The sequence below is a fragment of the Pseudoalteromonas sp. DY56-GL79 genome, assembly GCF_041414765.1.
GTDB lineage: Bacteria > Pseudomonadota > Gammaproteobacteria > Enterobacterales > Alteromonadaceae > Pseudoalteromonas > Pseudoalteromonas piscicida.
Genome location: NZ_JANHZS010000010.1, coordinates 1 through 57,671, shown reverse-complemented (window position 1 = coordinate 57,671; position 57,671 = coordinate 1). Strand labels below are relative to the sequence as shown.

Annotated in this window: 56 protein-coding genes (1 of these 56 running past the window's edge); 29 read left to right on the top strand and 27 right to left on the bottom strand. The window is 43.8% G+C overall.

Features of this window, described 5'->3' with window-relative positions; genetic code table 11:
- Nucleotides 1–1,610: the 3' portion of an ATP-binding protein gene (locus tag NO992_RS08895; RefSeq protein ID WP_371376234.1), read on the top strand. It extends 193 nt beyond the left edge of the window; only the last 1,610 of its 1,803 coding nucleotides appear in the window; its start codon lies off the left edge, out of view; its stop codon occupies nt 1,608–1,610.
- A gap of 366 nt (nt 1,611–1,976) precedes the next feature.
- Here NO992_RS08895 and NO992_RS08890 read toward each other — a convergent pair whose 3' ends face one another.
- The 7 genes from NO992_RS08890 to NO992_RS08860 all read right to left on the bottom strand — a co-directional run bounded on the left by NO992_RS08890 (nt 1,977) and on the right by NO992_RS08860 (nt 8,129).
- Nucleotides 1,977–3,809: a DUF885 family protein gene (locus NO992_RS08890; protein ID WP_371376231.1), complete on the bottom strand. Its 1,833-nt coding sequence runs from the start codon at nt 3,807–3,809 to the stop codon at nt 1,977–1,979.
- A gap of 79 nt (nt 3,810–3,888) precedes the next feature.
- Complete coding sequence (gene hemW, locus NO992_RS08885) at nt 3,889–5,025, bottom strand: radical SAM family heme chaperone HemW (protein WP_371376228.1); 1,137 nt, start codon at nt 5,023–5,025, stop codon at nt 3,889–3,891.
- Complete coding sequence (locus NO992_RS08880; RefSeq protein WP_371376224.1) at nt 5,022–5,615, bottom strand: XTP/dITP diphosphatase; 594 nt, start codon at nt 5,613–5,615, stop codon at nt 5,022–5,024. Before NO992_RS08880 ends, hemW begins: the two co-directional genes overlap by 4 nt.
- Nucleotides 5,616–5,622: 7 nt before the next feature.
- On the bottom strand, nt 5,623–6,057 hold the full coding sequence (locus tag NO992_RS08875) for a DUF4426 domain-containing protein (RefSeq protein WP_010379019.1): 435 nt from the start codon (nt 6,055–6,057) through the stop codon (nt 5,623–5,625).
- 10 nt (nt 6,058–6,067) lie between these two features.
- Nucleotides 6,068–6,601 carry a YggT family protein gene (locus tag NO992_RS08870; protein WP_119231853.1) on the bottom strand — a complete coding sequence of 178 codons (534 nt, stop codon included), beginning with the start codon at nt 6,599–6,601 and terminating at the stop codon, nt 6,068–6,070.
- 9 nt (nt 6,602–6,610) lie between these two features.
- The gene (proC, locus tag NO992_RS08865) at nt 6,611–7,432 is read right to left on the bottom strand and encodes a pyrroline-5-carboxylate reductase (protein ID WP_371376220.1); all 822 of its coding nucleotides are present in this window, start codon (nt 7,430–7,432) and stop codon (nt 6,611–6,613) included.
- A gap of 13 nt (nt 7,433–7,445) precedes the next feature.
- Nucleotides 7,446–8,129: a YggS family pyridoxal phosphate-dependent enzyme gene (locus tag NO992_RS08860; RefSeq protein WP_371376217.1), complete on the bottom strand. Its 684-nt coding sequence runs from the start codon at nt 8,127–8,129 to the stop codon at nt 7,446–7,448.
- A 30-nt stretch (nt 8,130–8,159) separates the two neighbouring features.
- Between NO992_RS08860 and NO992_RS08855 the strand changes: the two genes are divergently transcribed.
- The 3 genes from NO992_RS08855 to NO992_RS08845 are packed head-to-tail and all read left to right on the top strand — an operon-like array spanning nt 8,160 to nt 11,207.
- Nucleotides 8,160–9,206, top strand: coding sequence for a type IV pilus twitching motility protein PilT (locus tag NO992_RS08855; protein WP_010379026.1), 1,047 nt, complete (start codon nt 8,160–8,162; stop codon nt 9,204–9,206).
- A 14-nt stretch (nt 9,207–9,220) separates the two neighbouring features.
- Nucleotides 9,221–10,342 carry a PilT/PilU family type 4a pilus ATPase gene (locus NO992_RS08850; protein ID WP_010607713.1) on the top strand — a complete coding sequence of 374 codons (1,122 nt, stop codon included), beginning with the start codon at nt 9,221–9,223 and terminating at the stop codon, nt 10,340–10,342.
- The gene (locus tag NO992_RS08845; RefSeq protein ID WP_371376214.1) at nt 10,320–11,207 is read left to right on the top strand and encodes a hypothetical protein; all 888 of its coding nucleotides are present in this window, start codon (nt 10,320–10,322) and stop codon (nt 11,205–11,207) included. The genes NO992_RS08850 and NO992_RS08845 overlap by 23 nt, the downstream gene beginning before the upstream one ends.
- A gap of 12 nt (nt 11,208–11,219) precedes the next feature.
- Here the strand turns inward: NO992_RS08845 and NO992_RS08840 are convergent, their stop codons facing one another.
- The 7 genes from NO992_RS08840 to NO992_RS08810 form a co-directional block, all read right to left on the bottom strand.
- Nucleotides 11,220–12,260, bottom strand: coding sequence for an alpha/beta hydrolase (locus NO992_RS08840; protein ID WP_253104429.1), 1,041 nt, complete (start codon nt 12,258–12,260; stop codon nt 11,220–11,222).
- A 218-nt stretch (nt 12,261–12,478) separates the two neighbouring features.
- Nucleotides 12,479–12,928, bottom strand: coding sequence for a Holliday junction resolvase RuvX (ruvX, locus tag NO992_RS08835; protein ID WP_017217006.1), 450 nt, complete (start codon nt 12,926–12,928; stop codon nt 12,479–12,481).
- Nucleotides 12,929–12,970: 42 nt separating this feature from the next.
- A complete protein-coding gene (locus tag NO992_RS08830) occupies nt 12,971–13,528 on the bottom strand; it encodes a YqgE/AlgH family protein (RefSeq protein WP_371376209.1) in 558 nt (185 codons plus the stop codon).
- Nucleotides 13,529–13,547: 19 nt separating this feature from the next.
- Nucleotides 13,548–14,507, bottom strand: a complete 960-nt coding sequence (gshB, locus tag NO992_RS08825; protein ID WP_010379037.1) for a glutathione synthase — start codon at nt 14,505–14,507, stop codon at nt 13,548–13,550.
- Between the two features lie 57 nt (nt 14,508–14,564).
- The gene (gene rsmE, locus NO992_RS08820) at nt 14,565–15,299 is read right to left on the bottom strand and encodes a 16S rRNA (uracil(1498)-N(3))-methyltransferase (protein ID WP_010379040.1); all 735 of its coding nucleotides are present in this window, start codon (nt 15,297–15,299) and stop codon (nt 14,565–14,567) included.
- A gap of 62 nt (nt 15,300–15,361) precedes the next feature.
- A complete protein-coding gene (locus NO992_RS08815) occupies nt 15,362–15,859 on the bottom strand; it encodes a hypothetical protein (protein ID WP_010379041.1) in 498 nt (165 codons plus the stop codon).
- Between the two features lie 11 nt (nt 15,860–15,870).
- Complete coding sequence (locus tag NO992_RS08810; protein WP_029215930.1) at nt 15,871–16,764, bottom strand: hypothetical protein; 894 nt, start codon at nt 16,762–16,764, stop codon at nt 15,871–15,873.
- 79 nt (nt 16,765–16,843) lie between these two features.
- Between NO992_RS08810 and glnE the strand changes: the two genes are divergently transcribed.
- Nucleotides 16,844–19,642, top strand: coding sequence for a bifunctional [glutamate--ammonia ligase]-adenylyl-L-tyrosine phosphorylase/[glutamate--ammonia-ligase] adenylyltransferase (glnE, locus tag NO992_RS08805; protein WP_371376203.1), 2,799 nt, complete (start codon nt 16,844–16,846; stop codon nt 19,640–19,642).
- A 441-nt stretch (nt 19,643–20,083) separates the two neighbouring features.
- Here glnE and NO992_RS08800 read toward each other — a convergent pair whose 3' ends face one another.
- The 5 genes from NO992_RS08800 to tolC all read right to left on the bottom strand — a co-directional run bounded on the left by NO992_RS08800 (nt 20,084) and on the right by tolC (nt 24,732).
- Nucleotides 20,084–20,572 carry a hypothetical protein gene (locus NO992_RS08800; RefSeq protein WP_145957339.1) on the bottom strand — a complete coding sequence of 163 codons (489 nt, stop codon included), beginning with the start codon at nt 20,570–20,572 and terminating at the stop codon, nt 20,084–20,086.
- A gap of 41 nt (nt 20,573–20,613) precedes the next feature.
- Nucleotides 20,614–21,459: a hypothetical protein gene (locus NO992_RS08795; RefSeq protein WP_010379046.1), complete on the bottom strand. Its 846-nt coding sequence runs from the start codon at nt 21,457–21,459 to the stop codon at nt 20,614–20,616.
- A 269-nt stretch (nt 21,460–21,728) separates the two neighbouring features.
- Nucleotides 21,729–22,337 carry a TcpQ domain-containing protein gene (locus NO992_RS08790; protein WP_010379047.1) on the bottom strand — a complete coding sequence of 203 codons (609 nt, stop codon included), beginning with the start codon at nt 22,335–22,337 and terminating at the stop codon, nt 21,729–21,731.
- Between the two features lie 19 nt (nt 22,338–22,356).
- Nucleotides 22,357–23,280 (bottom strand): LpxL/LpxP family Kdo(2)-lipid IV(A) lauroyl/palmitoleoyl acyltransferase, encoded by a 924-nt coding sequence (gene lpxL, locus NO992_RS08785; RefSeq protein ID WP_010379048.1) that lies wholly within the window; start codon nt 23,278–23,280, stop codon nt 22,357–22,359.
- 105 nt (nt 23,281–23,385) lie between these two features.
- The gene (gene tolC / locus NO992_RS08780; protein ID WP_010379049.1) at nt 23,386–24,732 is read right to left on the bottom strand and encodes an outer membrane channel protein TolC; all 1,347 of its coding nucleotides are present in this window, start codon (nt 24,730–24,732) and stop codon (nt 23,386–23,388) included.
- Nucleotides 24,733–24,979: 247 nt separating this feature from the next.
- Between tolC and NO992_RS08775 the strand changes: the two genes are divergently transcribed.
- From NO992_RS08775 to NO992_RS08740, 8 genes are all read left to right on the top strand, one after another.
- Nucleotides 24,980–25,582: an NUDIX domain-containing protein gene (locus NO992_RS08775; protein WP_010379050.1), complete on the top strand. Its 603-nt coding sequence runs from the start codon at nt 24,980–24,982 to the stop codon at nt 25,580–25,582.
- 22 nt (nt 25,583–25,604) lie between these two features.
- Nucleotides 25,605–26,060 carry a DUF1249 domain-containing protein gene (locus NO992_RS08770; RefSeq protein WP_010379051.1) on the top strand — a complete coding sequence of 152 codons (456 nt, stop codon included), beginning with the start codon at nt 25,605–25,607 and terminating at the stop codon, nt 26,058–26,060.
- Entirely contained in the window at nt 26,047–26,820 is a 774-nt protein-coding gene (locus NO992_RS08765; RefSeq protein ID WP_010379052.1) for a metallophosphoesterase, read from the top strand. The genes NO992_RS08770 and NO992_RS08765 overlap by 14 nt, the downstream gene beginning before the upstream one ends.
- Nucleotides 26,805–27,368: a YqiA/YcfP family alpha/beta fold hydrolase gene (locus tag NO992_RS08760; protein WP_010379054.1), complete on the top strand. Its 564-nt coding sequence runs from the start codon at nt 26,805–26,807 to the stop codon at nt 27,366–27,368. The genes NO992_RS08765 and NO992_RS08760 overlap by 16 nt, the downstream gene beginning before the upstream one ends.
- 65 nt (nt 27,369–27,433) lie before the next feature.
- On the top strand, nt 27,434–29,323 hold the full coding sequence (gene parE, locus NO992_RS08755) for a DNA topoisomerase IV subunit B (protein WP_010379056.1): 1,890 nt from the start codon (nt 27,434–27,436) through the stop codon (nt 29,321–29,323).
- Nucleotide 29,324: 1 nt separating this feature from the next.
- On the top strand, nt 29,325–30,434 hold the full coding sequence (locus NO992_RS08750) for a sorbosone dehydrogenase family protein (RefSeq protein ID WP_010379057.1): 1,110 nt from the start codon (nt 29,325–29,327) through the stop codon (nt 30,432–30,434).
- A gap of 8 nt (nt 30,435–30,442) precedes the next feature.
- Nucleotides 30,443–32,746, top strand: a complete 2,304-nt coding sequence (gene parC, locus NO992_RS08745) for a DNA topoisomerase IV subunit A (protein WP_371376193.1) — start codon at nt 30,443–30,445, stop codon at nt 32,744–32,746.
- Between the two features lie 348 nt (nt 32,747–33,094).
- The gene (locus NO992_RS08740; RefSeq protein ID WP_010607696.1) at nt 33,095–33,658 is read left to right on the top strand and encodes a phosphoribosyltransferase; all 564 of its coding nucleotides are present in this window, start codon (nt 33,095–33,097) and stop codon (nt 33,656–33,658) included.
- A gap of 58 nt (nt 33,659–33,716) precedes the next feature.
- Here NO992_RS08740 and NO992_RS08735 read toward each other — a convergent pair whose 3' ends face one another.
- The gene (locus NO992_RS08735; protein WP_010607695.1) at nt 33,717–34,373 is read right to left on the bottom strand and encodes a Crp/Fnr family transcriptional regulator; all 657 of its coding nucleotides are present in this window, start codon (nt 34,371–34,373) and stop codon (nt 33,717–33,719) included.
- 284 nt (nt 34,374–34,657) lie between these two features.
- On the opposite strand from NO992_RS08735, the gene NO992_RS08730 reads away from it, so the two are divergent.
- The gene (locus NO992_RS08730) at nt 34,658–34,876 is read left to right on the top strand and encodes a YgjV family protein (protein WP_010379202.1); all 219 of its coding nucleotides are present in this window, start codon (nt 34,658–34,660) and stop codon (nt 34,874–34,876) included.
- Here NO992_RS08730 and NO992_RS08725 read toward each other — a convergent pair.
- Nucleotides 34,867–36,507, bottom strand: coding sequence for an amidohydrolase (locus tag NO992_RS08725; protein ID WP_371376188.1), 1,641 nt, complete (start codon nt 36,505–36,507; stop codon nt 34,867–34,869). The genes NO992_RS08730 and NO992_RS08725 overlap by 10 nt on opposite strands.
- A gap of 108 nt (nt 36,508–36,615) precedes the next feature.
- On the opposite strand from NO992_RS08725, the gene NO992_RS08720 reads away from it, so the two are divergent.
- Nucleotides 36,616–37,116: a DUF1543 domain-containing protein gene (locus tag NO992_RS08720; RefSeq protein WP_010607693.1), complete on the top strand. Its 501-nt coding sequence runs from the start codon at nt 36,616–36,618 to the stop codon at nt 37,114–37,116.
- Between the two features lie 17 nt (nt 37,117–37,133).
- Here the strand turns inward: NO992_RS08720 and NO992_RS08715 are convergent, their stop codons facing one another.
- The gene (locus NO992_RS08715; protein WP_010379194.1) at nt 37,134–37,361 is read right to left on the bottom strand and encodes a hypothetical protein; all 228 of its coding nucleotides are present in this window, start codon (nt 37,359–37,361) and stop codon (nt 37,134–37,136) included.
- A 410-nt stretch (nt 37,362–37,771) separates the two neighbouring features.
- On the opposite strand from NO992_RS08715, the gene proB reads away from it, so the two are divergent.
- From proB to gltX, 4 genes are all read left to right on the top strand, one after another.
- Complete coding sequence (gene proB, locus NO992_RS08710) at nt 37,772–38,911, top strand: glutamate 5-kinase (protein WP_099031975.1); 1,140 nt, start codon at nt 37,772–37,774, stop codon at nt 38,909–38,911.
- Between the two features lie 71 nt (nt 38,912–38,982).
- The gene (locus NO992_RS08705) at nt 38,983–39,951 is read left to right on the top strand and encodes a GGDEF domain-containing protein (RefSeq protein ID WP_371376182.1); all 969 of its coding nucleotides are present in this window, start codon (nt 38,983–38,985) and stop codon (nt 39,949–39,951) included.
- Nucleotides 39,952–40,037: 86 nt separating this feature from the next.
- On the top strand, nt 40,038–40,403 hold the full coding sequence (locus tag NO992_RS08700; RefSeq protein ID WP_026000901.1) for a glutaredoxin: 366 nt from the start codon (nt 40,038–40,040) through the stop codon (nt 40,401–40,403).
- An 83-nt stretch (nt 40,404–40,486) separates the two neighbouring features.
- On the top strand, nt 40,487–41,974 hold the full coding sequence (gltX, locus tag NO992_RS08695; protein ID WP_010607688.1) for a glutamate--tRNA ligase: 1,488 nt from the start codon (nt 40,487–40,489) through the stop codon (nt 41,972–41,974).
- 65 nt (nt 41,975–42,039) lie between these two features.
- Here the strand turns inward: gltX and NO992_RS08690 are convergent, their stop codons facing one another.
- The 3 genes from NO992_RS08690 to NO992_RS08680 all read right to left on the bottom strand — a co-directional run bounded on the left by NO992_RS08690 (nt 42,040) and on the right by NO992_RS08680 (nt 43,885).
- Nucleotides 42,040–42,477, bottom strand: a complete 438-nt coding sequence (locus NO992_RS08690; protein ID WP_045962108.1) for a MarR family winged helix-turn-helix transcriptional regulator — start codon at nt 42,475–42,477, stop codon at nt 42,040–42,042.
- Nucleotides 42,464–42,952, bottom strand: a complete 489-nt coding sequence (locus NO992_RS08685) for a glutathione peroxidase (RefSeq protein ID WP_371376177.1) — start codon at nt 42,950–42,952, stop codon at nt 42,464–42,466. Before NO992_RS08685 ends, NO992_RS08690 begins: the two co-directional genes overlap by 14 nt.
- A gap of 75 nt (nt 42,953–43,027) precedes the next feature.
- Complete coding sequence (locus NO992_RS08680) at nt 43,028–43,885, bottom strand: transporter substrate-binding domain-containing protein (RefSeq protein ID WP_349195341.1); 858 nt, start codon at nt 43,883–43,885, stop codon at nt 43,028–43,030.
- 173 nt (nt 43,886–44,058) lie between these two features.
- Between NO992_RS08680 and NO992_RS08675 the strand changes: the two genes are divergently transcribed.
- From NO992_RS08675 to NO992_RS08645, 7 genes are all read left to right on the top strand, one after another.
- Nucleotides 44,059–44,697, top strand: coding sequence for a cytochrome b/b6 domain-containing protein (locus NO992_RS08675; RefSeq protein ID WP_371376174.1), 639 nt, complete (start codon nt 44,059–44,061; stop codon nt 44,695–44,697).
- 177 nt (nt 44,698–44,874) lie between these two features.
- The gene (locus NO992_RS08670) at nt 44,875–45,573 is read left to right on the top strand and encodes a DUF3581 family protein (RefSeq protein WP_017216980.1); all 699 of its coding nucleotides are present in this window, start codon (nt 44,875–44,877) and stop codon (nt 45,571–45,573) included.
- A gap of 132 nt (nt 45,574–45,705) precedes the next feature.
- Nucleotides 45,706–46,656, top strand: a complete 951-nt coding sequence (locus NO992_RS08665) for a sensor domain-containing diguanylate cyclase (protein ID WP_045962115.1) — start codon at nt 45,706–45,708, stop codon at nt 46,654–46,656.
- Between the two features lie 286 nt (nt 46,657–46,942).
- Nucleotides 46,943–48,532 (top strand): peptide chain release factor 3, encoded by a 1,590-nt coding sequence (gene prfC, locus NO992_RS08660; protein ID WP_017216978.1) that lies wholly within the window; start codon nt 46,943–46,945, stop codon nt 48,530–48,532.
- A 24-nt stretch (nt 48,533–48,556) separates the two neighbouring features.
- Nucleotides 48,557–50,299 carry an arginine--tRNA ligase gene (gene argS / locus NO992_RS08655; protein ID WP_371376170.1) on the top strand — a complete coding sequence of 581 codons (1,743 nt, stop codon included), beginning with the start codon at nt 48,557–48,559 and terminating at the stop codon, nt 50,297–50,299.
- Nucleotides 50,300–50,367: 68 nt separating this feature from the next.
- Complete coding sequence (gene pdxH / locus NO992_RS08650) at nt 50,368–51,009, top strand: pyridoxamine 5'-phosphate oxidase (protein WP_371376167.1); 642 nt, start codon at nt 50,368–50,370, stop codon at nt 51,007–51,009.
- Nucleotides 50,975–51,778, top strand: a complete 804-nt coding sequence (locus NO992_RS08645) for a TatD family hydrolase (protein ID WP_371376164.1) — start codon at nt 50,975–50,977, stop codon at nt 51,776–51,778. The genes pdxH and NO992_RS08645 overlap by 35 nt, the downstream gene beginning before the upstream one ends.
- A 614-nt stretch (nt 51,779–52,392) precedes the next feature.
- On the opposite strand, the gene NO992_RS08640 is transcribed toward NO992_RS08645, so the two are convergent.
- Nucleotides 52,393–53,121 carry a thioesterase II family protein gene (locus NO992_RS08640; protein ID WP_010379161.1) on the bottom strand — a complete coding sequence of 243 codons (729 nt, stop codon included), beginning with the start codon at nt 53,119–53,121 and terminating at the stop codon, nt 52,393–52,395.
- Between the two features lie 69 nt (nt 53,122–53,190).
- Nucleotides 53,191–53,847, bottom strand: coding sequence for an AhpA/YtjB family protein (locus NO992_RS08635; RefSeq protein WP_371376161.1), 657 nt, complete (start codon nt 53,845–53,847; stop codon nt 53,191–53,193).
- Between the two features lie 95 nt (nt 53,848–53,942).
- Here NO992_RS08635 and serB point away from each other — a divergent pair, with 95 nt between their 5' ends.
- The 3 genes from serB to NO992_RS08620 all read left to right on the top strand — a co-directional run bounded on the left by serB (nt 53,943) and on the right by NO992_RS08620 (nt 56,149).
- On the top strand, nt 53,943–54,956 hold the full coding sequence (gene serB, locus NO992_RS08630) for a phosphoserine phosphatase SerB (protein ID WP_371376158.1): 1,014 nt from the start codon (nt 53,943–53,945) through the stop codon (nt 54,954–54,956).
- A gap of 166 nt (nt 54,957–55,122) precedes the next feature.
- Nucleotides 55,123–55,395, top strand: coding sequence for a helix-turn-helix domain-containing protein (locus NO992_RS08625; RefSeq protein WP_095727217.1), 273 nt, complete (start codon nt 55,123–55,125; stop codon nt 55,393–55,395).
- Between the two features lie 151 nt (nt 55,396–55,546).
- Nucleotides 55,547–56,149 carry a hypothetical protein gene (locus NO992_RS08620; RefSeq protein ID WP_266071486.1) on the top strand — a complete coding sequence of 201 codons (603 nt, stop codon included), beginning with the start codon at nt 55,547–55,549 and terminating at the stop codon, nt 56,147–56,149.
- The last annotated feature ends 1,522 nt before the right edge of the window (nt 56,150–57,671 follow it).

Below are 57,671 nucleotides of genomic sequence, written 5' to 3'. Positions count from 1 at the left end.
AAGATGATGTTTCTGCCATCCCACAATTAAAGTACAGCTATCAGGATAGCTTTAGTAACTTACTTAATTCTATGGCCAATGAAGAGGCCTTGCTGCCGTTGCTATTACAACTCGATGAACTGTCAAAAGCCTACTTTGGTAAACTAGATGAACTTATCCGCTTACATGAGCAGCTCGGCTATGACGAAAATGCAGGCATTTATGGTGAGTTCAGACGTAGCGCTCATGCTTTACAGGATCGAATTTCTGGTAAAGCTATGCCTCAGTTGGAAATTGCCATATTGGAATTAAGGCGTAGAGAAAAAGACTTTTTGTTAAGAGCTGACTTAAGTTATTTGCAGCAGCATGAACAAATCGTCATGCATGCTGAGCAACTAATCAAAGACAATGCGCTTAGTGAAGAGATAAGCAACTTGCTTAAACGTTATGACGCGGGCTTTGCAAGCTATGTTGCTATTTTGAGAAAGCTAGGTTTGCACGATGGTGAAGGTGTTCGTGCGGAGCTATTCACCGAGAAGCAAAAATTAAGAAGCCAGTTTGAAATAGTATCAATCCGTACCCAAGCCGTTACACAAGAACGTAAAGAAAGTATCATATTATATGGTCTTATTTTAATTGTGCTGATGAATATTGCCGTGCTTATCTTACTGAATTATCAAAATAGCAAAGTCACACGGCATATACTGGCTATCAATAAAGTACTCGTAAAAGTAGCTAAGCTTGAAGACTTTAGCTTAAGGGTGAATATTGACGGTAACGATGAGATTGCACAAATAGCTCATCAACTTGATGATCTATTAGCATTTATTGAAACCTTGCTTGCGCGCCTGAGCGCAGCACAGCAACGCTTGATCGAAGAAGCCAAAATGGCGAGCTTAGGAAATATGGTGAGTGGCTTTGCTCATGAGCTTAATACACCGCTTGGTGTTGCTATTACCAGCCAATCGCATTTAAAAGAGCAAGTCGCTACACTAAAGTCACAACTCGAACTTGGTAAGTTACAGCGGCAAACCTTGACCACACTAATTACTGAGGCAGAAGCTGCGCTATATTTATTAGAAAATAACCTCCACCGCACAGCTTCGCTGGTAGATGATTTTAAGCTCGTGGCAGTGAATCGAGAGTTTGAAGAAAAGAGTACGTTCAACCTTAAGCATTTAGTTAAAAATGTCTTTGATTGCTACCAATCAGAATTAAACCAAGAAGACTATGCCATTGAACTCGAAATCCCCGAAAACTTAACTTTAATCAGTTACCCATCGGTGTTTAGCCAAGTTGTTGGGTACAGTATTAACAACTGCATCAAGCACGCCAAGATTGACGGGCAAAAGCTCAATATTGTGGTATCTACCGTGTTAATTAATGATTATATCCATTTTTATTTTAAAGATGACGGCGCGGGAATAGATAAAGAATTATTGCCTGCTATCTTTGAGCCTTTCGTTACGTCAAAGCGTTTTTCGGGGGGGACAGGGCTTGGCTTGAGTATTGTGTATAACTTAGTAACGCAGAAGCTGAAGGGTGAAATCAAAATGCAAAGCCCTGCGCATGGTGGTGCCTGCTTGCACATTATTTTAACTGGAACAGAGTTTAATTTTACAGAAGAGTAAGTAATACCAATTAGTCTTAATACTTGCTCAATTTGAAGGAGCAAATCTGATGCTAACTGCGTTAAAAATTTATTATTTAGAACAACTAAATAGCAAAATATTTTCCTTGCCTACATGGATGTAGGTACCTTGGCGATAGCAGGATACGGTAGCGGTGTTATCGACAAGATTTTCTTGCCTCAAAATAGGCCGCTTAATTAAGATAATTGGTATAACCGGGGCGCGGAATAACAACTCGCGCTCTAGCGGCCGTTATTTCTTATACCGATTTGCTTATCTGAATACAGCTTATGTAAGGTAAATAAAGTAAAAAAAGCCAGCATGACTGATCATGCTGGCTTTTATTCGGTTCATTGGCAGTAGGAGTTAGCCTTTTTTGCTCGCGACCCACTCATCAACAAATGATTCAAGCACGTTTAGTGGAACTGGGCCATTTTTCAGTACAACGTCGTGGAACTCACGAATATCAAACTTATCGCCTAGTTCTTTCTTAGCGGCTTCACGAAGTTCTAGGATCTTCAACATCCCCACTTTGTACGCAGTGGCTTGTGAAGGCATAACAATATGGCGCTCTACCATCTTCACTGCGTCTGACTTAGCATTTGGTGTGTTGTTTACGTAGTAATCAATACCTTCTTGACGTGTCCACTTCATTGCGTGGATCCCTGTATCTACAACTAAGCGGCATGCACGCCATAATTCCATCGCTAAGCGACCAAAGTCTGAATAGGGGTCTTCGTATAAACCCATTTCTTTTGGTACAAGTTCAGAATATAAGCCCCAACCTTCGATGTATGCAGTGTAGCCACCAAACTTACGGAATTTAGGCATATCTTCTAGCTCTTGAGCAATCGCGATCTGCATGTGGTGACCCGGAATACCTTCGTGATAAGCCAAGGCTTCCATTTGGTAAGTTGGCATCGCTTCCATGTCGTAAAGGTTTGCATAGTAAACACCAGGACGTGAGCCGTCAGGCGCGGGTTGCTGGTAGAACGCTTTACCTGCAGATTTTTCGCGGAATGCCTCTACGCGTTTTACTATCATGTCCGCTTTTGGCTTAACGATAAACAGCTCATCCAAACGTGACTTCATATTATCGATCATCGCTTTGGCTTCGGCTAAATATTGTGCCTTACCAGCTTCTGTATTTGGAAGGTAGAACTGCTTGTCGGTTTTCATGAACTCCATAAAGGCTTTTAAATCGCCTTTGAAGCCCACTTTCTCTTTAATTGCTCGCATTTCGTCATGAATACGCGCCACTTCAGATAAACCGATTTCGTGAATTTCTTCAGCGCTTAATGCTGTGGTTGTCGTACGTGCTAGGGCGTTATTATAAAACTTTTCGCCGTTAGGGAACTTCCATGCACCATCACGATTGTCTGCTTTTTTCTCAAGTTTATGTAGGTAGCCAATCAACTTGTTATAAGCAGGTTTTACTGCTGTTGTTAGCGCGTCTGTTGCTTCTTTAACCAGCGCTGATTTCTCGTTTTCACTGATTTCAAGTGTTGCTACTTTGCGTTTGAAGTCAGCCAATAATGTTGAGTCGTCACCAGCTACAAATGGCGCACCTTTGATAATATTTTCACTTGATTCAATGACGTGAGGGAAAACGAATTTTGGTGCAATAATACCTTTATCTGCACGCGCTTTTAAGTCAACGATGAGCTGATCAAATACAGCCGGTACACCGTTTAAACGAGAGATATATGCTTTGGCATCTTTCACATCGGTAATTTGATGCTGGTTGATTAAAAATGCAGGCACCATTGAGTGTGTACCATACATCTGATTGACTGGATAAGAATGATAACGCCATTTAAAATCTGCAATGGTGTTTTCAAGACCTTGCTTGAATAAGTCGTAGCTCACTTGCGTATTGGCATCTAGTTTATTTCGATCAATTGCATTAAGTGCAGCTAAGTCTTGTTTCGTCAGTTCAAGATCTTCAAGTTGGCGCGCTTCGCTGCCGTCATCCCACTTGTCGTAGTCTTGTTTGATACCCATATAAGTTTGGTAAACTGGGCTACGCATTACGCCACGGGTAAACGACGCTTCAAAAAGTGCGTTTGCCTTTTCTACTTCACTTTTTACGACTTGTTGTTCAGCTTTTGGTGCAGGTGCTGGAGAGTGTGTGGTTTGTTGACAGCCAGCAAAAAGCGCGACGCTTACCGCTGCTGCTAAAATGGTTAATTTACGCATTTTATACCCTTTTATTATATGTTGCCGAATGGCGGTTTTCATGCGGGTTGCAGTGAATATCACCCGCATAATTTCTATATTAAACAAATAACTCTAGCAGATCGTTGAGATATCGGTGGCCTTTATTTGTAACTAGCCATGAATCGTTGGTTTCCTCAATCAAACCCTTATCTACGGCCTCAGCAATTTGCGTTGCAATAGCGCTAAGTTCAAGACCAGTGTAGTCAATAAACTGTTGTTTTGATGCGGCAGTTTTTAAACGGAATACATTCATAAAAAACTCAAATGGTCTGTCATTGTTTGCAACATGCCACTGCTCATACAAATAGGGTTTACTCAGATCCATATAGCCACGAGGGTGTTTTACCTTTACGGTTCTTAAGATCTGTTGCTGCTCAGGCAAAGTGATTTTGCCATGTGCACCACAGCCGATCCCGAGATAATCGCCAAATTGCCAATAATTCAAGTTATGTCGACATTGAAATCCCGCTTTGGCATAGCCTGAGATCTCATATTGCTGGTAGCCGTGCTCTGCAAGTAGTGCCTGACCTTGTTCTTGGATTTCCCACAGTGTTTCATCCTCAGGTAAAACCGGAGGCTTAGAGGCAAACTGCGTATTTGGCTCAATGGTTAATTGATACCAAGAAAGGTGTGGCGGTGCCATTGCAATGGCTTTTTCTAAATCACTTAAGGCGTCGCTAACAGATTGATTAGGAAGACCATGCATCAAATCAAGATTAAAGCTGTTTAACCCTGCTTGATGGGCTTCTTGAGCGGCGTTTAGCGCTTCTTGCTCGCCATGAATACGACCAAGTTGAGTAAGCTTTTCCTGTTGTAAGCTTTGCACTCCTATCGAAATACGATTGATGCCAGCCGCGACATAATGCTTAAAACGATCTGTCTCAACTGTGCCTGGATTTGCTTCTAAAGTGACTTCAATGTCATCCTCAAAACCAATTAGCGCCTCAATTTCACTGAGTAAATAGCGGTACGCTTCACCGGAAAGCAGGCTAGGGGTGCCACCGCCAATAAAAATACTACTGAGTTTACGGCCTTGAACATAGTGAAGATCGGCTTTGATATCGTGGAGCAAATGTTGAATATATTCCGTTTCAGGAATATCGCCCTTTTTACCATGGCTGTTGAAATCACAGTAAGGGCACTTTTGCACGCACCAAGGTACGTGCACATAAAGACTTAATGGAGGTAGTTTCACGCGAGGCCTTGAAAGTGACTGACGAGTTGTTTAAGTGCCTGTCCTCTATGGCTGATTGCGTTTTTTTCTTCCTTGGTTAGCTCTGCTGATGTGTAGTCTAAACCTTGTACCTTAAAGATTGGGTCGTAACCAAACCCTTCTCGGCCTTGTTGTGTTGTGGTGATTTCACCTTCCCAACTCGCCTGACAAATAATCGGCGTTGGGTCGTCAGCGTGGCGCATATAAACTAAAACACACCAAAAACGGGCGCTGCGCTCAGTTTGTTCACCAAGCGCTGCGAGTAAGTGATCAATATTTTTTTGGTCGTCGGCGTTTGCGCCAGCATAACGCGCTGAATATACTCCAGGTGCGCCGTTTAATGCGTCTACCTCAAGGCCTGAGTCATCGGCAATGGCAGGCAAGCCAGAAATCTTAGCAGCATGACGAGCCTTGATAATGGCGTTTTCCACAAAGGTCGTGCCGGTTTCTGCAACCTCTGGCACGTTGAAATCACTTTGCGGTAATACCTCAATGTCATACTGATTTAGCATCGCGCTAAGCTCTTTGACTTTACCTTGGTTGCCCGTGGCAAGTACCACTTTATTTGACATATTTTCTCTACTCTACATAAAACTTCTGTGAGAACGTGAGTTTGCGGCTTTGCTTACCTTCACTGATCTCAATGTCGAAACGAAAAATATCTTCATCGTCGTAATCTAATTGGGCAAGGTAGTATATCGCCTCACCTTCTACGACTTCTTTAAACTCTAACTGTACGGTTTTACCAAGTAAGTTTTTGGCGCTACCTGCAACGCGTGCCTTAACCGCTGGTTTTCCTGGCTTGTCGGCCAAGACCGAGATATTCACAATCGCTTTGTTACCACTACGAATTAAGCCATACGCTTTTGCAATTGTGGGCTGAACAAAAGTAGACGGGAAGGCGATGTAATGCACTTCCCAAGGACCTAAGTCTTTAAATTGGCCGCCTTGTTCATCTTGAGCGAATGCGATTGGTGCAAGCAGCATCATTAACGCAATAATAAATGGTTTCATTGGGATGCTCCTATCTCAGTAAATCCATCATTAGGATCTGCAAAAATTGCATGCCGATAATTAAGACTAAAATAGATAAGTCCAGTCCACCTAGTGGTGGTATCACTTTACGAATAGGCTTTAGCATCGGCTCTGTTAATTGCTCGAACACGGCGGCAACTGGATTGTAGCCTTGCGCTACCCAACTTAAGATGGCGCGAATAATAAGGATCCAGAACACCAGACTAAATGCTTCTTTTACTACCGTAATAGCGCCACCAATCAGCGCGCCTAAAGCGTCAAAGTAACCACCGAATAACGCCATCAGCGTCGCCATTTTGGCAAAGCCAATAATGAATGCCAGCACCAAAGAGGCAAGATCTAAACCGCCCACACCCGGAATGATTTTTCTCAGAGGGTTCACGGCAAAAGAGGTTGCTTTAACAACCGCTTGGCTTAGCGGGTTATAAAAGTCCGCTTTGACAAGCTGCAACCAGAATCGTAGTAATACGACCATTAAAAATAGATCAAATACGATCCCGACTAAAAATTGCATGGCATTCATTGGTCACCTTTAGATTTCTTTTTCCATTGCTTCAGCGCGCGCGATACATGCATCCATCGCGTCCGCTACGGTTTTTGGTAATTGCTGTGCTTTTAAATGCTCAACGGCTGCGTGGGTTGTGCCACCTTTAGAGGTGACGTTAGCGCGTAGCTGAGCAATGCTAATTTCAGGTTGCGATAATGCCATTTCAGCCGCGCCTAGCGCAGTTTGCTGCACAAGCTTTCTGGCTTCCTCAGGACTAAAGCCTAGGGCTTTAGCTTTTTCTTCAATGGCTTCCATAAATAAGAAGAAATACGCTGGAGACGACCCCGTTACCGCAATAACGTCGTTGATTTTCGACTCTTCATCAAGCCACAGGGCAATACCCGTGGATGAAAATACTTGCTCAACATAGTTTTTTTCTTCATCGCAGATGTCGACGCCATACAGGCCAGACACACCGCGTCCGAGCAGTGATGGCGTGTTAGGCATGCAGCGCACCATTTTTACCGGTTGGCCGAGCATTTCTCTCAGTCGTGCAACGGTAATTCCGGCGGCGACAGAGATAAACAGTTTATTGCTAATATCAATATCTGCATCTTGAAAGGTCTGACACAGCTCGGCCATCATCTGTGGTTTTACAGACAAGACAATGACGTCAGCCGCGGCGACTGCTTCTAGGTTATCTTGTGTTGTTCTTACCGATAATTGCTCTGCGACTTTGGCAAGTTTCTCTGCATTGCGGTTGGTGGCAATAATAGACTGCGCGTCAAAGCCACTTTTGATCATGCCACCGATGATGGCATAGCTCATATTTCCCGTTCCAATAAATGCAATTGTCTTGTTTGACATTGTGTTATTCACCTCACTGTCGTTTGCCAAAAATATCAGTACCAATGCGAACCATAGTGGAACCTGCTGCAATCGCAGTGTCTAAATCGCCACTCATTCCCATCGATAAGGTATCTAGCTGTTGATATTGGTCCTTTAGTTTATCAAAGCAAGCGCGCATTTGCTGGAAATATTGTAATTGCTTTTGTTTATCATCGGTTTGCTCAGTGATGGTCATTAAGCCACGAAGCTCCAATTGACGACAGTCATTAATAAACTGCGCCAGCGTATCAACCTCATTGGGATGACAACCTGATTTGTTGTCATCACCGCTAATATTGACCTGCAAGAGCACCTTGAGTGGCTTTAAGTTCGTTGGTCTTTGTTCATTTAGCCTGCGTGCGATTTTCTCTCGATCCACGCTTTGTACCCAATGGAAGTTTTCGGCGACTAATCTTGATTTGTTGGACTGGATTGGACCAATAAAGTGCCATTCAATCGCTTTGTTTTGTTTGAAGTAGGCAACTTTATCAACGGCTTCTTGTACGTAAGATTCACCGAATCGGGTTTGACCTGCCGCAATCGCAGCCTCAATATCGGCGATAGGTTTGGTTTTAGAAACCGCGAGTAATTGTACTGTTTCGCTGAATTGACAGTTTTGCTTGGCTTTTTCTATCCTGCCGTAGGCGTTATCTAAGCGTTCTGCTATTGTAACCATATAGTACTAGTGCTCATTGTGGAGTTATAAATGGATATTACAGAATTATTGGCTTTTAGTGTTCAACACAAAGCATCTGACTTACACCTTTCTTCAGGTGTTTCCCCTATGATCCGTGTTGACGGGGACGTACGTCGGGTGAATATCCCGCCGTTAGAAGCAAAAGACGTCAGCAGCCTCATCTACGATATTATGAATGATAATCAACGTCGTGACTATGAGCAAAACCTTGAGGTAGATTTCTCGTTCGAAGTGCCAAATCTGGCGCGTTTTCGTGTTAACGCTTTTAATTCAAATCGTGGTCCTGCAGCGGTGTTCCGTACTATTCCAAATCAAGTGCTGAGCTTAGATGATTTGGGGGCACCAGACATTTTTACCAAGATTTCCGACAACCCACGTGGCTTAGTATTGGTAACCGGCCCGACAGGTTCTGGTAAATCAACCACGCTGGCTGCGATGGTGGATTATATTAATAACAACAAACATCACCATATTTTAACCATCGAAGATCCGATTGAATTTGTTCATGACAACAAGCAAAGCCTTATTAACCAACGTGAGGTACATAGAGACACGCACAGCTTTAACGCGGCGCTGAGAAGCGCACTCCGTGAAGACCCAGACGTTATTTTGGTCGGTGAATTACGTGATCTTGAGACCATTCGTTTAGCGTTAACTGCCGCGGAAACAGGTCACCTAGTATTTGGTACTTTGCATACTACCTCTGCGCCTAAAACTATCGACCGTATTGTGGACGTGTTCCCTGGTGAAGAAAAAGACATGGTGCGCTCTATGCTGTCAGAGTCGCTACAAGCGGTGATTTCACAAACGTTGGTGAAAAAAGTTGGCGGCGGGCGAATAGCGGCACATGAAATCATGCTTGGGATCCCGGCTATTCGTAACCTTATTCGTGAAGACAAGATTGCACAGATGTATTCGGCAATTCAAACCGGTGCAATGCACGGCATGCAGACCATGGATCAATGCCTTACAAATCTATTAAACCGTGGTTTGATCACCCAGCAGGATGCGCGTGCAAAAGCCCATGACAAAAATCAGTTTAATAGCGGCTATTAAGTAGTGGTGTAGCGATGAATATAGAACCGTTTTTGCAAACAATGGCCAATCAGCAAGCATCCGACTTATTCGTCTCGGCAGGGCTTGCGGTGAGCGCCAAAATTGATGGCGAACTGAGAGCGTTAAGTGAAGAAAGCTTAGATGCCGAGCAGTCACTGAACCTTGTTACCTCAATTATGAGCGACAAGCAAAAGCAAGAATTCTTTAACACTAAAGAGTGTAACTTTGCGATTGCTAACGATATTGGGCGTTTTCGTGTTTCAGCATTTTGGCAACGGGATTGTGCGGGCATGGTTATCCGCCGTATCGTTACTGCTATTCCAGATGTCAATGAGCTCGGTTTGCCGTCGGTCCTGACCGATGTGATTATGTCCAAACGTGGCTTGGTGTTATTTGTGGGTGGTACGGGCACGGGTAAGTCAACCTCGCTTGCGGCACTACTCGGGTATCGTAATCGTAATCAACGTGGCCATATTTTGACCATTGAAGATCCTATTGAGTTTGTGCATCAACACCAAAAAAGCATCATTACTCAGCGTGAAGTGGGCATTGATACTGACAGTTTCGAATCTGCCTTGAAAAGCTCATTACGCCAAGCGCCAGATGTTATTTTAATTGGTGAGATTCGCTCGCAAGAAACCATGGAATATGCATTGAGTTTTGCTGAAACGGGGCATTTATGCGTTGCAACTTTACATGCCAATAATGCCAATCAGGCCATCGACCGTATCATGCACTTAGTTCCTAAAGAAAAGCACGATAAACTGAAGTACGATTTGGCGCTGAACTTGCGCGCTATTGTGGCGCAACAACTTGTGCCTTCTTCAAAAGGTGAAGGTCGAGAGGCGGCCATTGAAGTACTACTGAACTCCCCACTCGTTGCCGAACTTATTAAAAAAGGCGATATTGGCTCAATTAAAGAGGCAATGGCAAAATCGAAAGACATGGGCATGCAAACCTTTGATCAAGCGTTGTTTGAACTTTATAAACAACAGCGGATCAACTACGCCGACGCACTACATCATGCTGACTCGCCAAATGATCTGCGCCTCATGATCAAGCTTCAAAATAACGAACAAAAAGGTGCGGGCTTCCTACAAGGGGTTACGGTAGATGGGTTGGATTCGAAGAACTAAACGCAGCTATCTATTCTTCGCTTTTGTGCTGAGCTTTGCTGGTGTACTTAATGCCAGCGAAGCACTTAATGTCTTTATTAGAGATGATGTCCTCGCTGATTATCAACGTTTTGTTGGTGAACGCGACGTCACAAAAGTCACCGATTTTAGTGGCCAATATTTACGCCGTGATGTTGTCGATATGGTGATAGCACAGCAAGCTTTGCAAAAAGGTGGCTTCGACAAAGCATTTATTTTTACGCCTGGTTTTGTCAGTTTTCGTGAATCCAATTTGCTTGAAAAAGGGGAACAACTACTTCACTTTGATAGTTATTGGAAAGCAGATCTTGAAAATAAAGGTCGGCTGCTTTTTATCAGTGAGCCTGTTATTCAAAAAGGTCAGTATTTTGCTGGTATTTATCACGGGATAGATAATCAAAAAGTAAAGCAGCTAAAAGAGGAGCAAGGGCTCACCCAGCTAACTTCGGTATCCAACCCTAAGTGGCAGACCGATTGGCAAACCTTGGAGTCACTTCCGCTTAAACAGCTTTATGCTGAACCCGATTGGATGTCACAAGCGCGTATGGTGAGCAAAGGTTGGGTCGACTTTATGTTGATGCCGCTTATGCCGAAGCTAGATAATCGTTTTGTTTTGGAAGATGTTGAACTCATTGCTAATGAGCATCTAGTTGTGCTGTTAAACGACAGCAGACATTTTGCGGTGTCTCGGCTTCACCCAGAAGGTGAGCGAGCGTTTGCTGCATTACAAAAAGGCCTAGCAATACTACGTGAGCAAGGCCGGATCACTAGCGCGTATCAGCAAGCAGGGTTAATACCTGATTTGAAGAAGTACCAAGTCGTAAACCCTACACGGGAACTACGCTAGTCATTCATACAGCTATTCGCGGGGAGAACTACTTTGCAACTTCACCCACTTGACGATAGTTTCGATTGCATTGGGAGCAAAGTGGTTTTTTTTAATCGAGAAAATCGCATCAAGTGGCAGCTCTGGTTTCATTAAACTGTGTGCAGCATCGGTAATAGTGATTTGTTCTAGCTTGGCGTTTGTTTGACTTGAGTTTGCAAAAGCGCGTGCAAACTCTAATTGGCTATGTTCTATGTCGACATGAAAATCGCTGTCGCCATAAATTGCTAGCATTGGTAAGTTTAGTCGAATAAAACCTTCAAATACATCTGCCTCAATATTTTTTCTGACGAAATTATAGCGTGCTTCATCTTCAATAGGCTTTGGCATAAAAGGGTCTTGATGTAACGCCGCGGAAATATATTGGTCGTATCCTGCTTTGATAAGTTGCATCTCTTCAATGCTCAGCTTCTCGATACGTGCTATCGCCGCATCATCATCTGCACTGATCTTTTCTTCCTCTATCAATCGTACCCACATACTGTATTGACTCTGGGCCTGCCAGTTTGCAGCCCCTCCAACCAGTACCATAAACTTGATATTTTCCTCGTCGTACAAGTTCGAAAATACCCAACTTGCTTGACTAAATCCTAGCACGGCTATTTTATTTTGCCGATAACCGGTGTTACGCAGGTATCGAATTGCATCTTTTACTTCGGTAGCTCTATCATCCATAGATTGCGATAACCAGTTGCCTTGTGAGTTACCTACTCCTGGTTTGTCCCACGAGAAAGTAGCAATATTTGCACTTACTAAAGATTGTATTATGGGTAAATAATAGCCTTTTGCCGTAGTGTCCATTGCTCCATCACCATGAACAAAAATAACGATAGTATCTGTTTCTGTGAGGCTTTTAGGAGTATAGAGTCGTCCTTCAAGCTGGTGCTCGAAGGAATCGAAGGTATGCGTTGTATATTGAAGTTTGCCTTGTTCTGACTGATTGTTACAGGCAGATAATATACAAGCTAAAAAACAAGAGAATATTGTTACTAAGAGTTTGTGCTGTACTACCATGAGTTTTTCCTTAACCGGATGAGTCAGCAAACTATATGAGAATTTCATGTTAGAAACTGTGAGTAGTCGTCAAATTATTAGATTGATATTGTTTGAAGGGGTTAGAGTAAAGAAGCACTAATAGGTGCTCGATATGGCGAATTTTTACAGTTAGCTGCGCCTTTAATATCAATTATATAATTGATATTAAAGGTCAACAGAATAAAGAGTTAGGCTAGCTATTCCCACATTGCTTCAAAGTAGCTTTCGAGAATAATACAAGCAGACATGCCATCTACCTTACCTTTTGCAAGGTTCTTATAGCCACCTTGTTCAAATAAACGTGCTCTGGCGTCTGCTGTCGTCAAGCGTTCATCTTGTGTTTCTACCGGCAATCGGAAGTGGTTATGCAGGCGGTTGGCAAACTTCTTTGCTCTGAATGTTAAATCTTGATTGGTACCATCCATATTCAGTGGTAAGCCAACCACCAATAAATCAGGCTGCCACTCGTTAATGAATACGGCGATGTCATCCCAATTTGGAATGCCATCGTTTGCCTTAACAGCACCTAAACTTGATGCGGTTGCAGTGATTTCTTGACCGATAGCCAAGCCGATACTTTTAGTGCCAAAGTCAAACCCGATGACGCTACGTTTACCTTTAGGCACTTTTTCTTTTTTGTTTTCCATGAATACTTCGTTTATTAACCTAAGCTCAAAATGACAGGCTAGTTACGCATGACCCGCTTGCGAGCTTAATTGTGCAACGTCGATACCAAGCATTTGCACTGCTTTTTCCCAGCGCTTTTCAGGTGGTGTATTAAATATGATTACGGGGTCTGCCTCGACGACTAACCAAGTGTTTTCTTTCAGTTCTTTCTCTAGTTGACCACTTACCCATCCGGCGTAGCCCAAGGTGATGATAAATCCTTCGGGAGAGTGTGATGACGTTAAAGAGGCTAAAACATCTTTTGATGTGGTGATCATAATTTCAGAGCTAAGCTCTTGGCTTGAGGCGTAACCAAACTTTGGCGTATGTAATACAAAGCCTCTGTCGGTGTGAACAGGACCACCAGCGTAGATATTTACCTTAGCCGCTTGGCTAGATTTGTCGTTATCGATATCAATTTGATCAAGCAATTCGCCCACGGTGATATCGATAGGATGGTTTACCACCAACCCCATCGCGCCATCTTCGCTGTGTTCACAAAGATAGGTTACCGTATGATTGAAAAAAGGGTCGTCCATGCTGGGCATTGCCACTAAAAAGTGATTAGCGAGTGATTTCATAACCAGACCCCCTTAATGGTTAGTTTTTAGTATGGTCGAGTTTTCGCTCGATCGCATCATAAAACTTATCCATAATTGAAATGTCATATGCCGCTTCAATTTCTTTCACGCAAGTTGGTGCGGTCACATTGATTTCGGTAAGCTTATCGCCAATGATATCTAGGCCAACGAATATCAGGCCCTTTGCCTTTAACGTTGGGGCAATGGCTTCGGCAATTTTCCGGTCCGATTCGCTAATTGGTCTTGCTTCACCACGGCCACCTGCCGCGAGATTACCACGAGTTTCACCGCCTTGTGGAATGCGGGCCAAGCAGTACGGCATCACTTCACCATCTACCACTAACACGCGCTTGTCACCGTCTTTAATGGCTGGTATATAGTTCTGCGCCATAGCATAGCGGGAACCATGCTCGGTAAGTGTTTCGCAGATCACGCCAATATTTGCGTCATCTTGTTTCACTCTAAAAATAGACGCGCCACCCATCCCATCCAAAGGCTTGAGAATGATATCGCCATGTTTAGCTAAAAACTCGCGAATTTGTGATTGATTACGCGTAACCAAAGTATCTGGAGTATGTTCGCTAAACCACGCAGTAAAGAGCTTTTCATTGGCGTCGCGCAGGCTTTGTGGTTTATTTACCACAAGCGAACCTGCAAGTTCAGCGCGCTCAAGAATATAAGTGGCGTAAATATATTCAGTGTCAAAAGGCGGATCTTTACGCATTAAAATAACGTCAAGGTCGCCTAAATCGATTTCTTGTTTCTCAGCTAGTTCATACCAATGGGAAGTATCGTCAAATACCTGCGCTTTTGCTGCTGTCGCTTTGGCAACGCCTTGGTACAAGAAAAGGTCATTCATTTCCATGTAATACAATTCATAGCCGCGCTGCTGTGCCGCCAGCATCATGGCAAACCCGGTGTCTTTTTTAATGTTAAAGCCACTGATTGGATCGGAAATGATCCCTAATTTAATCGTCATAGACGCTCCCATTGCGCTTGCTGAGTTTACCCATGATATGGGGGTTACTCTATGTATTTAAAGTGCTAAATCGCCGAATTGCAGCTGTAGTGCGCTTAGTACTGTTAGAGCCGCGGTTTCAGTACGAAGTACACGTGGGCCTAAACGGACATCAACAAACCGCTGTTGAGCGGTGGCGTCAAGCTCCTCATCGGTAAAGCCGCCTTCAGGCCCCACTAAAAAGCGGATCCCAGACTGGGTATACGGCAGTGTTTTTATTGAATGTTCGGCCCGAGGATGTAGTGTGATTTTTAACTCGTCGCTTTGCTGTGCAAGCCATTCAGACAACTCCATCGGCGGGTGAATAACAGTGATGGTATTACGTCCGGATTGCTCGGCTGCGGCAATTGCTATCTTTTGCCATTGCTGGTGTTTTTTTGCTAGACGCTCACCACTTAATTTAACGCCGCAGCGTGTGGTAAACAAAGGAGTAATTTCGCTCACACCCAGCTCTACCGACTTTTGAATTGTGAAGTCCATTTTATCACCGCGAGAAATCCCTTGCCCAAGATGTATGGCAAGTGGAGATTCTACATTTTTGTCTTCAAATGACTCAGGTACAGCAACGACTTTCTTTTTCCCAACTTCACTTAATTGACATAGGTACTCGCCACCTTGTCCGTTGAACAGGCTGACTTTATCTTTGGTTGTCATTCTAAGCACTCGGCCTATGTGTCCTGCGGCGTCATCATCCAAAGTAACTGGAACGCCAATGGCCAAGGGCGAGTCTTGATAAATATGTGGAATACGCATAATTCGATTATTCAGTTGCTGTTTTGTGGCAATGGTAAGCGCTCGCGCACGGTTAGTCTATATCATCCTGCCACTTTAGCTTTACCGCATAGTAACCCGGTGAGCTTGGCAAGCATCAAGTCAGGGTCGGGGAGGCCAGCGGTATCCGGATGACAAGATAAGTGATTGATTAATGCTTGTGAGTGCAGTTTAGTGATCTGAAAACCTTGCGGGGATTGTTCGATTAAAAACCGGTGGGGGTGAAGAGAATCAAAAATAAAGCGCTGCTCCTCGGTGGCTAAATGATAGTCCAGAGAATAGAGCAGCACGGCATGAATGTTATGGTGACGATGCAAATAGCTGGCAAGTTCAGAGACGCTGATTTCATTGTCAAAGTCACAATAACAGTAGTCTTTTATTTGCTCTTTAAACATCATCTTAAGCATGTGTTTGGTATTGTCACCCGCGATAATAATGTTGCTGGCTTGGCTAGAGCGCACGTTTTGCAAATGCTCGACGAGTTCTTGGCTAAAATCCCAATTGCTATCTACCAATAAAAATCCATCACTTAAAGCGTTCATGCAATATTGCGTTACACCGAAAACAAGTTAATAAGTAAATAGCCTATGGAGCAGAAAACCGCAAACTCCAAACATGCGATACCAACGTTATCTTGGTGGTCTACCTCTAAGCCAATATTGACCTTAGGTAAGGATAAATGCAGTAATACGTAGCTACCAATGTAAAGAAAAAGCCACATTACACCGCAATGCATGACAACCGAAAACAAGTTTTCTACCACTTTTGCACCATGGTAGGGAGCGCTGTGCAGCCCCGCATACATGGCTAAAGAGAGGCCGATGGATTTGCCCGCATAACGAATACCAATCGAAGTGTTTCTGAGATTAAAGTTTTGTTGTAAAGAAGCCCCTTGGTTAAACTTGGCAAAACGACTTTCTCTGATTTTACTATCTAGCGTATAAAGTAGCTGCAATAGCATAAAGCCAAGGGCTACGACTAGTAGATCGCTCCAGCCTTTCGGGTGCACCCAATGATATAAACCAAGCACCAATATGGTGTTACCGAGTAACATGCCAGAGTCCACCATCGCGGCGCAGATATTTTGCTTTAAAATCGCTTCTTCTTCGTCAAACTGATACAAAATCCATTTGCGATGGATCCATTGGCCGAAGTATACAAAGGCAATGATCAACCCAATATGTAAGGCCACTTGCAGAGGGTGTGCCTGCGCTCTTACCACGCCTAAATCATTGAATAAATATGCAACACAAATACACAGCATCGTCACTTGACTGGCATAGCTGATCCCGAGTGCAAAGTTGTCACGTTGTGCGAGCTCGTCATCCAGGAGATTGTTGGCGCTACGCTGGATCATTAAGCGCAGCAAAATAGTCAAACCGCAGACAATGACAAAGCAAATCAAAATCGCTAAAAAGTTGATATTGTTTAAAGACAAATAACTCATACTCGGTGTAAGGTTGTGTTTTAGATAGAGTTACTATAACACTGCTCACAAAGAGAGCCAGCCTACCGTGGAGTTTTTTATGTCGGAATTGTTTGTTCAAGCAGCGCTGAATACGCTTGCTCAAGAGCGTTACCAAATGATTTATGGTGATGCGCCGATGGAGCCCAAACTGGCACGGTTACTGGCGCTGAGTGATTTTGCCGAGCGTACACTTGCACGATTTCCTGAGTGGGGAGCTTGGCTGCTCGATGATACGCAGATGCAAATGCGCGATTGTCCTGATGTGTTTGACTTCTCCGCGCCATTGGTTGAAGAAAAACAAGCTTGGCAGAAGCTGCGTCACTATCGATTAAAGTATTGGCTTAAAGTGATGTGGCTGGATTTGGTTGCAGGCAATGAGATTGATGACAGTATTCGCTATGTTTCCCAGCTGTCCGATACTTTGGTTTCAAATGCTTACCAATGGGCGTACTTAAGCGTAGAAGCGCAATCAGGCTCACCAAAAGATGAGGCTGGTAACTCGATACCTATGACGGTATTAGGCATGGGAAAGCTTGGCGGTAAGGAGCTGAATTTTTCCTCTGATATCGATTTGATCTTTGCCTATCCAAGAAGTGTCGACACATCCGGTGGCCGGCGTAGCATTGAGGCGCAAGTTTTTTACACTCGAGTGGCACAAAAACTTATTTCAGCGCTTAATCAAGTTACCATTGATGGCCAAGTATTCAGAGTCGATATGCGTTTAAGACCGTTTGGGGATAGTGGTCCTTTGGTGATGAGCTATGCCGCGATGGAAGACTATTACCAAGACCAAGGTCGAGAATGGGAGCGCTATGCGATGTTAAAGGCGCGGCCAATTGGTGAGTTATCGCCGTATTGGCAAGAGTTTTACGACCTAATCCGGCCGTTCGTCTATCGCCGTTATATCGACTTTTCTGTGATAGATTCACTGCGAAAGATGAAAAACATGATTGCCCAAGAGGTGAGACGCAAAGGCTTAACGAATAACATTAAGCTAGGCGCTGGTGGCATTCGAGAAGTAGAGTTTATTGTGCAGGCTTTGCAACTGATACGCGGCGGTCGCGAAACGCCATTACAAACACCGTCATTGTTACAGGCGTTAGAAGAGCTTGAAGCGCTTGAGATTGTCCCTATCGAGGTCAAAAATCGTCTGCATGAGAGCTATTTAGTGCTGCGTAAAGTTGAGCAATATCTACAAGCATTTGACGACAAACAAACGCAAACTTTACCCGACAACAACTTAGACTGCCTGCGCCTGAGCCACTTATTGCAATGTAACGATTACGCTGAAGTCGAGCGAATGCTAAAGGTTGTGACGCAGCATATCCGGGCTGAGTTTAGCCAAGTTATTGGTGAATCGCCCGAAGAAGAATTAGATGAAGACGATAGCGCGGTTTATGCATGGCAAACGGGAGAAATTGCGCAGCTGGGCCAGTGCCGAGCTGCGCAGTGTTTTGAGACTTGGCAAACTGACTTGATGGAGTTTAAACAAGGGCTAAGTAAAAAGCAGGCAGGCACCCGTGGTCGCGATATTCTCGATAAGTTAATGCCAGCTTTGTTACGAGAGCTCAGTAAACAAAACATGGCGCCAGCGCTCGCTCGTGTGCTCAGTGTGATCAATAAAGTGGCGTCTCGTACTGCATATTTGGAGCTACTTTACGAAAATCACGGTGCGTTGACTCAACTTATCAAACTTTGTTGTCATAGCGCGTGGATTGCTGAGCATATTGCGAAATATCCGATCCTCCTTGATGAGCTTATCGATCCACAAACTCTCTATAAACCTTTACCATTAACGGCCTATAAAAATGAGATCCAGCAAGCATTTTTGCGTATAGATGAGCAAGATGTTGAGCTACAGATGGAAGCGCTGCGACAATTTAAACAAACGCATCAGCTAAAAGTCGCGGCTGCAGACGCCACTGGTGTGCTGGATATTATGAAGGTGAGCGATCATCTAACTGCGCTTGCTGAGGCGATTATCGCAAAAGCCGTCGATATTGCTTGGGGGCACATGGTGGCACGTTTTGGTGCGCCTGAAGGTGCAACAATAGAAGAAAAAGGCTTTGCTGTAATAGCGTATGGCAAGGCGGGGGGTTATGAGCTTGGTTACAACTCAGATCTAGACTTAGTGTTTGTGCATAATCGTGACGGCGAAAGTCAAACTCAGGGTGATAAACCTATCTCTTCAAGACAGTTTTATATGAAGCTGGCACAGCGCTTAATGCATTTGTTCAATACCAAAACGCTCTCTGGCATGCTTTACGAATTAGACACTCGACTTCGCCCTGAAGGAAACTCGGGCTTACTCGCTATCAATCTAGAAAGTTTTTACCAATACCAGTTAGAGCAAGCTTGGACATGGGAGCATCAGGCGCTGGTCAGAGCTCGTATGGTGTTAGGTGAGCCGCAAATGGCTGCACGATTTGAGGAAATACGCCATGCAATACTAATGCAGCAGCGAGACGTGCCTAAATTGGCGGAAGATGTTCGCAATATGCGTGAAAAAATGCGAGCCCACCTTAACCAAGATAGCGACAGTCACTTTGATTTAAAGCAAGGAGTGGGTGGAATGACTGACATTGAATTTATCAGTCAGTTTATCGTTTTGCGATATGGGAATCAGTACCCGGAACTTTGTATCTATCCAGATAATATTCGTATTTTAGAGGCTGCAAAGCTGGTCTCAGTTATATCAGAGGATGAGTGCAAAAGTTTAGTGGATGCTTATTGTTTCTACCGTGATACTTATCATTATCAGTGCCTAAATGCGGGCGCACGATGTATTGATTTAACGGAATGCGAAAGCATGAGAAATGCTGTAAGCGATATTTGGCACACAACTTTAAGTATTTAGTGAAACTGGTATAAGATTCTTTAGTTGTTAGTTTTAGCGTCGAGTGTCCTAAAGAAGGATAAAAATCAGTATTTTAGCTTTTATCTGGGCTTCACCATTATTCAATGGGAGAAAGCAAACTACAGTACTGTGGTAGCGAGGTAAATAACCTGAGGTTTGGATAAGGAATGAGCTAACTCATTGTTTTTTAGTCACCTTAAACTATCTTCTTATCTAGCCTGAGAGTTTTGGGGATAACTCCGCTCTCGCGTCCTGCTACCGCCCTGGTACCTACATCCTGTAGGCAAGGCGAACTTACGCACCAATGCCTGGCTATTGGAAGTGAATTCGACGCAGTTAGCGCTAAAACTGGCTGCTAGAAAGGCATTAATTATCCGAAGATCAGGTTAAATATAAGGCCAATACAAATCGAGTGATTGGCCTTATTTCAAGTATTTACTATTAAGGGATCATACCACAGCGCCACACTCTCACTGTTTGAGTTTCCGTGCGGCAGTTGGTCTTAATTGTCTCTGTTGATGTTGTAGTTACTAGCTTGTTGTTAGTTAACCCTATATTACCGCTGTAAGTGTAATTGCTAATCCACCTTCTTCCTTCTGGATCTGTGTACCAATAAGTTCCAGTTCTTGAAGTGTAAACGCTAGAAGGGCAAGTATTAGACTGTTCAATGATCCTCAAGCCTGTTTCATAGCTTGTCATTGGTAGTGGAAAGTCTGGTTCATGCCATAAATGGCCTAACCAGGTGACACCCCCATAGCTACAATGTCTTTTTGTCGTTTCAACCGTTCTCGTTTCAGTGTCACAAACTTGAACTTGTCGTGTTTGATAATCCCAATAACCTTGCCCTCCTGGGCAGTCGATTCTGGCTTCAGAGACTGAGCTACATGCGAGTAGTGTAGTTCCTAATACGGATAGATAAAAGTTCTTCATTTTATTCCTTTATTATTAGTTATAGTTAAATGCAACTTTAATCAGTATGTAAACTGTAGGAGCTGCTGTTCATTGAAAAGTGACTTTATTTCAGCCAGCTTTTCAAAGTCGGTGGAAACTTGTTGCTTGGCATAAGGGCTGCCTGCGGTACCTAGCGTGATATCACTTGGCGTACTAAAAACAGATTGACTTAATCGAGATACCTCTTGTTTTTGATACTCTGATAATTCAATTTTATTTAATTCATTTTGTAACATGGCTAACTTTTGACTTGCTAACAGCTTTTGCTCTCTTAATTCAAAGGCTTGATATTGCTTAATTTGATCTGCGCTTAATAAGCTGCTAACGGTTGTTGCGAAAGACTTGGCATTATTTTGTAGTTTATACTCGAAATCAGCTCGAATTTGAGGAACATTCGTAGGATCTAATGATGCTGTCGCTTGATAATGCTCCCAGATCTCATAGTCTTGATTTGCCTTTGCCATTAAGGCTTCTTGTAATTCGACTTTTTCAACATCATCAAGCTCCATCTCAGCAGACAAGTGACTGACCGTGGGCATAACATTGACAACCTTCAAGTTATCAAGTGAAACAGCGCGAGGCGCTGATAGTTCAGGTTTTGGCAGTTGAGAGAAGGTTGATTGAAGCTCGTCTGTGTTATCTAAGTTCGTAAAGTTTGAGTCTCTCTTTGTTTGGCTTTCAACTAATCTCTTATGCAATTCACTGTTTTTAGATTCGATCTGCGCTAACTCTGTTTGAAGTGTATTAATAGTTTGTAGATGAGTGTCATTAATTGACTCTGCAACCTGTGGCTGATTAGTGGAGAAGATAAAATAAGCAGAAGCTAAAGTAATGCCCGTAAAAAAGGAAATCAAGGAGTTAAACATGATGCACATTGTTTTTTATTTTTATTATTTGTTTCTATATTTGATCCTTTGTTATTTTTTGTAAAGTTTTATTTGTGCTTTTGTTGAGCTAAACGATATAAATTAACTTTTAGGAATGCGCTTGAAATTAGGTATTTGTATGAAGAACAATCGTACTTTCTAAATTTAGTTAGTTGATTTTTATTCTTATTTTTTAATTCTATGGAGGAGGTTGCTTTGGTGTAATTGCTTCCTTTAAGCATAGTGGACTAAAGGAAGCTTGTATTTTGTTAGCCCGCTAGCTTACGACAGTTTTCACGTACATAGATTGGTGGGTTTTCGGTGATAACCGCAGCGCGCTCTCGTGGGCAGAAAAATGTGTAGACTTGAAATTCAAAGTCGTCGTTTATCGCCGTTCCAACCTGATAGAGTGCAGAAACAAAGTCGGTATCGAGACGGAAGTTATATTTCACCACGTAATCTCGCTCTAGATACCAAAATAGTTCCACACCTTCTTCTTTGGCTTGCTTTGTAAGCACATCTTTAAGTGTGTCTCCCGTATCGAAGCGTCTTGGTTGCTTCTCACCGGTCCATTTGGGGTTAGATGGTTTAACTGCAAGCGCTCTTTGTGCTAGCGCATCATCGAGCGGATAGGTGGGCTTTCCGAGTGTGATAACGTATTTTTCACGATCAGTATCACGATTGCTCATGCTATTTCTAAAGCTTTCGTAAAATTGCGACAGGCCTTGCGCTGCAACATTGGTGGTTTCTCTAAAGTTCATGTCTTTGGAGGCACCAAAAAGAAAATAGTAGGCAGCCCAAATGAGTAACACACCCAGTGACAGATGTTTAGCCCAAAACCAGATTGATGATAATTTATTTTTTTTCTTCTTAGCCATTTCAAACTACTCCAAGACCCTAGTAAAACGAAGGTGCCTTTTCATCAGGTCGCGTTTTAAAGCGACGATGCACCCACATATATTGATCCGGCGCACAATTGATTGCTTGCTCCATTCTCTCGTTGACGCGAGTAACATCCGCAAGGTCATTACCACTTGGGAATGATTCTAAAATAGGTTGTATGTCTAAATGATACATCCCTTTTGCGTCTCTCGTACAGTGTAAGCTTAAAGTCTCAGCCTTTTTACTAGCAGAAAACAATAAAGTACCAGTTGTGGTTGCAGCATCAGGGACGGCGAAGAAAGGTGCAAACTCACAGCGTTTACGACCATAGTCTTGGTCCGGTAAGTAATAACAAACGCGTTTGCTTGAGAGCGTTTTCAATAATCCTTTGACGTCTCGCTTTGTCACTAAGTACTCATTTGAGCGCAGTCGCCCACGGGTCATAAAAAACTCCATTAGCGGATTGTTATGCGGGCGATAAAATCCAACACCCTGCATTTTAGTGCCCAGCACTCGACTGGCCATTTCAAGGTGCAACATATGGGGGACCAGCATAAGCACGCCTTTACCTTGTTTTTGTACGGCTTCAATATGCTCTAAACCTTTGATGGAACCCACCACCTTATTAATACGCCACTGCGGCCACCACCATGCCATTCCTGTCTCAAGTGTTGCTATGCCGGTATTTTCCATATTCTTTAGTAGCATCGCTTTATGTTCTGTTTCACTTAGGTGTGGAAAGCAAAGTTTCAAATTAACATCAGCAATATGGCGGCGACGTTTCATATATTTATGGACTAGACGTCCAAGGCCTTTACCCAGTGCAAATTGAATATTTTGTGGGAGCCATGAGATTAAATACAGGGCGAAAACACCAAGCCAAGTCAGCCAAAATTTAGGTGCTAAGAATGACCATTTGAAAGGTGAATGAGTAACCAAAGTAATATACCTGAGACTTTATTGAAGAGGCTAGTTTATCTATATTGCTGTAAAAATACAAAAAGCCAGCATAGCTGGCCTTTTTAGAGGTGATGACCGAAGTACTTAGCCTTCAATCAAACCTTGGTTGATTGCTTCAAGATCGGTACGAGATAGCGTACCTGCGGCTTGTTTTAAGCGTAGCGACGATAGTACATAGCGATAACGAATATCAGCTAAGTTGCGTTTCGCGTTATAAAGGTTTTGCGTGCTTACTAGTACGTCAACGATGGTACGAGTGCCTACATCAAAACCCGCTTCAGTTGCTTGTAATGCACTTTCTGCTGAAACAACCGCTTGCTCTAGTGCACGGTATGTTGCAACATCTGAAACCACTTGGTTATAAGATGTAATCACCGAGCGTGTCATGTTACGCACTGCTGCTTCCATATCCTCGCTGCTAGCAACGAAGTTTGCGCGAGCTTGATCGGTCGCAGCAACTGTTTGACCACCAGTGTAAATTGGTACGTCTAATGTTAAGCCAACAGAGGTTCTGTCACTACGAGGTGCGTGCTGTCTACCCGCGCTATCAGCCAGAGAATCAGAATAGGTGGCGTTTAATTTTAGTGTTGGATAGTGGCCAGCCTTCGCTAAATCGATTTGATCTTTTGCGATGTCAACCGCGGATTTTGCAACTTGAAGGTCTAAGTTCTTCGCTTTTGCAATCTCGATAAAATCGTTTGTATTCTGCGTAGGCTTAACTGTTGAGAAGGTTTCAGTATTTAATTTATCTAGTTTAGCGTGATACTTACCTGTAATCGTACGTAACGTTTCACGCGCAGTTTCAACTGCATTACTTGCAACAATTTCGTCTGCAACCGCGCGGTCAAACTGCGCTCTTGCCTCATGTACGTCTGTAATTGCAGTCAAACCAACTTCGTAGCGCTGTTTAGTCTGCTCGAGCTGACGTTCAATTGCGCGTTTCTCTGCTTGTACAAACTCTAGGCTATCTAATGCGCTTAGCACGTTGAAGTAACCTTCAGCTATTCGGACAATCAAAGTTTGCTTTTGCTGTTCATACTGAGTTGCTGCTTGCATTGCACGCTTTTCGGCAATCGATAGTCCTTGCCAAGATGCCATATTAAAGATGGTTTGGTTCAAAGAGATTGAACGCTGAAAAGTATCAGTGTCAGACTCATGTAAAGTGTAGCCGGTGCCATCATGTTGCTCGTTCAGGGCGCCTTCTGATGTAACGTCTGTATAGCTCATTTGAAAGCCAAGCTGAGGTAGTAATACCCCTAACGCTTGGTCTTGTGCATATTTTTGTGCATCTGCCTGCGCTTTAGCCTTTAATACGGTAGGATCGTTAACCGTTGCAATGTCGTATACTTGCAGTAGATCTTCCGCGTGGGACAGGCTGCTTGAAAGTGCGCACGACAACCCAACAACTAATGATAGTAGAGTTTTTTTCATTTTTCGCTCAGTCCTTAGACAATTTTTATACTGTCAGCATGTTACCCTGTTTTTGCGGCCCAATTAAAGACCAAATGCGTAAAACATCGCCAACAAGTGTAACAGAATATATTAATACCACTTGGGTATTGTAAAGTGGAAAAAGTTAAAGGTAAACGACTTCGTTTACTTATTCAGATATGACCCTACTATAAGGGCGATTGGTTAGCTTTTAAACCGTTGCTATTAAAAAATACAGGATTATTTTATGAAACCTTTGAGTCAGTTCAACAAAGACGACGTCAATGTTTCTTCAATAGAAACAATCTTCAATGGTTTTTTTACCATTCACAAGTACCAATTTACCCACGCTTTGTTTAATGGCGGGGTATCAGAGCTAATAACTCGCGAGATATTAGAGCGTGGTCATGCGGTTGCAATATTACCGTACGATCCTATTACAGACAGCGTGTTGCTTATTGAGCAAATTCGCATAGGGGCGTTGGCTTCAAAAAATTCCCCTTGGCTTTTAGAGTGCATTGCAGGAATGGCAGAAGGGAGCGAAGATTACGAGTTTGTTGCAAGAAAAGAAGCCAAAGAAGAAGCTGGGCTTGAGCTTGATAAGCTCATTTATATGCGCTCTTATTTATCAAGCCCTGGTGGTACAACAGAGCGACTATATTTGTATTTAGCGCTTGCTGATTTATCTGAAGCGGGTGGGGTTTATGGATTGGCTGCAGAAGGTGAAGATATCAAAGTGCATGTGATGCCACTTGATGAAGCTCTTGCACGTCTTGATAATGAGGAAATCGATAACGCTGCCACTGTTATTAGTCTACAATGGTTGGCATTAAATAAAGCGCGGATATAGAAGCAGTTTAGGAGTCGTATTTTTGTCACAAGTGCTGAGCTCAAAGCAGTATATTCAATCTCTGCCCCGTTACATCACGCTGTGCGAACGTAATTATTTACGGGCGCTAAAATTGCTACCTGAAGAAGTGGTCGGTGAGAGTCGAGTGATTGACTTAGCCTCTGCGCGATACAGTTTGAGCGTAGCTGGAGTCAGTAAATACACAACGGACATTCACATCGAGCAGATGGCGACAGTAAGCGCCCATCTACCTCACTTCTCTTTGTCTGTGCGCCTCTACCATGATGCTAAAGTGGCTGAAGTAATTCATCGTGATTATCATCGTCGAATAAAGCCATCCTATGGTTACCCAAATCCTGATATGCACCAAAAAGATGAAAAATATCAAATAAATGCGTTTTTAGCTGACTGGCTTATGGTGTGTTTAGAAAAAGGCCGCGTGCATTTAAACTGGGATGTAAACAATGGCTTGGTTTGATCTCGAGCTACAACTCGATAAAGCGCAAATTCGTATTGGTCATTTTACGGATTGTCATTTGTTTGCCATGCCCTCTGGGGAATACTTTGCGGTAAATACCGCCGCTAACCTTGAACGCACCCTCGCAGCAATGGCAAAAGAGCATTTTGATTGTGTGGTGTTTGGCGGTGATTTAACACAAGATCACAGTGCAGCTTCTTATCATGAGTTTGCCCGTATAGTGAGAGAGAGTGAGTTGCAATGCCCGGTTCTTTGGGTGCCGGGTAACCACGACGAGCTAGCTTTACTCGAAGAAATAAGTGCTGGGCAAATCGTCCGCCAAAAATGCATCACAGGCCCGTTTGGGCAGGTGTTACTGTTAAACTCAAAGAGTGAAACACCCGCCGGATGGTGTGCTAAGTCACATTTAGATGCGCTCAAAGACAAGCTTAACAATAAGATCAACAATACGATTGTTTTTGCTCACCACCATCCTAGACCGATTGATGGCTATTTAGATAAACATATGCTCGAAAATGGTCCTGCACTTTTAAACCTGTTGGTAGACTCAGAGCAAGTCTTAGGGCTATTTCATGGTCATGTGCATAATGAATATCAACAACAATTTCGCACTTTACCTATCTACGCTACGCCTGCAACATCAATCCAATTTGATAAGTACACAAAGGACTGGGAACAGTCTGATTTGGGCCCCGCTTATCGTGTCATCGTATTTAGTAAAAGCGCTATAACAACAGAGGTAAAATGGCTCGGAAAGTAGTTTATATTCACGGCTTTAATAGCTCTGAGCTATCCTATAAAGCGACGGCATTTGGTGAATATATGTTGGATAAACAAACGCCATACATTGTCCCAAGGCTGCATTATGACCCGAGAGTCGCATTGGCACAGTTGGATAGCGTCATTGATTCTGATACTGTGTTATTAGGTAGCTCGTTAGGTGGCTATTACGCCACCTACTTTTCGCAACACCTTGGCTGTAAAGCAGTGGTGATAAACCCTGCAGTGAGGCCTTTTTCATTATTAAATGACTACCTTGGACCACAATACAATCCTTATCAGGATTGTCATTATGAGCTGCAGCATGCGCATATTGATGCGTTAAAATCCTTGTATGTCGAGCAGCTTAGTAATCCAGAAAACTTGCTATTATTGCAACAAACGGGCGACGAGGTGCTGCCTTTTGAAGAGGCGGTGCGTTATTATAGTCATTGTCGTCAAATTATTGAGTTTGGTGGGGATCATAGCTTTGTTGAATTTCCACGCTATTTTGACACCATCACCAAATTTTTAACTATCAAAAATTAGAATCTATGCACAAAGCAGTACGTTGTGCATATACTAGCGGATAAAAAGATAACTAGAACTAGCCTATGAGTCAGCAAAACTATAATGCCGAAGCTATTGAGGTACTCAATGGCTTAGAGCCAGTTAAGCGCCGTCCTGGCATGTATACCGATACCACCAGACCTAATCATTTAGGCCAAGAGGTTATCGATAACAGTGTCGATGAAGCCTTAGCCGGACATGCCACCAAGATTGACGTGATCTTGCACGAAGACAACTCCTTTGAAGTTATCGATGACGGTCGAGGAATGCCTGTGGATATTCACCCAGAAGAGGGTGTGCCTGGGGTTGAATTGATCCTGACCAAGCTTCATGCCGGGGGCAAGTTTTCCAATAAAAACTACCAGTTCTCCGGTGGTCTTCATGGGGTGGGTATATCGGTTGTTAATGCGTTGTCGACTCGGGTCGAAATTAGCGTTAAACGCGATGCGCAAATCTATGAAATGGCATTTGAAAACGGCGATAAAGTCGAAGACTTAAGAGTGACAGGCAGCGTTGGTAAGCGTAATACCGGCACCTCAGTACACTTTTGGCCCGACGCGAGTTATTTTGACTCGGCTAACTTCTCAATTACTAAGTTAAACCACTTGCTCAAAGCCAAGGCTGTATTGTGTCCTGGGCTTAGAATTCGTTTTGTAAATAAACAGACGAAAGAAACGCAAGAATGGCACTACGAGGCAGGTCTTGAGGATTACCTAAAAGACAGCGCTGAAGGCTATGAAGTGCTGCCGAAATCTCCATTTACAGGCAGTTTCAGTGGCTCAACCGAAGGGGTCGATTGGGCGCTTCATTGGTTGCCAGAGGGCGGCGAATCTATCGCTGAAAGCTATGTAAACCTAATTCCAACGGCACAAGGTGGGACTCATGTAAATGGGTTACGCCAAGGCTTACTTGAAGCGATGCGAGAGTTTTGTGAATTCAGAAACCTGATCCCGCGTGGCGTGAAACTGACGCCTGATGATGTTTGGGACCGCTGTAGTTATGTCTTGTCGGTTAAAATGCAAGATCCACAATTTGCCGGGCAAACCAAAGAAAAGCTGTCATCACGTTCGTGCGCTACCTTTGTGTCTGGCATTGTCAAAGACGCCTTTAGTTTATGGTTAAACGAACACACCGAAACCGCAGAGTTACTTGCTGAGCTATGTATCAGCAATGCGCAAAAACGTTTGCGTGCTGCGAAAAAAGTGGTTCGTAAAAAAGTCACTTCTGGTCCTGCTTTACCGGGTAAATTAACCGATTGTTCTGGAAGTGAAACCGAACGCTCAGAAATATTTTTGGTGGAAGGGGACTCAGCAGGTGGCTCGGCAAAACAAGCACGAGACCGTGAGTTTCAAGCAATCATGCCACTGCGCGGTAAAATCCTAAATACCTGGGAAGTGGAATCTGGACAGATCTTAGCCTCGCAAGAAGTACATGATATTTCAGTTGCTTTAGGCATTGATCCAGACTCTGAAGATTTATCAGGCCTGCGCTATGGTAAAGTATGTATCCTCGCGGATGCGGATTCTGACGGACTTCACATTGCAACTTTGTTATGCGCACTTTTTGTGAAGCACTTCCCTGAGCTTGTTCGTAAGGGCCATGTTTTTGTTGCCATGCCGCCGCTATTTCGTATTGATGTTGGTAAAGAAGTTTACTACGCCCTTGATGAAGATGAGAAAAAGGGCATATTAGACCGTATCGAGGCTGAAAAGAAACGCGGAAAAGTCAACGTACAACGCTTTAAAGGGTTGGGTGAAATGAACCCGTTGCAATTGCGTGAAACCACCATGGATCCAAATACTAGACGTTTAGTTCAGCTGACATTAGATGAGCCTGAACAAACCCTCGAAATGATGGATATGCTGTTAGCTAAGAAGCGCTCTGGCGACCGTAAAATTTGGCTTGAGCAGCACGGAGATAAGGCAGAGGTTTAACATGAAAATACATAGCAAATTGACCACGGTAGCGACGACACTGGCAGTAGCGTTATTAAGTTCACCTGCACTGGCAAACGATATGCTTTCGCGCCTTTCAGTACCTAAAGGGTATGAGCTGAGCTATTTTGCGAAAGATGTTGAAAATGCAAGACAAATGGCGGTGGGCAAAGATGGCACTGTGTATGTTGGCTCTCGCAAAGCGGGTAAAGTTCACGCACTCATTGACAACAACCGTGATGGCGTAGCCGACAAGAAAATCTTGGTTGCAGAAGGGCTGAATATGCCCTCCGGTATCGCCCTAAAAGACGGTGACTTATATGTTGCTGAAGTTGAGCGTATTGTGCGTTTTAAGCAAATCGCAAAAAACCTCAAGGCACCGGTAAAAGAAGTGGTGTTCGATGATTTGCCTGACAAACGCCACCACGGCTGGAAGTACCTAACAGTATCGCCTGAAGGCGAACTGATCATTCCTGTTGGCGTGCCTTGTAATATTTGTGCCGAAGACCCTAAGTTTGGTCGTATATTTTCACTAAATCTTGAGACCAAAAAGCTTTCGACGATTGCTAAAGGCGTGCGTAATTCAGTGGGTTTTGATTATCACCCAGTAACCGGAAAGTTATGGTTTAGCGATAACGGTCGTGACATGATGGGAGATGACATTCCACCATGTGAAATCAATCGTGTTGACGAAATTGGTCAGCATTTTGGCTTCCCGTATGTTCATGGTGGCAGTGTGCTAGACCCTGAATTTGGCGAGGGTAAATCGGTGACTGACTACGCCATGCCAGCACTTGCACTTCAAGCGCACGTTGCACCGCTGGGCATTCACTTTTACCGTGGCGAGCAATTTCCAAAGGCAATGAAGCATCAGCTTTTTGTTGCTGAACATGGTTCTTGGAACCGCAGTAAAAAAGTGGGCTATCGAGTAATGCGAGCAAACGTGCAAGATGGCCAAATTAGAGGCTATGAGCCTTTCCTTACCGGCTTTATGGAAAACGAAACAACCTATGGTCGACCAGCCGCAATTGCAGAGCTCGACGACGGTAGCCTGCTCGTTTCCGATGATTACGCCAATGCGATATATCGCATCAGCTACAACAACAAGTAAGGTGTAACATGACAGATCCTCAAGCCTTGTCCTTGCAAGGCATTGAACAACTTCCGATGGGGCGTTTTACTGAAGACGCCTACCTGAACTACTCCATGTATGTGATCATGGATAGGGCGTTGCCGCATATTGGTGACGGCCTGAAGCCTGTACAACGTCGTATTGTATATGCGATGAGTGAGCTGGGCTTATCTGCTCAAGCAAAATACAAAAAATCTGCCCGTACCGTCGGTGACGTATTGGGTAAATATCACCCTCATGGCGACAGTGCTTGTTATGAGGCCATGGTACTCATGGCGCAGCCGTTCTCTTATCGCTATCCGCTGGTGGATGGCCAAGGTAACTGGGGGGCTGCGGATGATCCTAAATCATTTGCTGCGATGCGTTATACCGAGGCGCGTTTATCTAAGTTCTCAGAAGTACTGCTGAAAGAGCTTGGTCAAGGTACGGTTGATTGGACCGCTAACTTTGATGGCACCTTAGATGAGCCGCAAGTGTTACCTGCGCGTTTACCACATATCTTGTTGAATGGGGTGACGGGTATTGCGGTGGGGATGGCAACCGATATTCCGCCGCATAACGTACGCGAAGTTGCTGAAGCTTGTTGTTTGTTATTGGATAAGCCTAAAACCGACCTAGAAGAAATTCTAGAATTGGTCAAAGCGCCAGACTATCCAACCGATGCGGAAATCATTACGCCGCAAGAAGAAATCAAAAAGCTTTACACCACAGGTCGTGGCTCAATCAAGATGCGTGCTGTGTACACCGAAGAGCAAGGCGAAGTGGTGATCACCGCGTTGCCGCACCAATGTTCGGGTGCCAAGGTGCTAGAGCAGATAGCAGCGCAAATGACAGCGAAGAAACTCCCTATGGTAGCGGATTTACGTGACGAATCGGATCATGAAAATCCGACCCGTATCGTCATCGTACCGCGCTCAAATCGAGTTAAGGTCGAGCCATTAATGGCGCACCTATTTGCCACGACGGATCTTGAAAAGAACTACCGTGTTAACATCAATATGATTGGTTTAGACGGGCGTCCACAAGTTAAAGACTTGCGTCAGATTTTATCTGAGTGGTTAGTATTCCGTCGTGAAACGGTGCGTAGACGTTTGCAGTATCGTTTAGACAAAGTACTTGCGCGTTTGCATATTCTTGAAGGTTTGATGATTGCGTTTTTGAATATCGATGAAGTCATCGAAATCATTCGCAACGAAGATAAGCCAAAAGAAGAGTTAATTGCGCGTTTTGGTCTTTCAGATAAGCAGGCCGAAGCGATTCTAGACCTGAAATTACGCCACCTTGCAAAGCTTGAAGAAATGAAGATCCGTGGTGAGCAGGATGAGCTTGAAAAAGAGCGTGATGGACTGGAGAAAACCTTAGGCTCTGAGCGTCGCATGTCGACATTGATGAAAAAAGAAATCCAAGAAGCTGCTGAATTGTATGGCGATGATAGACGCTCACCGGTAGTTGAGCGTGGTGAAGCCAAAGCGCTTAGCGAAAAGGATTTGATCCCATCAGAGTCTGTAACTGTTGTGCTATCTGAGAAAGGCTGGGCGCGTTTTGCGAAGGGCCATGATATCGATGCCGAAGGACTAAGCTACCGCTCAGGTGACAGTTATAAAGCCTCGGCCAAAGGTAAGAGTAATCAGCCTGCGGTGTTCTTAGATACCTCAGGGCGAGCCTTTGCAACCGATGCGCATAGCTTACCTTCAGCTCGGAGTCAGGGCGAGCCGATGACGGGACGCTTTAACTTGGCGTCAGGATGTAACTTTGAACATGTGGTCATGGGCGAAGAGAAATCGACTTATCTGATGGCGACTGATGGTGGTTACGGCTTTATCAGTGACTTTGCGGATATGGTGAGCAAGAACAAAAATGGTAAAGCGTTCGTTAGCGTGCCAAAAGGTGCGCATTTGATGGCACCTATCCAGGTATTTGATGTTGCCACTGATATGTGTATGGCGATTTCGAGCGAAGGCAGAATGCTGATATTCCCGTTACGTGATCTACCTAAACTTGGTAAAGGTAAGGGAAATAAGATTATCTCTATCCCTAGCGCGAAGGTGCAAAGCCGTGAAGAGTTTGTCAAAGTATTAGCGGTAGTACCTGAAGGCGTTTCTGTTACCTTGCATGCAGGCAAGCGCAAGCTAACCTTAAAGCCAAGTGATTTAGAACACTATTACGGTGAGCGAGGACGCAGAGGTAATAAATTACCGCGCGGATTACAGCGTGTTGATAGCTATGATCTGGAGCACAATGGTGTCGAGACACCAGAAGGTAATGACGCCAGCGCAGATACCGAAGAATAACCGATACAGGCCGCCCACCGCGGCCTTATTTTTATCTCTTGAAAACCATCGCGAGGTAAACTCGCTGCCACCAAATTAATCACTCTGTGTAGGTGTCTGTTCACCCATTGAACTTTGCGTAGGAACCGGTTTATCCGGCGATCTTTTAGCAGCTTAGAACATCGCGTCCCAGATCAAAAAATGAAAATAAAAAGACACTATTATTGCAGCATTTTATTGCGCTTTACGTTAAAATATTCGGTTATACCAATCACACAAGTGCCTATGGCTTGCAAACAATTGTGATTGGTATCAATTGGCAGCACTTGCTGCTTGTCACCATCACACGGGCTTCCTAACGGGGTATTTATGTCAGATAAGTGCTATATCACAGCGCAACAATTGCTAGAAGATTCATTTCGCTTAGCCGCTAAAGTTTATGAAGACGGGTTTAGACCTGACTTTATTATCGGTATTTGGCGTGGTGGTGCGCCTATTGGTATCGCAGTTCAAGAATACTACGATTACAAAGGTATAGAGACTGATCATATCGCAGTACGTACTTCTTCTTACTATGGCATTGGTAAGCAATCTAAAGAAATCAAAGTACACGGTCTGCATTACATCGTTGAAAATGCAAACGCTGACGATTCATTGCTAATCGTTGATGACGTGTTTGATTCTGGGCGCAGTATTTTTGCGTTGAAAGAAAAGCTTGCAGAACTAATGCGCTTGAACTTGCCTCGCGATATTCGTGTCGCTTGCCCATACTACAAGCCAGCAAACAAAAAAGTACCAATGACACCAGATTACTTTATTCATGAGTCTGACGAGTGGTTGGTATTCCCTCACGAGCTGTCAGGTTTAACGCCGGAAGAATTAGTGGAAGGAAAGTCTGACTTAGCAAATATTAAACACCTATTTGCAAAATAAGCTAATCAGTACTCAAGGGCGAGCAAGTACTCGCCCTAGTTATTCTAAACGCGAAAAATTAAGCTTGCGCGAAGCTATCAACAAAATCCTCAAGCGCGTCAACATCGACTGGCTTTAAGCCTTCACTACTGCGTACTATCAAGCCCTTTTCTACCAATTCACTGACCACCCGACGATATGCACGCTCAGTGGTCGCAAATCTTTCGGCTTCAGCACTTACCGTTGAGTAGGCACGAAGTAATGTTGGGTTCGAATTCTCGGCACGTAATAAGCAGTCTTTAGCAATGTTGTAGCTAAGCGGCAACAGCAACTTGTCTAAGTTTATCTTTTGGTTTTCTGTAAACTTCGCGGCGATGGTTTGCGCGGTATACAGGCTCAGCTCAGGCTGCTCTAGCAGTAATTTTCGCCAATACTTTAGCTCAATGAGGTGATAGGTTACATCGCTTAAGCAAGTAACGGTATAAATACAAGGCTGATGATTCAGCGCTTCGATTTCGCCAATTAGCGTATTGTTACAGTCCAGCTGTCCGAGTAATAAGCGACGACCGTTACCGACATCATAACTAAAAGACACAGTACCACTGGTCACCAATATGAGTTTACTCAATGGTTCATCTTGGTGGATCAAGACTTCTTTTTTGCTGTGCTGAAAACTATTACCAGCAAAAGCGAGTAACTGTTCGACCAAATTGGTTGAAAAATGATATTGAAACATCTAGATGGCTCTTCGGACATATGTCCTATTTATTAAACTATAATGACGTTAGCATGAATTTTTCAGTTTTACGCTAACTCACACCGTTTAAGTAGTATCTGTTTTATCTCAGCGCTGTGGCGAAGAATTTAATCAACGATATTACCATTAAACCCCCACTTCCCGTGTTAGAGCTAATTTATTGGTGCTAATTTCTAGGGGCTTGTGGGTTAGCCTTTTTATTCTGCTCGATATGTAAATTCGAGCATAAACTATATGCTAACGCAACTTAGGGGAGAGGACAAATGAGTTGGGAATATTTAGGCTATTTAGCCTCTGCTTTTTTGGTCGTTTCTTTGATGATGAGCGATGTTGCTAAGTTGCGTTGGTTCAATTTAATGGGCTGTATTTGTTTTACCGCCTATGGCGCACTTATCCAGGCTTGGCCGGTGGCGTTAACTAATGGTCTACTGGCACTAGTTAACACCTACCACTTGGTTAAATTACAAAAAGATCAACGCTGATATTTAAGTTTACCTGCAATCCACGTCTGCTCGACTTTAATATCATCAATTTTATCTTCGCTTACGGTAAAGTAATCTTGGTCGATTAAGATAAAATCGGCCCACTTTCCTTGTTCTAAACTTCCCAGTTTATATTCTTGAAATGCAGCATAAGCAGCATCAACTGTGAATGCTTGTAGTGCTTGTTCTCTGGTTAGCTTTTCTGTTGGGCGCCAGCCATCTTTGGGTAAATCTTGATGGTCTTGTCTGGTGATAGCGGCATGCAGACCATGGAAAGGATTTGCAAGCTCCACTGGAAAGTCAGAACCCGCCGCCACTCTACTTCCTTGCTTTAAGAATGTTTGCCATGCGTAAGCGCCGCTAAGCTGTTTGTCGTCTAGGCGCTTTTCGGCCATATGCATATCAGATGTGGCATGAACAGGCTGCATTGATGGAATAATATCTAATGTCTTAAAGCGAGGGATATCATCCGGGTGGACAATTTGTGCGTGCTCAATGCGATTTCTGAGCAGTCTTCCACCTGCTTTTTTAAAAACGTGTTGATATGAGTCTAGCACGATGCGATTCGCTCTATCGCCAATGGCGTGCGTGTGCGCACTGTAGCCGCTGCGTATGGCTTGGGTGATTAATGCTTCAAGCGTCGCTTGGTTTTCGAGCATTAACCCTTTGTGACCTTTGCGGTCATGATAGTCGCGAATAAGTGCCGCACCTCGACTGCCAAGTGCGCCATCAGCATAGATTTTTACACTACGAATAGAGAGTTGATCTCGTGTATCTTTGATCACTCCGGCGTCTAACATCTCTGCGAGTTTGGGGGAGCTTGCACTTAACATAGCGTAGACGCGTAGCGGCATCGTGTGTTCCTTGGCGCGTGCTTGGTAAACCTGCCATGTGGTGTAGTCAATCCCGGCATCATGGGCTGAGGTAATGCCTAAACTCAGCAAGTGTTCTCCGGCTTTATTCAGCGCCTTGTTTACCTGTGCATTTGACTGAGCTGGGACATGAGTGCGAATAAGGTCTTCTGCCTTGTCGATAAAAATCCCGCTCGGCATGCCGCTATTCAATGTAATGATTTCACCGCCTTCAGGTGTCTTTGTTGATTTCGAAATGTTGGCAAGCGCCATCGCTTTTGAGTTTACCCAAATAGCGTGACCATCTACTCGAGTGAGCATGACAGGCTTATCTTTTACGTATTTGTCGAGATCAGCTGCGGTTGGGAATTGTCCGCCGGACCATAAGGTTTGATCCCAGCCTCGACCTATTATCCATTCACCTTCATGGGCTTTGGCGTAGTGGCTAAGCCGTTTTCCTACTTCTGCAATGGTTTTGCTACCGCGCACGTCGAGTGTGAGTAAATTATTGCCAAGGCCAATGATGTGACCGTGCGCATCAATTAAGCCGGGCAATAGGGTTTTTCCCTCACCATCAAACTTGGTTGCACTCGGGTATTGGGTACTGAGATCCTTTGCACTTGTTTTTACGACTTTACCGTCTTTAATTATCAAAGAAGAAAAGCGCTCAATTTGCTGCGATTTAGTAGGCGTATAACCATTTACATTGTGAATTAAGGTTACTTGAGCTGTTGATGACAGGCTAAAGCTAGCCAAAAGCGCGAGGAATGTTTTTTTCATTATATTGTCCTTCACTGAGAGTGTTTATTCAGAATAATCATCTAACTCAATAAAGCCAAGTCTTTGAGTTGAGAGTATACTTGGGTTTTAAAGGAGTGGAGTGTCAAAGTGAAGTTGTTTGTTGTATACCTAGGTGGCCGTATTCAAGGTTGCCATATTGAAATGCATGATGTGCGCTTTGTCGCGGCAAATACAATTGAAGAAGCTTATCCCAAATTAAAGCAGCAATGGGTTGGTGATAAAAACTCGGTGCATATGGATAGCTACACAATCATTGAACATGCCGATGGTTATGCCATTGAACTTACCGAAGAGCGTGTTGAGCAAGCTGAGCATTTGTATTTTGTGAACTTGGGAGGATATAAGCCAGATAGTTTAGCTGAGGCGCATGACTTTGGGCTGTTCGTTGCAACGAATGCGGATGAGGCAAAAGAGAAGGCAAAAGCGTTTTTGCTTAACGGTTTTAGCCATATTCATAAAGACGATTTACATGATGTAGATGACTGTTTTGCCATCGATTTATTTGATCAAAACTTAAATATCAAGCTCACCCACAGTGGCCAATCAACACCGCTTACCCCTTTGTGGTTTGGTTATCATCCTCTATAACCAATATGAGGGATACTTTAGCCCTCACCCTCATTGTTTTCATCGTTATCTGCTTTTATGGCTATTTTGATAGCGACAATCACGACGGCAAACATTAAAAACGGCAGTGCAGCTAGAGAATACTCAACAATGTGGCTGTCTTTGTAGCTAGGTTGCAAAATAAAATGGCCGCCTACACACATTAAGATCACTACAAACAGCAAAGGTAGCATCATAATTTCTTTGTTCTTTTTGTGTTTTTTCATTTTGAACTCAGCTAATTATTCTTTCATTGAATGATGAACACTCTCTCACACGCGATGCAAAAAAGCCTTGATCGAAATCAGTGCGGCGGATTATACCAATTCACTCTGAGTTAGAAATAAAATTCATGAGTTTATACCAATTGTATTGATTAAATGAGCTATTTGAAGCGGAGAAATAGCTTTAGTAGCTCCGCTCTCGCGTCCTGCTACCGCCAAGGTACCTATATCCATATAGGCAAGGCAAAAATTTTGCTATTTAGTTGTTCTAAATGAGAAATTTTTAACGACGCTAATATGGTATTTCACCCTTCAAATTGGTTGGAGAGTTAATGCAATTGGTATTATTACTTGGGAGGGGGGAAGGTCCGTGGTATAACGAAGCTCTATCGCTGTAAAAACCAACAAATACTATGACCAAAAACAATAAACAAACCATTGTTATCAAGCTCGGCACGAGTGTCTTAACTGCAGGCAGCCAGACCTTAAACAAGCCCAGACTTGTTGAGCTGGTAAGGCAGTGTGTAACGTTACGTCAGGCTGGTCATCAGGTCATTGTTGTCTCCAGCGGTGCTGTTGCTGCTGGGCGCGGTGTCTTACAGCAACAAATTGGTCATTCGCTAGCTGAAAAACAGATGTTAGCTGCGATTGGGCAAGGTCAATTAATCCATTTATGGCAGTCATTGTTTAGTATTTACGACGTCACTGTGGCGCAAATGCTACTGACACGAGCCGATCTTGAGCACCGCGAACGTTATCTAACTGCAAGGGATATGCTCACTAAGCTTCTAGAGCATCATGTCGTGCCTATCATCAACGAAAACGATGCAGTGGCAACGTCTGAAATCAAAGTTGGCGATAACGACAACCTCTCAGCCTACGTCGCAATTTTAGCAAATGCCGATAAATTGGTATTACTCACCGATCAGCATGGTCTTTTTACCGCAGATCCCAGAGCCAATCCAGATGCGCAGTTGATAGAGCAAGTAACACATATAAACGACGAACTTAGAGCACTAGCTGGTGGCAGTGGCACACAACTTGGCACGGGTGGTATGGCGACTAAGTTGCAAGCCGCCGACATCGCACAACGAGCAGGTGTTGATGTTGTGATAGCAAAAGGCAGTGAATACGACATTTTACCGCAAGTACTTACGCAAACCGCACCAAGCACGACGTTTTTGAAGTTTGACGCTCCGGTTGGAGGGCGCAAGCGCTGGTTGCTGTCAGGCCCTAAATCAACCGGTAAAATAATTTGTGATAGCGGCGCAATCAATGCGGTATGTAATCAAGGAGCAAGTTTACTAGCAAAAGGCATAGTGTCGATTGAAGGACAATTTAAACGTGGTGAGTTGGTTCAAGTGTTTTGCCAACAAGGCACGCTACAGGCACAAGGTTTAACTAGCTTAAGTAATCAAGAACTTGGTTTGGTAATTGGCCGTCATAGTAGTGAATTTGCGCAGTGTCTTGGCTTTGAAAGTGCTGAGGAGATCATCCACCGTGATAATTTGGTGCTCTTGAATCAACATAGCCAACAAGAAGTATTAAATTAGCCTATAAATTACTGTAAATTCAGAGAGCTGTTCTACACTTATCAAGAGTCAATTTTATTGAGAGGCCTTGAATGTCGATTAGCTATTCACCCTGTGGTCACGAACTTACTTTAGAGCTCTTGGCGCAAAAGAGTGAACTGGTGCTAATGCAGGCCCTTGAACGGGTTATCTCCGATGTTTGTGGGGAAAGCTATGCATTTTATTTCAGTAAAAGCTTATCGGAAAAACAAGTCCCAAAATCTATATTTGTGAGCCATCGCGACTTTTGTGTTGTGGTGGGACCGGTAGATGCCGTGGTAGATAAATTACAGCAGCGCCAAGATGACAAACACCTCATTCAATACCACGGCGATAGTGTTATCCCGTTTTATCACCAAGCTCAGCTCGTTGGTTTTTTATATATAGAAGGTCAAGTAAATCTCACCACTGCGACTTTAATGAAGCACTTACTCACTGTTTTTGCGCATCAAATGGCAACATTGCACTTTGCTCGTATCGATCCGCTTTCCGAGCTACTCAATCGCCAAACGTTTGATGAAAAAGTCATGGAAATAACCAATGGGGACGGGTTTACGGTATGCCGTGATGACAGTGAAGACCGCAAGTGGTATTTAGCGATGGCAGATATTGATCACTTTAAACAGGTAAACGACAATTTTGGTCATGTGATTGGCGATGAAGTGATCCTGTTGGTAGCGCAAAAGATCAAAGCTAACTTTAGAGCAGAAGACTATGTGTTTCGCTACGGCGGAGAGGAGTTTGCGGTGCTATTTCAAAGTCGCAATGATGACTCTGCTGCAGTAGCACTTGAGCGCTTGAGAAGTACAATAGCTTCCAGCCGATTTCCGCAAGTAGAGCATGTTTCTGTGAGCCTAGGTTTTACTGAAGTGGTCGATACACTACAAGTTTCTGAGCAAGTTCATAAAGCCGATCTTGCGCTTTATCACTCAAAAGAAAATGGCAGAAACCAAGTTACAAACTACCTCGCTTTAGGGTTAGCTGAATCACAATACGCATGTGCAGAAATAGAGTTGTTTTAAGCTCCGCTTATATATAGCGCTTAAAGATTATGCTAAACTCCCCAACCTATTTTTTAGCGAATTTAGCAAAAGGTTTGGGAAACGTTATGCAATTTGTAAGATGGTTTTTAGGACGTCTGATTTTACTTTTTGATTTTATTTTTACCCCGCGCAGTAAAAAACGTGCCGCAGAACAACAGCAAAAGCTAGATGCTATGACGGCAAACTTAAAGTTATACCAATTTAAGGCATGTCCATTTTGCGTTAAAGTGCGCCGCGCTGCCAAGCGTGAAGGGCTTAAGCTCGAAACCCGTGATGCCAAAAATGATGAGCAATATCGCCAAGAGTTGCTAGAGCAGGGTGGTAAAGTGAAGGTGCCATGCTTGCGAATCGAAGAGCAAGGCGAAGTCACTTGGCTGTACGAATCCAATGACATTGTTGCTTATCTAGAAAAGCTGGAAAAAGCAGCTTAATTCACGCGCCTTACTATGCGCTAATCAGGCGCTATGCTAGCATAGCGCCATTAATCGACTAATCCATTTTTAAGAGAATTTTGATGACTATCCGTACTCGTGTCGCACCCTCTCCAACAGGTGATCCGCATTTAGGAACGGCTTATATTGCCTTATTCAACTATTGCTTTGCCAAGCAGCAAGGTGGTGAGTTTGTATTACGAATTGAAGATACCGATCAGGTACGTAGTACTGTTGAATCTGAGCAAGCTATCATGGACAGCCTACGTTGGTTAGGTCTTGACTGGGATCACGGTCCGGATGTGGGTGGCGAGTTTGGCCCATACCGTCAATCAGAGCGTTCTGACTTATATAAAAAGTTTGCACAGCAGCTTGTAGATGATGGTAAAGCGTTTTACTGCTTTGCAACGGCTGAAGAGCTAGACCAAATGCGTGAAGAGCAGATGGCAGAAGGCTTACGCCCTAAATATGATGGCCGTGGCTTACGTTTATCTGAAGAACAAGTAAAGGCAAACCTTGAAGCTGGCAAGCCTTACGTAATTCGCATGAAAATCCCAGAAGAAGGCACGTTTAAGTTTAACGATTACCTACGCGGTGAAATTGAGATCCCATGGGAAAACGTAGACATGCAAGTGTTGTTGAAAGCCGACGGCTTCCCAACTTACTTCCTTGCAAACGTAGTAGATGACCATCACATGGAGATTAGCCATATCTTCCGTGGTGAAGAGTGGATCAACTCTGCGCCTAAACTACTAAAATTGTACGAAGACTTCGGCTGGGAAGCACCTGTACTTGGTCACCTACCGCTACTTCGTAACCCTGATAAGTCTAAGCTGTCAAAGCGTAAAAACCCAACTTCAATTAACTACTACAAAGAAATGGGTTTCTTACCAGAAGCACTACTTAACTATTTAGGTCGTATGGGTTGGTCAATGCCGGATGAGCGTGAAAAGTTCACTTTGGCTGAGATGATTGAACACTTTGATATGAAGCGCGTATCGCTTGGTGGACCTATCTTTGATATTGACAAGCTTAACTGGTTAAACGGTCTGTGGATCCGCGAAAACCTAACCGATGCAGAACTTATCCAGCGCTTTGTCGACTGGAAGTTTAACGGTGATATGTTGGCTCGCGTACTTCCTGAAGCCAAGGCGCGTATCAACACGCTATCTGATTTGGTGGGGCTAGCAGGCCACTTTGTGGCGGGCTTACCTGAATACGATCCTGCGTTATTAACGGCTGGTAAAGCGGACGAAGAAGTGGTTCGTCAAGCTCTGCAGTTCTTTATTTGGGAATTGGAAAAGCTGCGTACGTGGAACAAGTCTGAGATCTTCTCTATTGCAAAGGCTGTGGCGACACACCATGAGTTAAAGATCAAAGAGTTCTTAGAGCCTATCTTCGTTGCTATTACAGGCAAAACCTCATCGACCTCAGTAGTAGATGCGATGGAAGTGTTAGGTTCAGACCTTTCTCGTGCGCGTTTAAGAGTGGCACTAGAGCATATTGGTGTATCTAAAAAGCAAGCGAAAAAGCTTGAAAAAGCATACCGTGAGTACCCGTCTATTGCATAATAGCGAGACCGTATTGCAAAAGCCGCTGATGTAGCGGCTTTTTTATTGTCTGAAATGTATCGTGTTTACCGCTTTCCTTGCGCCATCAACACATCAAGAGATTGCTTTAACAGTTGAATTTGCTCCATACTTAAGCCCGCTTTTGCCATCATTTGTGCTGGGATACAAGCGCATGATTGCTCAAGAGCTTTACCAGCTTCAGTTAAGTGAATGAAGGTTTGTCGTTCATCATCAGGATTTTTGCTACGGGTAACGAGACCACGCTCTGCTAAGCGCTTAAGGAGCGGTGTTAGGGTGTTGCTATTGAGTTCAGCTCGTTCGCCTATTTCTTTCACAAGCTGTCCGTCTTGCTCCCATAAAATCAATAACACTATGTATTGCGGATACGTGAGCCCAACCTCTTTGAGTAACGGCTGATAGAGTCGTGTAACCTGTCTTGATGCACTATATAGCCGAAAACAGATCTGGTTATCGAGATTGAGCTGCGGGTTAGATTGACTCATTTAGTAACTTTTCAATATCTTTGGCTATTTGTTCAGGCTTGGTGATTGGGGCATAGCGCTTAACGGGTTCACCCTGCTGGTTAAATAAAAACTTAGTGAAGTTCCATTTGATTTTATTACCAAATAGCCCTGGAAGCGCGGACTTTAGGTATTGATACAGTGGGTGTGCTTTATCGCCATTAACCTCAATCTTTTCCATCATCTGAAAATCAACACCATAATTGATTAAGCAGCCTTCTTGAATTTGTTTTGCATCGCTGGGTTCTTGTTTACCAAACTGATTGCAGGGAAAGCCGATGATCACAAGCCCCTGATCTGCGTATTTTTGGTGTAGCTCTTGGAGTCCTTCATATTGTGGTGTTAATCCACACTCACTGGCCGTGTTAACAATAAGCACAGTTTTGCCTTGTAAGTCGGTAAAGTGATATGCCTGACCTTGTAATGTGTTTGCTTCAAACTGATAGAGTGTCGTCATTTTTAGTCTTTTATGATTTAATCGTGTGCGATTTAATTTAGACTAAGTATGGCCCTTGTGCAACAGCAGTGGAAATTATTTTGCAGGAGTACGTTGATATTTGGCGCTTAACATCGCAAGTCGTCTGGTGATCAATGCGTGATCTTGCTTGGGGAGATATTTTAAGTGTGTGGTTAAGTAGGTACTTGTGGAATACAGCGCACGGATCATCTGATTGGCCTTTTCGATAAATGCTTGTGTTTCTTGGGTATGGCTACAAGCAATGTGGCCTTCGAGATGCGGCAGGTTATTTGCTATTGGTAAGGAGCCCACTAGATGTGCCCTGTCCTTTGGAAAGCTCTGCTGAAAGATAGCGGGGTAGGCCAATATAAAGTCTACCTTACCTGCACTAAACTGCTCCATAATGGTTTGTGCTGAGGTTTTATACGGTCTAATAGCAACATTTTTGGGTTCAAGTAGCGCTAATGCGGAGTCAATGGTATTGCCATAAGATTTGCCGACCTCTTTGATGATGGTGGCCTGTGGATAATAAGCCATTAAACTTGCAAGCGACTTCAGTTTACCGGTGGCGTTCACAAGGCTGGCATCCATCGGAGTGTGTTGTTTGAAGTAATATAATCTATGGCTTGGATATAGGTGGATGGGGATGGTAAACAAAAAGGCTTGCTGGCGACTTGGGGTTTTTAGGCGAGACACCGCGCACACGGGCTCTTCACTTGCGAGCAATTGATTAAGTTTGGTTGGGGTGACAATGGTAAAGTCAAAGTAATCTCGGCCAAACTGGTTTAACAGCAAGTTGTTGGTATCTGACTCTAAACTATGGGCTCTTTTGCTAAAAAGTCTTTGCTCATCGGCTGGTTCATTCGAGATCAGCAATATTTTTGCGTTGCAGCACGCACCAAACAACAGCAGCATTAGTAGTAAATATTTCATTATCGCTCCAATCCAGCAAGGCAAACACCAGTTTACTATAGAACATTGTGCTTAATTAGCATTTAAAACTCGGTGCCAAATCAAGATAAGCGGTTATTTAACCTTAACTCTTTGTGCTGAGTTTTATAACCTGTCATCATTGCAATGATTTTTACCTATGGGGCAAATAAACGATGACCAAAGTGTGGGATGGATTTATCCGCGGGTTTCACTGGCTGCTCGTAGCAGGACTAGTAACCTTATATATTACCGGTGAAGAAGGCATGATGGATCTTCACTTTGTTACTGGCTATTTATTGTTGGCACTGATGGCTGCGCGATTAATTTGGGGTGTCATTGGTAGCCAAACCGCTAAATTAAGTGCGTTATTTCATTCACCTAAAGCGATTTTATCGGCCATTAAATCAAAACAAAGCCATGTAGGACATAATCCTGCGGGAAGTTTGATGGTACTGCTGTTTTTTGTGCTGATCCTTATTCAGCTCGTTTCTGGCTTGATGACAACCGATGATATTTTGGTGGAAGGGCCGCTTGCACAATATGTATCTTACGACTTAGTTGAATTAGCTGGCGATATACATCACACCAATATTGAGCTGTTAATTGCGGCCATTGCACTACATATATTTGCGATTGTGGTGTATCGCTTAAAAGGTCAAAACCTAGTAAAGACGTTAGTAACTGGTAAGCAAGAAAATGCAGTCAGCACGCCTGTCATGAAACCGGGTGTTGTTGCATACCTTATCTTTATTGCAATTTCTGCTGTGTTACTCTTTACTTGGGGCGCTGAGCCATTACAAGGGTTAATGTAACTCCACTCTGAACGGAAGTTAGCGAGGTTATTGCTTTCAATAATCTCGCTAACCTTTAGCATCAAGTCCGGCCAATGTAATATTTGTTAACAGATTATCGTAACAGATATGACCTCTATTTCAGAAAATTCTGGTAACATGGCGCAGTTTTATCTTAGAGGTTAGAGAAAAGTAGCGATGTTAGAGCCGTATTATCAACAACAAGCAAATGAGATCACCATTACCAGAGAGCAGGGGAGTTTATTTGCAAAAGGAGTCGCGGACGACTACAACCCACTGCACGACATCGATGCAAAGAAGTTTTGTGTACCGGGTGATCTACTTTTCTCCTTAGTGTTAAAGCACTACGGCTTAAGCGAGAATATGGAGTTTAGCTTTGTGGGCATGGTTGATGAAACAACAACGCTCACATTGCCAGAAGGTGCTGCACAATTTGATATTACCGCAAATGATAAAGTGATGTTGTCTGTATCGCGCACTGGCGAAACCAGCACTTGCCCAACGCTCATCAATAGTTTGACGAGAAATTACGTTGAATTTTCAGGCACCACCTTTCCTCATGTGATCATCCCATTGATGGGTGAGCAAGAGGTAATGATAAACCCAGCAAGGCCAATGGTGATATACGAATCTATGTCTATTCATATGGATGATATCTCGGTAACGGAAGTAACATTGGAAGCGGCTAAACCTGAGTTTAGCTATGAAGGCAAACGTGGCAAAATCAACCTGCGTTTTAACTTGCTGTCGAACGGCACTAAAGTCGGTTATGGTGAAAAGCACATGTTAGTTTCTGGGATCCGTGGGTATTGTCAGCAAACTGTTGATGATTTGATTGCCTATTACAACGATAGAAAAGTAGCATTAAAGCCGTAACCTCCCAATGCACGCTGACGCACCAGTCAGCGTGTTGCTCACACAATTTTCCGTTTAAACAATAATTCATCCACTCTTCAGCTGTCCGCTATACTGTTTAGATTAAATGTAATTGAATTAAATGGTATTACCGTGCCGTATGCTGACTTGCTCAAACCAGAAGCCTCACAACAAACATTATTAAAATGGCAAAAAACAGTCGATTTGATGGCGAAGATTTTTTCGGCGCCTGCTGCGTTTGTGGTGCAAAAAAAAGAAGACGGTTTTGCAGTGATGATTGCAAGTGACCAAGAAGAAAACCCGTATCCTGCTGGTGGTTTTATACCGCAAGAAACCAATATCTTTTGTAAGCATGTTCTCGCTAATAACCGTAACCTATATGAGCAGCACGCCAGTGTAAATTATCAATGGGACGATAACCCTGAGGTTGCCAATGACGGCTTTGAGTCTTATTTGGGTGTACCTATCCATTGGCCCAATGGAAAGTCGTTTGGTACTTTGTGTGTGATGGACTTTAAACCCACGAATTACGGCGCTCCGTTGGTCGAATTTATAGAGCATTTACGCGATATGCTAGAAGACGATTTGGTGATGATTGAGCGCTATAGCAAAATCAAAGCGATAGCGATGCAAGACCCATTGACTGAAGTGTTAAATCGTCGCGCAACTGAAATACTTGGTGAACATAAGCGTGATATTGCCTTAAAACTGGGTGGTGCGCTTTACTGTGTTTTTCTTGATCTAGATGGTTTTAAACCAATAAATGACAGCTATGGTCATGAAGTTGGAGATCAGGTGTTACAAAGTTTGGCCGAAGCGTTGAAGGCCGTAAGCAGCGAAGATGATATTATCGGGCGCTATGGTGGCGATGAGTTTCTAGCTATTGTACAGCGACATGATGAGAAAGCCGTCAACGACTTTATTTTTCAAAGCGAGGCTAATTTCTATCAAGCGTTAAAACAGAAAAAGCTCCCCAAGTGTGGATTTTCAGCGGGATTTGCCAAGTGTGAAAATAAGTTTGAAAGCATGGCTAGTTTATTTTCTCGGGCAGATAAACACATGTATCAGCAAAAACTGAGCTGAATGCTTAATATGAGCTAAAGCATATAGGCCGACATAGTTGCAGACAAGACATGCTCTTTGGTGAACAATGGCGATTTTACGTAAAAAGCTGGACTAATAAACTAGCCATCACAGCCCACCTTTCATCAACTACCGCAATGGCTAAATAGCATCTGCTATTTAGCTGCGAAAATTACCGTCATCAAGTTGTTAAAATGGCCAAGATCGGAGAGAATATAGCAATCTTTGTTCGAATTTAGCGTGGCCGAGTTTTGGTTCGGTTGCCAATGCCATAAGTAGAATTTCAATGTCAAATATGAGTATTCCGCAGGAAGTGTCGCGCAGACGTACTTTCGCGATCATTTCACACCCGGATGCGGGTAAAACCACCATCACCGAAAAAGTACTTTTATTCGGAAAGGCGTTACAAAAAGCCGGTACGGTTAAAGGCCGTGGCTCAAACCAACACGCCAAATCTGACTGGATGGAAATGGAAAAAGAACGTGGTATCTCGGTAACCACTTCTGTGATGCAGTTTCCATACAATGATGCCTTGGTAAACCTACTAGATACTCCGGGACACGAAGACTTCTCTGAAGATACTTATCGAACGCTTACCGCTGTTGACTCGTGCTTGATGGTAATCGATGCGGCAAAAGGTGTAGAAGACCGTACCCGCAAACTGATGGAAGTAACGCGTTTACGCGACACGCCAATCGTTACCTTTATGAACAAATTGGACCGTGATATTCGTGACCCAATGGAGCTACTTGATGAAGTAGAAACCGAACTGAATATCATGTGTGCGCCGGTTACTTGGCCAATTGGCTGTGGTAAAGAATTTAAAGGTGTTTATCACATTCACCGTGATGAAACGATTTTGTACCAAACAGGTCAAGGTCATACGATCCAAGACAAACGCGTGATCAAAGGGCTAGATAACAGCGAGCTTGACGCCGCTGTGGGCGAAAGTCTTGCGGAACAACTTCGTGAAGAGCTTGAGTTAGTAATGGGTGCCTCTCACGAGTTTGACCGTGAATTATTTTTAACTGGCGAATTAACGCCTGTGTTTTTTGGTACGGCACTTGGTAACTTCGGTGTTGACCACATGCTTGACGGGTTAACCGAGTGGGCACCAACGCCACTGCCGCGTCAAACTGATGAGCGCGAAGTAAAAGCCGACGAAGAAAAGTTCTCAGGTTTCGTGTTTAAAATCCAAGCAAACATGGATCCAAAACACCGCGACCGTATCGCCTTTATGCGTATTGTATCTGGTAAATATAGCCAAGGCATGAAGATGAACCACGTGCGTCTTGGTAAACAAGTCAGCATTGCGGATGCGGTAACCTTTATGGCGGGTGACCGTGAGCGTGCTCAAGAAGCGTTCGCGGGCGATATTATCGGTCTACATAACCACGGTACGATTCAAATAGGTGACACCTTCACACAAGGTGAAACGCTTAAATTTAGCGGTATTCCAAACTTTGCACCTGAGCTATTCCGTCGCATTCGTCTAAGAGATCCACTTAAGCAAAAGCAGCTCCTAAAAGGGTTGGTACAGCTTTCTGAAGAAGGTGCGGTACAGGTATTTAGACCACTTATCAATAACGACCTGATTGTAGGTGCGGTTGGGGTGCTACAGTTTGATGTGGTTGTGGCACGTTTAAAGTCTGAATACAACGTAGATGCGATTTACGAGAGCGTAACGGTTCAAACTGCGCGCTGGGTAAGCTGTGATGACGATAAGAAAATGGCAGAGTTCCGCCGCAAGTGCGAGCAAAACTTGGCGTTGGATGGTGGTGATAACCTAACTTACATCGCACCAAGTCGCGTAAACCTGAATCTATCTATGGAGCGTTACCCTGACGTGAAGTTCCATGAAACTCGTGAACACTAATCGCTGCGTATTAAAGGAAAACAGATGAACATCAAAAGTATTTTAATTGAAAAAGCCAATGCAGCGATGCAAGCGGCAGGTATCCCTGAAGGTACAAACCCAGCGGTAACACAAAGCACGCGTCCTCAGTTTGGTGATTACCAAATTAACGGTGCGATGGGGGCTGCCAAAGCACTAAAAACCAATCCAAGAGAGCTGGCGCAGAAGATCATCGACAACCTAGACGTTGCTGATCTTGCAGAAAAAACAGAAATCGCAGGCCCAGGTTTTATTAATATTCACCTCAAGCCTGAGTTTTTAGCCACAAGCCTAGAGGCGGCAAATACGGATGCCAAGCTAGGTGTTGCTGAACATGCTACGCCTGACAAGGTTGTGGTCGACTTTTCTTCGCCAAACCTTGCTAAAGAGATGCACGTAGGTCACCTGCGCTCAACTATCATTGGTGATGCTGTTGTGCGTGCCCTTGAGTTCCGTGGTGACACTGTTATTCGCCAAAACCACATGGGCGACTGGGGTACCCAGTTTGGTATGTTGATAGCACACTTAGAAGATTTGCTGAACCAAGGTGTTGACCTTGAAAACGTCGCACTTGCGGATCTGGAAAGCTTTTATCGCGATGCCAAAAAGCGCTTTGATGACGAAGCCGGTTTTGCCGATAAAGCCCGTGATTACGTAGTAAAACTACAAGGTGGTGATGCGCATTGTCAGAAGCTATGGCAAATGTTTATCGACACCTCAGTTAAACACTCTGAAGAAGTATACGGCAAGCTAAACGTGACGCTTACGCGTGACGATATCATGGCAGAAAGTGCTTACAACGACCGTCTTGCCGGTGTAATTGAACTGCTAAAAGAGCAAGGCATTGCGGTTGAAGATCAGGGCGCTCAAGTTGTATTCCTTGACGAATTGGCAAATAAAGACGGTGAACCTTCCGTATTTATCGTGCAAAAATCAGGTGGTGGTTTCTTATATTCGACGACTGATTTAGCAGCCTGTGATTACCGCTCAAATGAGCTAGATGTTGATCGTATTCTAATTTTTGTTGATGCGCGTCAGGGCTTACACTTCAATCAAGTTGAGATCACAGCACGTAAAGCGGGTCTTTTAAAAGACAAAACCAGCTACGAGCCGAGCCTATTCGGTACGATGATGGGTAACGACGGCAAACCGTTTAAAACTCGTACTGGCGGCACGGTGAAGCTATCAGACTTACTTGACGAAGCAGTGAGCCGTGCGACAGAAAAGCTCGCTGACAGAGCCTCTGACCTATCTGATGAAGCTCGCCAAGAAATCGCGCGTAAAGTGGGTATTGGTGCAGTGAAGTACGCCGATCTGTCAAAGCACAGAACCAGCGATTATATCTTTAACTGGGATACGATGCTGAGCTTTGAAGGGGCGACAGCGCCATATTTGCAGTACGCCTATACCCGTGTTCGTAGTATTTTCCGCAAGGCAAACATGGATAGCGCTAGCCTAACTGGTCGTATTCAAATTCAAGCACCACAGGAAAAGGCACTTGCGCTTAAACTGCTGCAACTGGAAGAAGTGCTGGATCTGATGATCAGCGAAGCAACGCCACACGTATTATGTAGTTATTTATATGAGCTTGCGAGCTTGTATATGACATTCTATGAAGCGTGCCCAATTTTGAAAGATGATGTAGCAGCAGACGTCCGTGAAAGTCGTCTAGTGCTATGTAATCTAGTTGCTAACTCACTGAAAACCGGCCTAGATTTGCTCGGTATCGAAGTGATGGAGCAAATGTAAGTTAGTTTTAACTTGCATTCAGGTATACTAGAAGCCGCTTTATAGCGGCTTTTTTTGTTAAGGATATTGTGATGAAACTTGAAGACATTCGCAGAGAATATACCAAAGACGGTTTACGTCGTGAAATGCTAAAAGACACGCCCGTTGAGCAGTTTGAAGCCTGGCTACAGCAGGCGATTGATGCTAAGTTTACTGACCCAACAGCGATGGTCGTCGCTACGGTTGACGAGCACGGTCAGCCGTCTCAACGCATTGTTTTACTCAAGCATGTAGACGAGCACGGTTTTGTCTTCTTTACCAATACCGGTTCACGCAAAACGCAAGAATTAAAGCAAAACAACAAGATATGCTTACACTTCCCGTGGCATGAAATTGAGCGTCAGGTTATCGTGTACGGTGAAGCTGTTCCATTACCAACTAGTCGCGTTGCCAAGTACTTCTTATCAAGACCAAAAGAAAGTCAGCTTGCAGCGTGGGCATCTCAGCAATCGCGCCCAGTGTCATCTCGTCAAGCGTTGATGCAAACCTTTAGTAGCATGAAAGACAAGTTCGCTAAAGGCGAAATCCCACTACCTGATTTTTGGGGCGGTTATTGTGTTGAGCCCACTAAAGTTGAGTTTTGGCAAGGTGGAGAGCACCGCCTTCATGATCGCTTTATGTATGTGAAGCAAGCCGATGGCAGTTGGGAAATTGAGCGGCTCAACCCATAAATTCGCCTTTATAGATAGTCACTGTCATCTCGATTTTGACGAGTTGGCAGATGACTTAGCTATGCATATCAAAACTGCCCACGGCGCTGGTGTTGAGCGTTTTGTGGTGCCTGGCGTTACCCTTAAGCAGTCTCAACAGCTTGTTGAGTTTCAAGCACATCATCCACAATGTGAAATCGCCGCGGGGTTACACCCTTATTTTATTGGCGAACACCGCGGTGACGATATGACCGTGTTGGTCGAGCATGTAATACACAATCGTACCCAACTGTGTGCGATAGGAGAGTGCGGCATCGATACAACCTGCGATGCGCTGGAGCGGCAAATTGCACTGTTTGAAGCGCATATCGCACTGAGTAATCAGGTAAAGCTCCCGCTAATCGTCCATCACCGTAAAAGTCATCACCTAATTGCCGCCGCGTTTAAACGTGTTAAACCAGAGTATGGCGGGGTGATCCATGCTTTTTCAGGTTCAAAACAGCAGGCTGAATATTATATTGCTCAGGGTTTTAAACTCGGAGTAGGTGGCACAATCACCTATCCAAGAGGCGAAAAAACAGCGCAGGCAATATCACAGCTGCCGCTTGAAAGCCTAGTGTTGGAAACTGATGCGCCGTCGATGCCGTTACATGGTTATCAGGGGAAGCCGAATTCCCCTAAGCGAGTCGTCCAAGTATTTGACAGACTTTGTGAATATCGAAGCGAAACACCGAGCGAGCTTGCCGCAGCGCTTTATCGAAATACCACGCAGTTGTTTGGCTTAGGTTAAATTGATGATGTCGAGATAAATCTCGACCTACGCGTCAATATTACAAATGGGATATAAAACTATACTTACCAGAAATAAATAACCCATGTAGGAGCCGGTTCACCCAGCGATCTTGATGCTTTTACCGCGATATAAAACCATACCTACCAGCAATAGAAAAGTAGGTGTAGGAGCCAGTTCACCCGGCGATCTTGATGCTTTTACCGCGATATAAAACCATACCTATCAGCAATAGAAAAACAAGTGTAGGAGTCGGTTCACCCGGCGATCTTTATGCTTTTACCGCGATATAAAACCATACCTATCAGCAATAGATAACCCGTGTAGGAGCCGGTTCACCCGGCGATCTTTATGCTTTTACCACGATATAAAACCATACCTACCAGCAATAGAAAAGCAGGTGTAGGAGCCGGTTCACCCGGGATCTTGATGCTTTTACCGCGATATAAAACCATACCTATCAGCAATAGATAACCCGTGTAGGAGCCGGTTCACCCGGCGATCTTTACGCTTTTACCACGATATAAAACCATACCTATCAGCAATAGATAACCCGTGTAGGAGCCGGTTCACCCGGCGATCTTTATGCTTTTCCGGCATAATACCAACACTACTTAAGCCAATTGTTGATTAATAATGGAGATCATCTCATCAGCGTATTGGTGAATAAAAAAGTGCCCACCGGCAAATTCGGTAATCTGGTATGGCTGTGTCGTTAGCTCTTGCCACGCAATAACATGTTCATTCAAGATCTCATCATCAACGCCATGGAAAACATGGATGGGGATGGGTAATGCACACTGTTCTGCTACATAGGTATCTGCTATTTTAAAGTCAGCTCGGAGCAACGGGAGTAATAGCTCCATAAGCTCTTTATTTTCAAGAACTTCTTTTGGCGTACCATTTAAGTCACGAAGCTCAGCAATAAATTCATCGTGTGGTAAGCCATGTAAATGAGACTTAGTTGAGGTGCAATGTGGTGCACGACTCGCAGAAGCAAATATTTTACGTGGAGTAGGCAAGCCTGCGTCTAACAATTGAAAAGCAAGCTCATATGAAATGCGACTACCAAGACTATGTCCAAAAAACGCGAAAGGCTTACTGGTCATATAGTCTTTGTGTACCATGAGTTCAGAGATAATATCCGGCATGTTGTCTATTGCTGGCTCTACCAGTCGAGCCCCTCTCCCTGGAAGCTGCACAAAAACGAGCTCAACAAATTCACTTGTTTTATCGATCCAAGGCGTAAATATAGCTGGTGAACCGCCCGCATAAGGAAAGCAAAATAACCGCAACTCAGCGTTTGGATTGGGTTTTGGGGTAATAAAAAGTTTACTATTCATATCCTTTGTTGTTCGATTTTATTTTAGGTTAACTATTATGTTATCAACTTTATTACAGTGCTAACAGCTTTACCCCTGCTCTAATTCTTCTGCCCGTTTTTCAGGCGCTGGTAGCATTTTTACTTTCTTGCGAATTTTGCGTTTTACTTCCCAGCGTTTTAATGCTCGACCTATTTGCCATGTGAATACCATCGTAATCACCAGCATCAGTAAAACGACTCGTCCAAGTTCGTGGAAATGAGAGTGGCTTTGTGACATAGCAGCTTCTGTCAAATAGACCATATTGACGAACCCAAGAGGCTGTCCCATCGGCGTATATACTGGTTCAGAAATAATGCTTTTGGTTTTACTGAGCCCAGGTAAGGTTTGAGGTAGCTGCTGATAATCTGTGGGTGAGGAATTACCGTCGTTACCAACAACAAAGCGTCCTTGATAATCATAAATCGCGACTTGAAGCACAAAATCATCGCTAGCGAGGTGATTTGCCAGTGCGCTGAGCCTTGGCGTATCACTGCGAGAGAGGGGCAATGCCACATTTTTTGCGAGCTGCTTGGTGAGGCTCCTTGCGGTAAGGTCTGCGCCATTATGGAGCAAGCGATGAGACTCAAAACTGGTATTAAACGCAAGCCAAGTCACCATAATTAAACACGTCGCGGCGATGCACAGGCGAAATAATCTACGCCCTCTGGTCGAGTTTAACACTTCTAATACATGTAAATTTTTCATATTTATCGCATATTGCCCGCTTTTGCTAAGGTCCAGTGCTGACAGCTTAGCGCAATCATGTTAAAAATCGGCTTAACGCTATCAAGGAGCAACTTATGTCGTCAATCATTCAATTCGCTAATCGTGAACTAAACACACCAATTCAGGAACATATGGCGCTGGATAATTGGTATAGTTGCCAAGGTAACACAAGCCTCACACAAGTAAATCAATTACCTGAGCTGACGACCCAATCAATATGCTTTTTTGGCCCAAATATACAATTGCAACACCTTCTGGAAGTTGAGAAATTTCTTCGAACATTTGCTATCGAGCAAACTTATTTTACGGCATATCAACCTCATGAACAGCTCCCAGTTGCATTGGGTATGCGTTTTAACGCATCGCAATTGCCGAGCAAGGCTGAAGTAAGAGATTTTGCAAAAAGCATTAATGCGCAAGGTGCGATTATAACGCAAGCACCTACTTTAGAAGAACCGGGGCTACTTGTGATGGATATGGACTCCACCGCAATTCAAATTGAATGTATTGACGAAATTGCTCGATTGGCCGGCCGATATGATGAAGTGGCTTCTGTTACCGCACAGGCAATGGCGGGGGCACTTTCTTTTTCTGAAAGTCTACACCGCCGCGTTGCATCACTTTCTGGCGTACCGTTATCACAAATTCAATCATTAAAAGCAAACTTACCGCTAATGCCCGGTATAGAGCTGTTATGTCAGGCGCTAAAGCAGCATCACTGGCATCTTGCCATCGCCTCGGGTGGCTTTACATGGTTTGCAGAATCATTGATAGAGCCACTCCAGCTAGACGCTGTATTCGCCAATACCCTAGAGGTGGAAAACGCGCACCTCACCGGCAAAGTGCTAGGTGATATCGTAGATGCCGACAAAAAGGCGGAAGTGCTAGGTCAACTTGCAACCCAGTATGCGATCCCAATGACTCAAACCGTTGCCATTGGTGATGGTGCAAATGACTTAGTGATGATGGCAAAAGCCCAACTAGGTGTGGCAATCCATGGTAAGCCAAAAGTGGTAGAAAATGCCGACGCTGCGATTTGTGAAGGGTCTTTGTTACAACTGTTATATTTGCTAGGTGTGCCGAAATAATCGGCATTTATAAAAACTAAAGCCTGTTAAGTGTTGTTGATTTTTTGTGTTTTTTTGTTATCATCTAGGAGTTTCAGGCTCTATAATAGTTGAAATGCAGAAAGCTTTTGCAGCAAGTTTTGTATTTCAATGTTAATTACAACATTTTAGCAGGGATATAACAGCTTTGTTTTTCTTTAAAAACAGTATATCAGGTGATGACCTTCGCGCACTTAGAAAGCGTAAAGGGGTCTCCATGCAAAAAATGGCAGATAAAATTGGTGTGTCTCTCAGGACGATAGAAAATTGGGAAACCGGTGTCGGTCAGCCTAGAGTCGATCAGTTTTTGCAAATATGTATCTATTGCTCTATCGATATTAAAGGTTTGATGCATCAAATCAGGGAATGTGATGCTGAGCAAGATACACATAGAAATGATAAATTTGCTTCTAAAAAATAGACTTACCTTTCTTAACTGTGACCGCTTTAGTGTTATACATTCAATCTTGAATGTATAATCCGTGTTTAGTGTGGCAGTTTAGTACCTCCGTCACTGAATTTAGCTACAAAATTATTTTTAAAATAACATTTAAGGCTTTGATCCTGAAACTATGAAGCTGCTGTTAGCATTGCATTTTACCCTTCTAAGTGTTCTGTATTTAGAACATCCTTTTCTAGATCGTTTGGGCGTTATTACGGCGCTTGTTGTGATCATGATTTGGTATCGAGACAATGTGAATGCTGTACATATCTGTGCAATTCAATTGACTGTTGTTACCCTAGAATATTCAGTATTTCACTTTAATGTGTTTGCGTTGCATGAAAGTTCGTTGCATCTGTGGAAAAATACACGTATTTATACGATCCATTTTATAACTGACACCGTTAACTTCATTGCTTTAGCATATCGTCCAGCGCTTTCTAGGATGGTACTTAGAATACGTAATAGGTCTTGTGAAGACGTACATTTTACTATCTCTGATATGACATTAATGACGATCTGCCTATTATTTATTGTAGCTGACTTACTAGCGATGTTTGAAAACTTTATTCGCAACCTTGATTACCTTGGCTTCGATGAAGAATTCGCCAAGCAATTTTGGGACTGGAACTGGGTTTTTTATAACTATCCGACGATAAAAAGTATTTTAGCCGGTGTTGAACTATGGGCTATTCTATCTATCACAACGCATGCTAAAAAGCTGAAATCATAGGTTTAAACCACTGTCCCTGACTGGTTTCGACGCCCATCCATGGGCTACGACATACTTTTCTTTGATGCCCAAAGAACAAGTAAGCAAAAGAAAGGGCACTCCCAACATCACACTGACTCCTCAAGTAAATTGCCAATATGAACGTCACCTCGGTGTAAGGGCCATCCTTGGCCCTGTCACAGCTTTTCACGCATCCATGCGTTGAAATGACTCATTGGCAATTTACTTTCGGGTGTGATGAGGGAGACACAAGGCGCTGATAAATTATTGTGGTGTTTGCAAGCAACTATGTTTCTGATAGCTTTGTGGACAGCTAACAGACAACTTATTCCCCCTCCATCACACCCGAAAAGCATAAGTCGATATGCAATGTGCCGACAGGATGTCGGCCAAGTCTTGTCAGGCACAGGGACGTGCCTTACAAGACTATCGGCTTAGGGTTTGAGGATTGAGTGTGATGCTGGGGCGACGTTTTCTTGGTTCGTTCTTTTTCGTCGTTTAAAAAGAATGAACGAGAAGCGCATGGATGCGCTTTGATACGAGCCATGGAGGGTGAGGTTAATATGTCCTCCTGACGGATTTCGACGCCCATCCATGGGCTACGACTTACTTTTCTTTGATGCCCAAAGAACAAGTAAGCAAAAGAAAAGGCACTCCCAACATCACACTGACTCCTCAAGTAAATTGCCAATATGAACGTCACCGCGGTGTAAGGGCCATCCTTGGCCCTGTCACCGCTTTTCACGCATCCATGCGTTGAAATGACTCATTGGCAATTTACTTTCGGGTGTGATGAGGGAGACACAAGGCGCTGATAAATTCTTGTGGTGCTTGCAAGCAACTATGTTTCTGATGGCTTTGTGGACAGCTAACAGACAACTTATTTCCCCCTCCATCACACCCGAAAAGCATAAGTCGATATGCAATGTGCCGACAGGATGTCGGCCAAGCCTTGTCTGGCACCGGGACGTGCCTTACAAGACGGTTGCGATACCAATTGTATTAGGTAAATGAGCAATTTGAAGCGGAGAAATAGCTTTAGTAGCTAGGCAAAAATTTTGCTATTTAGTTGTTCTAAATGAGAAATTTTTAACGACGCTAATATGGTATTTCACCCTTCAAATTGATTGGAGACTTAGTGCAATTGGTATTATATATCGGATTAGGATTTGAGGATTAAGTGTGATGCTGGGGCGACGTTTTCTTGGTTCGTTCTTTTTCGTCGTTTAAAAAGAATGAACGAGAAGCGCATGGATGCGCTTTGATATTAAACATGGAGGTTTATGTTGCTAACGACTGGTAGCTCGAAATTTACCGTAAAGTCAGCCCGTCCTCCTGACGGATTTCGACGCCCATCCATGGGCTACGACTTACTTTTCTTTGATGCCCAAAGAACAAGTAAGCAAAAGAAAAGGCACTCCCAACATCACACTGACTCCTCAAGTAAATTGCCAATATGAACGTCACCGCGGTGTAAGGGCCATCCTTGGCCCTGTCACCGCTTTTCACGCATCCATGCGTT

Excerpts from the sequence above, each read along its gene's own strand:
- NO992_RS08890 (WP_371376231.1), bottom strand. The coding sequence starts at position 3,809 with ATGCGTAAATTAACCATTTTAGCAGCAGCGGTAAGCGTCGCGCTTTTT.
- NO992_RS08880 (WP_371376224.1), bottom strand. The coding sequence starts at position 5,615 with ATGTCAAATAAAGTGGTACTTGCCACGGGCAACCAAGGTAAAGTCAAA.
- NO992_RS08875 (WP_010379019.1), bottom strand. The coding sequence starts at position 6,057 with ATGAAACCATTTATTATTGCGTTAATGATGCTGCTTGCACCAATCGCA.
- NO992_RS08870 (WP_119231853.1), bottom strand. The coding sequence starts at position 6,601 with ATGAATGCCATGCAATTTTTAGTCGGGATCGTATTTGATCTATTTTTA.
- proC (WP_371376220.1), bottom strand. The coding sequence starts at position 7,432 with ATGTCAAACAAGACAATTGCATTTATTGGAACGGGAAATATGAGCTAT.
- NO992_RS08860 (WP_371376217.1), bottom strand. The coding sequence starts at position 8,129 with ATGGTTACAATAGCAGAACGCTTAGATAACGCCTACGGCAGGATAGAA.
- NO992_RS08855 (WP_010379026.1), top strand. The coding sequence starts at position 8,160 with ATGGATATTACAGAATTATTGGCTTTTAGTGTTCAACACAAAGCATCT.
- NO992_RS08850 (WP_010607713.1), top strand. The coding sequence starts at position 9,221 with ATGAATATAGAACCGTTTTTGCAAACAATGGCCAATCAGCAAGCATCC.
- NO992_RS08845 (WP_371376214.1), top strand. The coding sequence starts at position 10,320 with ATGGGTTGGATTCGAAGAACTAAACGCAGCTATCTATTCTTCGCTTTT.
- NO992_RS08840 (WP_253104429.1), bottom strand. The coding sequence starts at position 12,260 with ATGGTAGTACAGCACAAACTCTTAGTAACAATATTCTCTTGTTTTTTA.
- ruvX (WP_017217006.1), bottom strand. The coding sequence starts at position 12,928 with ATGGAAAACAAAAAAGAAAAAGTGCCTAAAGGTAAACGTAGCGTCATC.
- NO992_RS08830 (WP_371376209.1), bottom strand. The coding sequence starts at position 13,528 with ATGAAATCACTCGCTAATCACTTTTTAGTGGCAATGCCCAGCATGGAC.
- gshB (WP_010379037.1), bottom strand. The coding sequence starts at position 14,507 with ATGACGATTAAATTAGGGATCATTTCCGATCCAATCAGTGGCTTTAAC.
- rsmE (WP_010379040.1), bottom strand. The coding sequence starts at position 15,299 with ATGCGTATTCCACATATTTATCAAGACTCGCCCTTGGCCATTGGCGTT.
- NO992_RS08815 (WP_010379041.1), bottom strand. The coding sequence starts at position 15,859 with ATGAACGCTTTAAGTGATGGATTTTTATTGGTAGATAGCAATTGGGAT.
- NO992_RS08810 (WP_029215930.1), bottom strand. The coding sequence starts at position 16,764 with ATGAGTTATTTGTCTTTAAACAATATCAACTTTTTAGCGATTTTGATT.
- glnE (WP_371376203.1), top strand. The coding sequence starts at position 16,844 with ATGTCGGAATTGTTTGTTCAAGCAGCGCTGAATACGCTTGCTCAAGAG.
- NO992_RS08800 (WP_145957339.1), bottom strand. The coding sequence starts at position 20,572 with ATGAAGAACTTTTATCTATCCGTATTAGGAACTACACTACTCGCATGT.
- NO992_RS08795 (WP_010379046.1), bottom strand. The coding sequence starts at position 21,459 with ATGTTTAACTCCTTGATTTCCTTTTTTACGGGCATTACTTTAGCTTCT.
- NO992_RS08790 (WP_010379047.1), bottom strand. The coding sequence starts at position 22,337 with ATGGCTAAGAAGAAAAAAAATAAATTATCATCAATCTGGTTTTGGGCT.
- tolC (WP_010379049.1), bottom strand. The coding sequence starts at position 24,732 with ATGAAAAAAACTCTACTATCATTAGTTGTTGGGTTGTCGTGCGCACTT.
- NO992_RS08775 (WP_010379050.1), top strand. The coding sequence starts at position 24,980 with ATGAAACCTTTGAGTCAGTTCAACAAAGACGACGTCAATGTTTCTTCA.
- NO992_RS08765 (WP_010379052.1), top strand. The coding sequence starts at position 26,047 with ATGGCTTGGTTTGATCTCGAGCTACAACTCGATAAAGCGCAAATTCGT.
- NO992_RS08760 (WP_010379054.1), top strand. The coding sequence starts at position 26,805 with ATGGCTCGGAAAGTAGTTTATATTCACGGCTTTAATAGCTCTGAGCTA.
- parE (WP_010379056.1), top strand. The coding sequence starts at position 27,434 with ATGAGTCAGCAAAACTATAATGCCGAAGCTATTGAGGTACTCAATGGC.
- NO992_RS08750 (WP_010379057.1), top strand. The coding sequence starts at position 29,325 with ATGAAAATACATAGCAAATTGACCACGGTAGCGACGACACTGGCAGTA.
- parC (WP_371376193.1), top strand. The coding sequence starts at position 30,443 with ATGACAGATCCTCAAGCCTTGTCCTTGCAAGGCATTGAACAACTTCCG.
- NO992_RS08740 (WP_010607696.1), top strand. The coding sequence starts at position 33,095 with ATGTCAGATAAGTGCTATATCACAGCGCAACAATTGCTAGAAGATTCA.
- NO992_RS08735 (WP_010607695.1), bottom strand. The coding sequence starts at position 34,373 with ATGTTTCAATATCATTTTTCAACCAATTTGGTCGAACAGTTACTCGCT.
- NO992_RS08730 (WP_010379202.1), top strand. The coding sequence starts at position 34,658 with ATGAGTTGGGAATATTTAGGCTATTTAGCCTCTGCTTTTTTGGTCGTT.
- NO992_RS08725 (WP_371376188.1), bottom strand. The coding sequence starts at position 36,507 with ATGAAAAAAACATTCCTCGCGCTTTTGGCTAGCTTTAGCCTGTCATCA.
- NO992_RS08715 (WP_010379194.1), bottom strand. The coding sequence starts at position 37,361 with ATGAAAAAACACAAAAAGAACAAAGAAATTATGATGCTACCTTTGCTG.
- proB (WP_099031975.1), top strand. The coding sequence starts at position 37,772 with ATGACCAAAAACAATAAACAAACCATTGTTATCAAGCTCGGCACGAGT.
- NO992_RS08705 (WP_371376182.1), top strand. The coding sequence starts at position 38,983 with ATGTCGATTAGCTATTCACCCTGTGGTCACGAACTTACTTTAGAGCTC.
- NO992_RS08700 (WP_026000901.1), top strand. The coding sequence starts at position 40,038 with ATGCAATTTGTAAGATGGTTTTTAGGACGTCTGATTTTACTTTTTGAT.
- gltX (WP_010607688.1), top strand. The coding sequence starts at position 40,487 with ATGACTATCCGTACTCGTGTCGCACCCTCTCCAACAGGTGATCCGCAT.
- NO992_RS08690 (WP_045962108.1), bottom strand. The coding sequence starts at position 42,477 with ATGAGTCAATCTAACCCGCAGCTCAATCTCGATAACCAGATCTGTTTT.
- NO992_RS08685 (WP_371376177.1), bottom strand. The coding sequence starts at position 42,952 with ATGACGACACTCTATCAGTTTGAAGCAAACACATTACAAGGTCAGGCA.
- NO992_RS08680 (WP_349195341.1), bottom strand. The coding sequence starts at position 43,885 with ATGAAATATTTACTACTAATGCTGCTGTTGTTTGGTGCGTGCTGCAAC.
- NO992_RS08675 (WP_371376174.1), top strand. The coding sequence starts at position 44,059 with ATGACCAAAGTGTGGGATGGATTTATCCGCGGGTTTCACTGGCTGCTC.
- NO992_RS08670 (WP_017216980.1), top strand. The coding sequence starts at position 44,875 with ATGTTAGAGCCGTATTATCAACAACAAGCAAATGAGATCACCATTACC.
- prfC (WP_017216978.1), top strand. The coding sequence starts at position 46,943 with ATGTCAAATATGAGTATTCCGCAGGAAGTGTCGCGCAGACGTACTTTC.
- argS (WP_371376170.1), top strand. The coding sequence starts at position 48,557 with ATGAACATCAAAAGTATTTTAATTGAAAAAGCCAATGCAGCGATGCAA.
- NO992_RS08645 (WP_371376164.1), top strand. The coding sequence starts at position 50,975 with ATGGCAGTTGGGAAATTGAGCGGCTCAACCCATAAATTCGCCTTTATA.
- NO992_RS08640 (WP_010379161.1), bottom strand. The coding sequence starts at position 53,121 with ATGAATAGTAAACTTTTTATTACCCCAAAACCCAATCCAAACGCTGAG.
- NO992_RS08635 (WP_371376161.1), bottom strand. The coding sequence starts at position 53,847 with ATGAAAAATTTACATGTATTAGAAGTGTTAAACTCGACCAGAGGGCGT.
- serB (WP_371376158.1), top strand. The coding sequence starts at position 53,943 with ATGTCGTCAATCATTCAATTCGCTAATCGTGAACTAAACACACCAATT.
- NO992_RS08620 (WP_266071486.1), top strand. The coding sequence starts at position 55,547 with ATGAAGCTGCTGTTAGCATTGCATTTTACCCTTCTAAGTGTTCTGTAT.